Source organism: Mesorhizobium sp. M0998, assembly GCF_040318885.1.
Lineage (GTDB): Bacteria > Pseudomonadota > Alphaproteobacteria > Rhizobiales > Rhizobiaceae > Mesorhizobium.
On record NZ_JAMYND010000014.1, the window covers coordinates 1 to 54,280 of the forward strand.

Genomic DNA, 54,280 nt, shown 5'->3' on the forward strand with positions numbered 1-54,280 from the left:
TACCGCTTGCGGCCGCATCTGCATGCACAGGAAGAAGATCAACGTCTCGACCGTGCTCGCCGGTCAGAGGCTGGGAATCAAGGAGGTCGACGACGGCATTTGGCTCGTCAGCTTCATGCATTACGATCTCGGTTATATCGACTTGGAACAGAGGACCTCGCAGACCATCGACAACCCGTTCGGCACGAGGTTGTCACCCATGTCTTAAGTACAATCTGTTACCCATGTCTCCGGGTTGGACAAATTAGGATCACTGGCGGAGAGGGAGGGATTCGAACCCCCGATGGGCTTGCACCCATGCCGCATTTCGAGTGCGGTGCATTCGACCACTCTGCCACCTCTCCGCGGTCATGGTCCGCCGTTGCCGGCGCGGCGCACTAGATAACGGCTGGACAGGCAGGTTACAAGGGCCAATCTGCCCCGACGCCGCAGCTTCTGTCCGTGCTTCTTCGAGGCTCCGGTGGTCACTGCTCGATATTTGCAAGGTCTGGGCTCAACCCATTCGCAGCTTGCCCGCGGCGCTTGCCTTGACTCAAGCCGAACCTTCGGTTAGGGACAGCGCGCAATCGGCGTGGAGGGATCTTCCGCGCCGCTTGTTTTTTGAACCCGCAGACTGACAAAAAGACGGCCGAACCGCCTGTGGCGGTTCATCAAGGCCGACCGAACAGCGAAAGGCAAAAAATGTTCGCAGTCATCAAAACGGGCGGCAAGCAGTATCGCGTTGCCGCCAACGATCTCCTGAAGATCGAAAAACTCGAAGCCAATGTCGGCGACATCGTCGAGATCGGTAGTGTGCTCGCGCATGGCGAGGGCGAAAACGTCACGTTCGGCGCACCGTTCGTGGATGGTGCGATGGTCACCGCCGAAGTCGTCGAGCAGGGCAAGAACCGCACCGTCATCGCCTTCAAGAAGCGCCGCCGGCAGAATTCGCGCCGCAAGATCGGCCATCGCCAGCTTTTGACCACCGTCAGGATTGCTGAAATCCTGCTGGGTGGCGCCAAGCCGGCGAAGAAGGCCGCCGCCAAGACCGAAGCGAAGGCTGAAGTTGCAGCCAAGACCGAGGCGAAGGCTGAAGCCGCGCCGAAGGCAGCAGCGAAGGCAGAGGCTGCGCCGAAGAAGGAAGCCAAGGCCGAGACGACCGAGGACAAGGCTGCCGAAGCCGCCGCACCGTTGTTCAAGGCGCCGAAGGGCGAGCCGGACGACCTGACCGTGATCAAGGGCATCGGCCCGGTCGCCGCCGGCCAGCTCAACGAACAGGGCATCACCACCTTTGCCCAAATCGCCAAGCTGTCCGACAAGGACGTCGCCAAGATCGACGAGCACATGCCGTTCAGCGCCGACCAGATCAAGGACTGGCGTGAGCAGGCCAAGGAATTGGCGAAGAAGTAGAACGAACCGACGCAATCGTCGCCGGATCGGACTTGAAACGGAACGCGAACGCGTTCATAAGATCGTTTAGGCGCCTCGCGGCGCATCGGAGTAGTTAGATGGCACACAAGAAAGCTGGCGGATCGTCGCGCAATGGTCGCGACTCCCATTCCAAGCGGCTCGGCGTGAAGAAGTTCGGCGGCGAAGCCGTGATTCCGGGCAACATCATCATTCGTCAGCGTGGCACGACGTGGCATCCCGGCACCAATGTCGGCATTGGCACGGACCACACGCTGTTTGCGCTCGAAGCTGGCGCAGTCACCTTCAACAAAAAAGCCAATGGCCGAACCTACGTATCGGTGAACCCGATGACGAAGGCAGCGGAGTAGCCGGTTCCGCACGAGAACACCGGCACCCATCTCGGGACCGGTGTCTGGCCAAGCCAGGAAATGGATCAGGGGAGATGGGTTTCCATCTCCCCTTTTTCTTGTGCCTGGAGGACTTTGATATGGTTGCCGAAGCGGAAGCGACAGACGACGAAAGTTACACGATAGATTGCCCGGTGCTCGCGACCGAGCGGCTGGTCATGCGTGCCCCGCGTGAAAGCGACATCGAGCAATTGGTGGCGCTCGCCGACAACCGCCATGTCGCGGAAATGCTGGCTCGCATGCCGCATCCCTATGGCGAGGCGGAGGCACGCGCTTTCCTGGCCATGACGGCATCGCGCCGGGCCGGAATCGCCTATGCGTTGACGCTGGCCGGCACCGAGACCTTCGTCGGCTGTGCCGGGCTCAACACCACGGATCGCGGGCTGGAGCTTGGCTACTGGATCGGCGAGCCGTACTGGAAGCGCGGCTACGCGACGGAAGCAGCGCACGCACTGGTCGACCTTGCCTTCCAGAGAACCACGATCCAGGTGCTGCACGCCTCGACGCGGGTTATCAATCCGGCCTCGCGCCGGGTCATCCACAAATGCGGCTTCCAGTATGCCGGCCAGGGCATGCTGAATTCGATCGTTGCCGGTCAGGTGCCGGTCGAACGCTACCGCCTCGATCGCAAGACCTGGACCAGCCTGCGGAACTGGGTGCATTTTTGATGGATGCGGCTCACGTCATCTCGAGCCAGACCGGCAAGTGATCCGAACCGGCCGCTTGCCGGTCGACCCACAGGCGCCTCAGCGATTTGGCAAGCGAGGCGCTGGTGAAGATGTAGTCGATGCGCTTGTAGCGGCTGGTATCGCCCGGCTGCTTGGGGTCGACCCAGGTGACGAGATCGGCGCCGGCAGCGCCGAGGCGTGCGGCGGCATCGATGGCGAGGTCGGCGGTCACCGGCATGCCGAATTCGTGGTCAGGCTGGCCGGCGAGTTCGACATGTTCCGGCGATCCGGCCAGCATGTTGAAGTCGCCCATGACGACGAAGGCTTCGGGAGAAGGCAGCTCCGGCAAGCCGATCTCGGCGACGCCGGAGAGCCCGCCGCCCTCGAGCGGGTATTTCAACAGACGCTGGCGCAGAAAGCGGATCTGGCTCAGGCGTTCAACCGGGCTGCGATGGTCGAGATGGGTGGAATAGAAGCGGATCGGACCAAGCGGCGTTTCGACCAGCGCCTCCAGCGCGCCGCGCTGGAAGTTCATCGCCTCGACACTGCGGCTGCGCGGCAAAAGGAGATTGCGCGACAGATGGATCGGCGTCCTCGACAGCACCATGTTGCCGAGCTGGAAGGTGGTCGTGATGGCGCGGCCGTTCTCCAGGCGCGAGCCGGCGTCGGCTTCGAAATTGCTGCCGTAGACGGCAAAATAGTCGGGCAGCGCCTCGCCGAGCTCGGCCACCATGTCGCGGCCGCCATTCTTCGGGTTAGCGCGGGTGACCTCCTGCAGCGCGATCACGTCGGCGCCGCGCACGGCATCGGCGATACGGCCGACATCGTAGCGGGCGTCGAGACCGACGCCGTAGTGGATATTGTAAGTTACCAGCTTCATTCCGACATCTCGCGCTTGGAAAGCCGAAGATCGATTTTCGGCAAGGGTCAACCAAATGCTACGCGTCCAGAGATACGCGCGACGTTACAGTAGCAAAAACGGCCCTCGCCCTTCGACCCGCCTTGGTTTAGAGCAATCCCGCAAAGCCAATAACAGAAACCATACAATCCGATGAAATTTCTCGATCAAGCCAAGGTCTACATCCGCTCCGGCGACGGCGGCGCCGGTTCGGTGTCGTTCCGGCGCGAAAAGTTCATCGAGTTCGGCGGCCCGGACGGCGGCGACGGCGGTCGCGGCGGCGATGTCTGGGTCGAGGCGGTCGATGGGCTGAACACGCTGATCGACTATCGCTACCAGCAGCATTTCAAGGCCAAGACCGGGACGCACGGCATGGGCCGCAATATGACCGGCGCCAAGGGTGCCGACGTGACGCTGAAAGTGCCGGCCGGAACACAGGTCTTTGCCGAGGACAATGAGACGCTGATCTGCGATCTGACGGTCGTCGGCCAGCGCTTTCTGTTGGCCAAGGGCGGCAATGGCGGTTTCGGCAACCAGCATTTCAAGACCTCGACCAACCAGGCGCCGCGCCGCGCCAATCCCGGACTGCCGGGCGAAGAGCTCAACATCTGGCTCAGGCTGAAGCTGATCGCCGATGCCGGCCTGGTCGGGCTGCCCAACGCCGGCAAGTCGACCTTCTTGGCGGCGGTCACCGCGGCCAAGCCGAAGATCGCCGACTATCCCTTCACCACGCTGCATCCGGGCCTTGGCGTGGCACGCATCGACGGTCGCGAATTCGTCATTGCCGACATTCCGGGCCTGATCGAAGGCGCGCATGAAGGTGTCGGCATCGGCGACCGCTTCCTTGGCCATGTCGAGCGCACGCGTGTCCTTCTGCATCTTGTCTCGGCGCAGGAAGAAAATCCGGCCAATGCCTACAAAACCGTGCGTGCCGAGCTCGAAGCCTACGGCAATGGGCTGACCGACAAGGTCGAAATCATCGCGCTTTCCCAGGTCGACATACTCGATGCCGACGCGCGCAAGAAGAAGGCCGCCTCGCTGAAACGCGCGGCCGGCCGCGCGCCGATGCTGCTTTCGGCAGTCACCGGCGAAGGCGTCGAAGCGGTGTTGCGCGCGCTGATCGCTGTGGTGGCCGATGCACGCGAGGCGGTCGCTGCGCCGGTCGAGACGCGCTGGAACACATAGCCATGGCCGCGCAATCGCTGAAAAATTATCGGCGCATTGCCGTCAAGATCGGCTCGGCGCTGCTTGTCGACCGCACGACGGGCCTGAAGCGCGACTGGCTGGCCTCGCTTGCCGACGACATCGCCATGCTGGCCAGTGGCGGCGCCGAAATTCTCGTCGTGTCTTCCGGGGCGATTGCACTTGGCCGCACCATCCTCGGTCTCGGCAAGCGGGCGCTGAAGCTCGAGGAGAGCCAGGCGGCGGCCGCCGTCGGGCAGATCGCATTGGCCGGCGCCTGGTCGGATGCGCTCGGCAAGAATGGCTTGAAATCGGGCCAGATCCTGCTGACGCTCGGCGACACCGAAGAGCGTCGCCGCTATCTCAACGCACGGGCGACGATCTCGACACTGCTCAAAATGAAGGCGGTGCCGGTCATCAACGAGAACGATACGGTGGCCACCTCCGAAATCCGCTATGGCGACAACGACCGCCTGGCGGCGCGCGTCGCCACCATGATGGGCGCCGATCTTTTGGTGCTGCTTTCCGACATTGACGGGCTCTACACGGCGCCGCCGGCGCGCGACCCGCAAGCCCGGTTCATTCCGGTCGTCGACCGCATCACCCCTGACATCGAGGCGATGGCGGGTGCCGCTGCTTCGGAATTGTCGCGCGGCGGCATGCGCACCAAGCTCGACGCCGGCAAGATCGCGACCGCCGCCGGCACCGCCATGATCATCACATCAGGCACGCGGCTGTCGCCGTTGCTGGCAATCGAGCGCGGCGAGCGCGCCACCTTCTTCCGGCCGAGCGCCAATCCGGTCAAGGGCTACAAGACCTGGATCGCCGGGCAGCTCGAACCGGCCGGCCGGCTGACCGTCGATGCCGGCGCCATCGGCGCGCTGCTCTCGGGCAAGTCGCTGCTGCCGGCCGGCGTCAAACTGGTCAGCGGCAATTTTGCGCGTGGCGACACGGTGGCGATCCTGTCGCCCGAGGGCCGCGAGATCGCGCGCGGGCTGGTTGCCTATGATGCCGCCGATGCCGTAAGGATCGCTGGCCTGAAGACGACCGAGATCGAAACGGTGCTCGGCTACGAGGCGCGTTCGGCGATGATCCACCGCGATGACCTTGTGGTGAGCCATGCCGGTGGCGAGCAAGTAGTCGGTGACCAGGTTACATAGCGGAGGATGAGCTATGCTGACGCTGCATGAAAAATCCCGGGACGACACCATTACGCTGATGGCCGATGTCGGCCGCCGCGCGCGTGCCGCGGCCCGCCCGCTGGCCACCGCTGCGGCCGAGCGCAAGCACGCGGCGCTGATCGGCATGGCTCAGACGATCCTTCGGCATGAGCAGGACATCCTCGACGCCAATGCCATCGACATCAGAAATGGCAGGGAGGCTGGCCTATCGGCAGCGTCGATGGATCGGCTGAAGCTCGATCCCGCCCGCATCCGCGCCATGGCAGACGGTATCAGCGAGATCGCCGGGTTTCGCGATCCGGTCGGCGATGTCATTGCCGCATGGGACCGGCCGAACGGGTTGCATATCGAACGGGTGCGCACGCCGCTCGGCGTCGTCGGCGTCATTTACGAGAGCCGGCCGAACGTTACCGCGGATGCCGGCGCGCTGTGCCTCAAGGCGGGCAATCCAGTAATCCTTCGCGGCGGCTCGGATTCGCTCAACTCTTCCGCCGCTATCCATGCCTGCCTGGTCGAGGGGTTGAAGGCAGCCGGGCTGCCGGAGGATGCCATCCAGCTGGTGCCGACTACCGATCGCGCCGCCGTCGGCGAAATGCTGAAAGGACTTTCCGGCAATCTCGAGGTCATCATTCCGCGCGGCGGCCGCAGCCTGGTCGAGCGTGTGCAGAACGAGGCACGGGTGCCGGTCTTCGCGCATCTCGAGGGCATCTGCCATCTCTATATCGACCGATCGGCTGATCTCGACATGGCGGTCAAGATCGCGGTCAATGCCAAGATGCGGCGCACCGGGGTATGCGGTGCTGCCGAGACGCTGCTGGTCGACCGTGCCGCCGCCGGCACGCACCTGGTGCCGATCCTCGAGGCCTTGCGGGCGGCAGGCTGCGAGATCCATGCCGATGCCGAGGTGCTGAGGCTTTATGCCGATGCCCAGCCCGCGACCGATGCAGACTGGGTGACCGAGTATCTGGACGCGATCATTGCGGTGAAGCTGGTCGACGGCATCGCCGGCGCCATCGAGCATATCGAGACGTTTTCCTCGCATCACACCGAGGCGATCATCGCCGAGGACGCCACAGCGGTCGACCGGTTCTTCAACGAGGTCGATTCGGCGATCCTTCTGCACAACGCCTCGACCCAGTTTGCCGATGGCGGCGAGTTCGGCATGGGCGCCGAGATCGGCATCGCCACCGGCAAGATGCATGCACGCGGGCCGGTCGGCGTCGAGCAACTGACCTCGTTCAAATACCGCGTACGCGGGTCGGGACAGGTGAGGCCTTGAGCGCCGGTCTTACCCTCCCCCTTGTGGGGAGGGTGGCGAGCATCGCGAGCCGGGTGGGGGTGCGACGCTGAACTCTGCAACACCCCCACCCCGCTCCGCTTCGCGGATCGACCCTCCCCACAAGGGGGAGGGTAAGGAATCCGTATCCTCCCACTATCTGCACATGCCGCATGCCGGGAAAGGCGTGGCGGTCGGGCTGTTCGGCGGTTCATTCAACCCACCGCATGCCGGCCATGCGCTGGTCGCCGAGATCGCGCTCAGACGGCTTGCGCTCGATCAGCTGTGGTGGATGGTGACGCCGGGCAACCCGCTCAAGAATGCCGGTGACCTGGCGCCGCTGGCCGAGCGGCTGCAGCTATCCGAAAAGATCGCCAAGAACCCGAAGATCAAGGTCACCGCCTTCGAGGCGGCCCACCGCGTCCGCTTCACCGCCGACACGCTGGCGCTGGTCAAGGCGCGGAACCCGGGCGTCGATTTCGTCTGGATCATGGGCGCCGACTCGCTTCGCGACTTCCACCGCTGGCAGCGCTGGCGCCGCATCGTGATGACGTTTCCGATCGCGGTGGTCGACCGGCCGGGTGCGACGCTGTCGTTCCTGTCGTCGGTGGTCGCCAAGACCTTCGACTATGCCCGCGTCGACGAAGGCGACGCACCGCGGCTCGCCCGCATGACGGCGCCGGCCTGGACCTTCATCCACGGCCCGCGTTCGTCGCTGTCGTCGAGCGCGATCCGCAAGGTGGCAAAGGGCTGAACCGGCGCGGAAGGCAAGTCCGGTGATGTCGCTTTTGCCGCTGCCTTGACCTGCTTGATGGGCGATCCTCGGTCATGACGATTCTCGCGCGCGACCAGGACAAGAACGGTCTAGGGCAGCCGGCGCCGTCGATCGCCATTGCCAGCATCCTCTTGTCGATGGCGCTGATCGCCGTCGGCAATGGGCTGATGTTCGCCTATATCCCAGTCCGGCTCGGCGCCGAGGGCTTCGATCCGACATGGGCGGGGCTGATCGTCACCGGCCTTTCGGCTGGCGGCCTTGCCGGCTGCATCCTGACCGGGCCGCTGGTGCGGCGTGTCGGCCATGCCCGCGTGTTCATGGTGCTGTCGGCACTGATCGTGCTGTCCAACGCCGCGGTCGGCGCCGGGCCGCACCCCTTGCCATGGATCGCTGCACGGGCACTCTACGGCTTTGCCATATGCGGCCTGTTCATCGTCGCGCAGAGCTGGCTGAACGATGTCGTCGCCAACGCCATCCGCGGCCGGGTCATGGCCATCTTCTACGTTGCCTATGTCGCCGGGCTCGGCGTCGGTTATTCGACGCTGGCGTTGATCGATATCCGCGCGGCCGATGCGCCGCTGATCGGCATTGCCTTTACCGCGCTGTCGATCCTTCCCGTCGGGCTGACGCGGCTCGCGCAGCCGCCGGCGCCGCAAGCGGCTTCCGTGGCGCTCGGTCGCGCCTGGCGGATCTCCCCGGTCGGCGTCGCCGGCATGCTTGCCGTCGGCGGCCTGTCGATGACGATCTCGGGTTTTGCGCCGATCCATGCCACGACCAAGGGCTACAGCCAGGCCGACGTCGCCTTGCTGCTTTCGGCAATGCCGGTCGGCACGCTGATCCTGCAGATTCCGCTCGGCTGGATTTCCGACCGCACCGACCGGCGCTTTGTGCTGATCGCGGCGTCGGCGCTTGCCGCCGCGGCGGGCGTGTTTGCCCTCGGTTTCGACGGCGGCGCGCTGGCGGCTCTGCTTGTCATCTATGTGGTCTGGGACGGCGCCTCGGAATCGATCTACTCGCTGGCCAGCGCCCATGCCGGTGACCGCGCCGGCAAGGACGACATGGTGGCGCTGTCGAGCTCGCTTTTGTTTGCCTGGTCGCTTTCCGGCTTCGTCGTACCCGGCATTGTGACCGGACTTTCCGCCGTCTACGGCACGCAGGCCTTCATCTATGTGGCAATCGTCATTGCCGCCGCCTACTGCCTGTTCGTTCTCTGGCGCGTCGTCATGGTGCGGCCGGTGCCCGCCACCGAGACCGGCAGTTTCGCGCCAATGACGGCGCAGGCGCCGTTGCCTGTCGATCTCGCCTTCGCGCCTGAAGATCAGCGCGGGCGCGGAGAGCTTTGAGGGGCATCCTGCCAGCTGGCTGCAACGCTCTATTGCTGCGTGGCTGAGGCCTCCGGCTGCGGCGCTTGCGGCGCCGGCGCCGGAATTGAAAGACCTTCGGCATCGAACGCCTGCTTGACCCCTTTGGTGAGGTCGATCTGGGCGGCGAAGAAATCGGCAGCCGCCGTCCAGTAGCGCAAGCTGATGGCGACGGTGCTGTCGCCGACGGTCGCGACAAAGGCGATCGGCGCAGGCTGCCGCCTGACGCGCCGGTCGGCGGCGGCAACGCCAAGCATGGTCTTCTGCGCAAAATCGATGTCGTTCCAGGAGCCGATGCTGAGCGTGATGTCGCCGCGCCGCACACCGTTGCGGGTGAAGTTGCGGACCGGCTGGTTCCACAGGGTCGAGTTGGGTGCAAGCACGTAGACGCCTTCGACCGTCCTCAGCGTTGTGGCAAACAGCCCGATCTCCTCGACGGTGCCGGATATCGCGCCGACTTCGACATATTCGCCGATGCGGAACGGCCGCAGCGCCAGCAGCATGATGCCGGCGGCAATGTTCTGCAGCGTGCCTTGCAGCGCCAGGCCGATGGCCAGGCCGGCGGCACCGATAGCGGCAATGATCGAAGCCGTCTGCACGCCGAACTGGCCGAGAACCATGATCACGACCAGTCCCAGGATGGCGTAGCGGACGACCTGCGAGAAGAAATGGCGGAGCGTTTCGTCGAAGCCGCTGATATGGCCGAGGCCGGCATAGATCGAACGCTCGGCGAGGCCGGCGACGATGTAGCCGATGACCAGCAGGATGACGGCGCCGACCGCCGAAAGCGAGTAGGAGACGATCAGCGTGCTGAGTTGCGCAAGGCCGGATTGCACGGTGAGGAGGGCGTTCTGGGGATCGATCGGCATGTCGGGATTCCGGTTCGTGGATGAGCCGATAACCGCTGCGGGGCGAGGCGGTTCCGATTTTCTGGCCCGAAAAGCCGGATATTCGGCCGTTACCGGGCGTCTGCTTGTGAGCGGTGTCTTGAAACTGCAACCTAACTCTGCCTATCTAAGCAGTGTCACCTGATTTCAGAGGTGATTTGGTTGTTCTTGCTGCGAAAGGAAATACACTGAGAACAGCACTGCGGAAGAAGGCCGACATCGTGCCTTCGCCGGCCGGGATCAGCGTAAACGACGCCGTGTCCCGCGCCATCAAGACAGTCCTTGCCAGTCTGGAAGACTCCAAGGCCGAAAATATCGTCTCAATCGACATTCAGGGGAAATCGAGCCTCGGCGACTACATGGTCGTCGCATCGGGCCGATCGCACCGTCATGTCTCGGCTGTTGCCGATCATCTCCTCAAGGCGCTCAAGGATGCCGGGCTCGGCACGGCGCGCGTCGAGGGGCTGGCTGGCGCCGACTGGGTCCTGATCGATTCGGGCGACATCATCGTCCATGTCTTCCGTCCCGAGGTCCGCGACTTCTACAATCTCGAAAAGATGTGGCAGGCGCCCGATCTCGAGGAGGAGACCCTCCACTGAGCCGTATTCGTCTTGATGCATGTCGTTGTCCGACATGCATCAGCGGCTCTTCGAGGCAGGGATGAAGATTACGGTTCATGCCGTGGGCCGAATGAAAGCCGGCCCCGAGAAGCAGTTGGCCGACCGCTATTTCGAGCGTTTTGCCAGGAGCGGTCCTGCCGTAGGCCTCGAATTCGCCGGGATCGTCGAGATTGCGGAAGGTCGCGCGCAGACGGCCAATGAGCGCCGGCGCGAGGAAGGCCAGAAGCTGCAGACGCACTTGCAACCGGGCACGGCGCTGATGCTGCTGGATGAGCGCGGCAAGAACCTTTCCTCCGAGGATTTCGCCGGCCGCATAGGTTCGCTGCGCGATGGCGGGCGCAAGGCGGTGGTGATCGCCATTGGCGGCGCCGACGGCCATGACCAGTCGCTGCGCGACCTGGCTGATCTGACGGTGTCGCTCGGCGCGCTGACCTGGCCGCATCAGCTGGTCCGCGTGATGCTGGGCGAGCAGCTTTACCGGGCGGCCACGATCCTTTCCGGTCACCCCTACCATCGTTCATGAACTCGGCTCCATCGGCGAATTGATGCCAGCCGCCCGGATTTTTGCCCCAATGCTCATCGACAGTTTGGGCTCATGGGGTTTGCGGATGGCGGCCGGGGCTCGAACATGGTTGATGGTTCGTTAACGAAGCCGCGCATAGAGTTGGGCTTCAATGTCTGAAGACTGGAAATCACGAACGGGCTCCTGGCGCGTGCGCTACGGCATCGCCGTGGCGACGATCGCGCTTTCGCTCGGCGTCGCGCGGGCCGAGAACACGCTCGACCTGGCGCCCGACCCGGACCAGAGCCGCGCCGAATACGAAAAAGTATCGAAAGAGATCACGCTGTCGTCCGAGCGGCTGGCCAAGCTCGCCGCCGACATAGCGGCTGTCAAGAAGGACCACGCCTCGATCACCGCGGCGCTGATCCAGTCGGCGATGACCGAGCAGAAGCTCGGCCAGGACATTGAGGACATTGGCGGCAAGCTGGAAGGGCTGAAGGCGCAGGAGCAGAAGATCCGCGCCTCACTGGCCGCCAGACGCGACGTTCTGGCCGAAGTGCTCGGCGCGCTGCAGCGCATGGGGCTCAATCCGCCGCCGGCGATCCTGGTCAAGCCGGAGGACGCATTGTCGTCGGTGCGCAGCGCCATCCTGCTCGGTGCCGTGGTGCCGGAACTGCGCCAGCAGACCGACATGTTGCTGGCCGACCTCAAGGAGCAGTCGCGGGTGACGGCCTCGATCGAGGCCGAGCGGGCGCGGCTGACGGCAGCTGTCGGCGAGCAGGCGGCGGAAAAAAAGCGGCTCGGCATGCTGCTCGAAGCCAAGCAGAAGCTCGCCGCCGATACGCAAACCGCGCTGGCCGCCGAAAAGCAGCGGTCCGCGACGTTGGCGGCCAAGGCCGGCAGCCTGAAAGAACTGATCGCCTCGCTCGAGGCCGACAGAGCCCGCAAGGCGGCGGATGCGGCCAAGGCAGCCGAGCAAAAGACGGCCGACGCCGACAAGGGCCCGGCATCGGCTGCGGCGCCGACGGAATTGGCCTCGCTGCCGGTGCCGGAGAGCAACAGGCTCACCGCTGCCGCGCCGTTTTCCGCGCTTCAAGGGCAGATCGCGCTACCGGTCACCGGCAGGATCAAGCGGCGCTTCGGGGCCAACGACGGTAACGGCGCGGTGATGCTCGGTGACATGGTTGCGACACAATCGGGAGCCATCGTCACAGCGCCGGCGGATGGAAATGTGCTTTATGCGGGGCCTTTCCGCTCTTACGGTCAACTCTTGATCCTGAATGCGGGTGACGGCTATCATGTCGTCCTGGCGGGGATGAGCAGAATCAGCGTCGCGTCTGGCCAGTCGGTGCTCGCAGGTGAGCCGGTCGGCGCGATGGGAGAGGCCCGGGTGGCGAGCACCTCGGCATCGAAGAATGGAAATGCCACGCCGGAGCTCTATGTCGAGTTCCGCAAGGATGGAAAACCCGTCGATCCGGCCCCATGGTGGGCGGACCGTTTTTCTGGAAGGACGTGAATGATGCGGAAACTGTCGCTTCTGTTTGCCGGTGCGCTGATGGGTGCATCGGCGATGAGCCTGGTCTATGGCGCGCCCGGCTCGACAGCGAAAGCTGCGGGCTCCGAGACCTATAAGCAACTGGCGATCTTCGGCGATATCTTCGAACGGGTACGGGCGAATTATGTGACGCCGCCCGACGACAAGTCGCTGGTTGAAAATGCCATCAACGGCATGCTGTCGTCGCTCGACCCGCACTCCTCCTACATGAATGCCGAAGAAGCGCAGGACATGCGCGTGCAGACCAAGGGCGAATTCGGCGGCCTCGGCATCGAGGTCACCATGGAGAACGACCTGGTCAAGGTGATCACGCCGATCGACGATACGCCGGCCGCCAAGGCAGGCGTGCTTGCCGGCGACTATATCGCCAAGATCGACGGCGAGGAGGTTCGCGGCCTGACGCTCAACGACGCCGTCGAGAAGATGCGCGGGCTGGTCAATACGCCGATCAAGCTCACCATCCTGCGCCAGGGCGCCGACAAGCCGATCGAACTGACGGTCGTGCGCGACATCATCAAGGTCAAGGCGGTCAAGTTCCGGGTCGAAAACGACATCGGCTACATGAAGATCACCTCCTTTACCGAAAAAACCTATGACGACCTCGAGAATGCTATCGAAACCATCAAGAAGCAGGTGCCGAACGACAAGCTCAAGGGCTACGTGCTCGACCTGCGCCTCAATCCGGGCGGCTTGCTCGACCAGGCGGTGAGCGTGTCGGATGCCTTCCTCGACCGTGGCGAGATCGTCTCGACGCGCGGCCGCGACCCGAAGGACGTCACCCGCTTCGACGCGCGGGCCGGCGACGACATCGGCGGCAAGCCGCTGATCGTGCTCGTCAATGGCGGCTCGGCCAGTGCCTCGGAAATCGTCGCCGGCGCACTGCAGGATCTGCGCCGCGCCACGGTGGTCGGCACGCAATCCTTCGGCAAGGGTTCGGTGCAGACCATCATCCCGCTTGGCGAGAACGGAGCGCTGCGGCTGACGACGGCGCTCTATTACACGCCGTCCGGCAAGTCGATCCAGGGCAAGGGCATCACGCCCGACATCAAGGTCGACCAGCCGCTGCCGGCGGAACTGCAGGGCAGGGACCTGACGCGCGGCGAATCTGACCTCAAGGGCCATATCAAGGGCGCCGACGAAAGCACGACCGGTTCGGGTTCGGCAGCCTATGTGCCGCCGGAACCGAAGGACGATTTGCAACTCATCTATGCCGAGCAGCTGCTGCGTGGCCAGAAGACCGATCCGGCGTTCCCGCCGAATCCGCAAAAGGCCGTGTTGAACCAGTAAGGGCGGGCAAGCCGGGCCAAACAGGTCTGGCTGCCTGAGCGAAGCGATGCGATGCTGCCGGGGCCGCGAGGCTCCGGCAGTTTGATTCGGGGGCCGCGGCCAGCATGCTGCGCGTCCAGTGAAGCAAGGGGACGCGCCGACATTTTGGATTTTGCGCCTCCGGAGAAGGTTTACTTCGGGGATGCACGCCGGGGGTGCGGGCTTGGCTGATATCGGCAAGGACATAGAACGACCTCTCGGACAGGCGATCCGGCTGCCGCGCTCAGGCAGCGGGATCAGCGCCGGTGCGGTCGCGGCCACGCTTGTCGTGCTGTCCGTGGTCGGCGTCTCCAGCGCCATCGCCTTGCGAGACAAGCCGTTCCGGAAGCTGCAAGAAGTAGCCGTTTCGACGCCGAAGACGCCGGCGGCGGATACCGCCGCCGCGCCCGCCAAGGCGACGCCCGAAATGGCTGCGCCAGGCAACGCAAGCGGGGCCAACATAAGCGGGCCGAAGACGGGCGGTCCGCAGATCATCCATGTCCAGACCGAGGGGGGCGCCGCTCCACCCGAGGCGGCCATAGTCATTCGCGACCCTTCGACGATCGGCCAGAACCTCAGGATCGCGCATATTCCCGACAAGGCGCTGGTCGAGGCCAGCGAAACCGGTCCGTTGCCGATCCGCGCCGCCGACGGCAGGCGCCCGTTCGATGTCTATGCGCGGCCGTGGTCCGGGGCTCGCGGTGCACGCGTGGCGCTCGTCATCGGCGGGCTTGCCGTGTCGCAGACCGGCACGCAGGCAGCCATCGCCAAGCTGCCGGCGGAAGTGACGCTGGCCTTCGCGCCGCAAGGCAACAGCATCGGCCGCTGGATGCAGGTGGCGCGGCAGAGCGGCCATGAGGTCATCATGCAGGTACCGCTTGAGCCGTTCGACTATCCGAACGTCAATCCCGGCCGTAACACGCTGACCGTGGCTGCAACGCCGGACGAGAATTTGAAGAATTTACGCTGGGCGCTGTCGCGAACGACCAACTACACCGGCGTCATGAACTATATGGGCGCCCGCTTTTCGGCCGACGCGACGGCGATGGGGCCGTTGATGGCCGAGCTTGGCAAGCGTGGTCTGGCCTATGTCGACGACGGTTCGTCGGCGCGCAGCCTGGCACCCGAACTGGCGCTGAAGGACGGCGTGCCGTTCGTCGGCGGCGATACGGCGATCGATGCGGTGCAGGACCGCGGCGCCATATTGAAGAAACTGGATGGGCTGGAAGCGACGGCACGGGCGAAAGGGTTTGCCGTCGGCATCGGCTCGGCTTTCGACCTGACGGTGGATACCGTGTCTTCCTGGGTGACCGAGGCCAAGAAGCGTGGCATCGAGATCGTGCCGGTTTCGGCGGTGGCCATAGATCCGGAAAAAGGCTGAGATGGCAAAGAACAAGCTCGTTGAGCCCGAGACGCTGCCCTACCGGCCCTGCGTAGGGGTGATGGTCCTCAATGAAGCCGGCCTGGTTTGGGTCGGCCGTCGCATTGCCGAGCCGGACAGCGAATTCGCTGGAACGACGCAGCTCTGGCAGATGCCGCAGGGCGGCATCGATGATGGCGAGGAGCCGCTGCCCGCGGCGGCGCGTGAACTTTACGAAGAGACCGGCATGCGCTCGGTGTCGCTGCTGGCCGAGGCGCCGCACTGGATCAAATACGACCTGCCGGCGCATCTGGTCGGCGTCGCCTTCAAGGGACGATATCTCGGCCAGACGCAGAAATGGTTTGCCTTCCGTTTCCACGGCGACGAAAGCGAGATCGCGATCAATCCGCCGCCGGGTGGCCACAAGGCCGAGTTCGACCGGTGGGCGTGGCGGCCGATGCTGGAATTGCCGGGCCTGATCGTGCCGTTCAAGCGCAAGGTCTACGAAGACGTGGTGGCGGCGTTCCGGCACCTGGTGGCGTAGCCGCCGGCCTTCCGTTAAAACAGGTCGGCATGAGCGACATCTCCAGCAAATCTCTTCCGCCGACCGTCACCCTGGGCGAACCGATCAGCGAAGCCGCGGCAGGGGCGATCCTGACCATCGATCTCGGCGCCGTCCGTGAGAACTACCGGCGGCTGAAGGCGCGGCTGGGCGGCGTCGGCTGTGCTGGAGTGGTCAAGGCCGACGGTTACGGGATTGGCGCGGCGCCGGTGGCGGCGGCGCTGATGGGTGAGGGCTGTAATACTTTCTTTGTTGCGCATTTGGCCGGCGGCATCTTGCTGCGCAAGGCGCTCGGCTCAGTCCCGGCCATTTATGTGCTGAACGGCATTCCGCCGGGTGCGGAAAGGGAAGCGGTTGCGGCAGGGCTTTGCCCAGTACTCAACAGCGCCAGCCAACTCGCGGCATGGCGCGAGATGGCCGGGCGGGTGGGCCGTAAGTTGCCGGCCGCCCTCCAGGTCGACAGCGGCATGTCGCGGCTCGGCATGACGCCATCCGAGGTGAAGGCAGTCGCGCAGGATCCGCAGGCTTTCGACGGTGTCGAACTGACGTTCGTGATGAGCCATCTCGCCTGCGCCGATGAACCCGAGCAGCCGGCCAACGAGCGGCAGCGGCTCGAATTCGAACGGCTGCGCCGGATGCTGCCGGAAGCGCCGGCTTCCTTTGCCAATTCATCAGGCATTTTTCTCGGGCAGCGCTATCACTACGACCTCGTTCGTCCGGGTGCCGCTCTCTATGGCGTCAATCCGACGCCGGCGAAGGACAATCCGATGCTGCCGGTGGTGCGATTGCAAGCCAAGGTCATCCAGACGCGGATATTGGGGGCCGGCGCCGGTGTCGGCTACGGCCACACTTTCCACACCAAGGCTCCGCTTGCCGCGGCGACGATTTCGCTCGGCTATGGCGATGGCTGGCATCGACGCGCCGCTTCCTCCGCCTGGCTCGAAAATGTGCGGCTGCCCTTCGTCGGCCGGGTTTCGATGGATACGATCATCCTCGACATTTCCGCACTGCCGCCCGGCAGGCTGAAGGCCGGCGACCTCGTCGAACTGATCGGACCGTCGTCGCAGACGGTGGATCAGGTAGCCGGCCAGGCCGGCACCATCGGCTATGAGGTCTTGACCAGCCTCGGCCACCGTTTCCACCGGCGCTATGTGAATGGCTAGGACGCAAGGTTGTTGTCCTCACGCATGTCTTTTCCCTAAGCATCGGCACTTGGCTGACGCCACAGAATCCGGCAGACATGAGGCGGCGATGATCCCGGTCTCGAATCCCGACGAGATGCCGCCGCGGAGAACCAAACGATGAAGATCTTCGTGCTGGGCGGCGGCGTGATCGGGGTCACCACCGCCTATTTTCTTGCCGAGGCCGGTCATCAGGTGACGGTGATCGATCGCCAGAAAGGCCCGGCGCTGGAAACCAGCTTTGCCAATGCCGGCGAGATCTCGCCCGGCTATGCCTCGCCCTGGGCCGGGCCCGGCGTTCCGCTGAAGGCCATCAAATGGCTTTTGATGAAGCACGGTCCACTGGTGGTGCGACCGGCCCTCGATCCGCATATGTGGATATGGCTGGTCAAGATGCTGCGCAATTGCACGGCTGAACGCTACGCGCTGAACAAGGCGCGCATGGTGCCGCTGGCCGAGTACAGCCGCGACACGCTGAAGGCGCTGCGCGAGGCGACCGGCATCGCCTATGACGAGCGCGCCAAGGGCACGCTGCAGCTCTTCCGAACGCAAAAGCAGCTCGACGGCGTCGGCGGCGATGTCGAGGTGCTGAAGGCCTATGGCGTCCCCTACGAGGTCCTCGACCCCGACGGCTGCATTGCGGCCGAGCCTGGGCTGGCCGGCGTGCGCGAGAAATTCGTCGGTGGCCTGCGGTTGCCCGGCGACGAAACCGGCGACTGCAAGATGTTCACCGACAGGCTTGCCGAGCTTTGCGCGGCACGCGGCGTCACCTTCGAATACGACACGGAGATACGGCGCGTCGTCAAGAAGCGCGATCGCATCACCAACATCAGCACCAGCAAGGGCTGGATGGTCGCCGATGCCTATGTGATGGCGATGGGCAGCTATTCGGCACGGTTCATGCGCATGCTGAAGCGGCCCATCCCGGTCTACCCGGTCAAGGGCTATTCGATCACCCTGCCGATCAAGGACGCCGCCGCTGCACCGGTCTCGACCGTGATGGACGAGAGCTACAAAGTAGCGATCACCCGGCTCGGCGACCGTATCCGGGTCGGCGGCACGGCGGAGATTTCCGGCTTCGACCTGCGGCTGCATGAATCGCGGCGCCGCACGCTCGAACATTCGGTCGGCGACCTGTTTCCGGGCAGCGGCGACATGCGATCGGCGACCTTCTGGTGCGGGCTGCGGCCGATGACACCGGACGGGCCGCCGCTGATCGGCCGCACCGATTTCTCCAATCTCTATCTCAACACTGGCCATGGCACACTCGGCTGGACCATGGCCTGCGGCTCGGCCAAAGTTCTGGCCGACATCATCTCCAGCCGGGTGCCCGACATCGACGTCGGCGATCTCGGGCCCGGACGATACGCCAAGTAAGACGCCCACCAGCTAAGACAGCCAGCAGCCGGCAGGCTCACGCGAACAAACCCCTGTCCCGTTCGACGGCCTTGGTAATGAAGCTCGCGACGACCTGGACGCGGCGCAGCGGCCTGACCGATTCATGATAGACCAGCCAGTAGGCGCGGCGGATGGGTGCGACGATATCGAGAGGCACCAGCTCCGGCATCGAGCGGGCAACGAAGGTGTGCAGGATGCCGATGCCGGCGCCGGAACGCACCGCTTCGGCCTGGCCGAGCGCGGAGGAAATGGCGAAGCTGGTCCGCCAGTCGGGGCTGAATTCGGCCGCGTAGTCGAGTGAGGGACTGACGATCAGGTCCGGCACGTAGCCGATCAGCGTATGCTGGCCTAGCTCGGCGGCGGTTCCGGGCAGGCCATGGGTGTCGGCGTAGGCACGCGACGCGAACAGGCCGAGCGTGTAGTCGACCAGCTTTCCCGCCGCCAGGCGGCCTTCCGTCGGCCGTTCGACGGTGATGGCAATGTCGGCCTCGCGCCGGGACAAAGAGAAGGAGCGTGGCACCGGCACCAGCTGGATGGTGAGCTCACGGTTCAGAGCGGTCAGCGCGCCGAGGCGCCTGGCCAGGAAGGCGACGCCAAAGCCGTCCGGCGCGCCGATGCGCACGGTGCCCGAGATGTCGTCGCCTTCGCCTGAAACGGTCGAGCGCGCGGCGATCATGTCGCCCTCCATGCGTTCGGCAATCTCGAGGAAACGCTCGCCCGCCGGCGTCAGCTCACTGCCGGTGGTAAGCCGGCGAAACAGTTTTGTCCTGAGCGCGGCCTCGAGGGCGGCAATGCGGCGCGAGACGGTCGCGTGATTAAGCTCCAGCCGCCGGGCGGCACCGAGGATCTGGCCGGCCCGCGCTACGGCAAGGAAGATACGGGCATCATCCCAGTTCATGAGGGTCCTGGCGATAACGATCAAAACCGCGTTCCTTCGCGCCCCCCTCTGTCCTGCCGGACATCTCCCCCTCAAGGGGGGAGATTGGCAGTTTCGCCGCAGGCGTCTTTCTTGCCGCGGTGAAGATTTCCGAAGGCGGGCGTGACAGCCAATCTCCCCCCTTGAGGGGGAGATGTCCGGCAGGACAGAGGGGGGCGGTGAAGGAACTCAATCTCAATCCTTGCTGCTGGGGACCTGCATTCTTCCTATTTGCGAGAATTGATGCTCTGCCGTCAACCGCTATCTATTTTCTGCACAGCGGTTGCGTTTTCGCTCGCGTTGCCATCGCTCCCGCAAAGGCGGACAATGCCTCATCACGAACCAGGGAGAGAGACCATGATCGAATACGGTCATTTCATCGGCGGCAAGCGCATCGCCGGAACCAGCGGCCGCAAGCAGGACGTCATGCAGCCGATGGACGGCACGGTGCGCGGCACGGTGGCGCTGGCTTCGCAGGCGGAATTGCGCGCGGCGGTCGAAAACGCCAAGGCCGCACAGCCCGGCTGGGCGGCGACCAATCCGCAGCGGCGCGTACGCGTCCTGATGCGGTTCCTCGAGCTGGTCGCCAAGGAGTATGACGCGCTGGCCGAGATATTGGCGCGCGAACACGGCAAGACCATCGCCGACGCCAAGGGTGACATCCAGCGCGGCCTCGAAGTGGTCGAGGTCTGCATCGGTGCGCCGCATATGATGAAGGGCGAGTTCACCGATGGCGCCGGCCCCGGCATCGACGTCTATTCGATGCGCCAGCCGCTCGGCGTCGTCGCCGGCATCACGCCGTTCAATTTTCCGGCGATGATCCCGCTGTGGAAGATCGCGCCGGCCATCGCCTGCGGCAATGCCTTCATTCTCAAGCCGTCCGAACGCGACCCGGGCGTGCCGATGCGCATTGCCGAACTGTTTATCGAGGCCGGTCTGCCGGCGGGCATCCTCAATGTCGTCAATGGCGACAAGGAAGTGGTCGACGCCATCCTCGACGATGCTGACATCAAGGCCATCGGTTTCGTCGGCTCGACACCGATCGCCCAGTACATCTATTCGCGCGGCTGCGTGGCCGGCAAGCGCGTGCAGTGCTTCGGCGGTGCCAAGAATCACATGATCATCATGCCGGATGCCGACATGGACCAGACCGTCGACGCGCTGATCGGCGCCGGCTACGGCTCGGCCGGCGAGCGCTGCATGGCGATCTCGGTGGCCGTCCCGGTCGGCAACGACACCGCCAACCGGCTGATGGAAAGACTGGTGCCGCGCGTCGAGAGCCTGAAGGTCGGTCCGTCGACGGATTCTTCCGCCGATTTCGGCCCGCTGGTCACGGCGCAGGCGCTGGAGCGGGTCAAGTCCTATGTCGACACCGGTGTCAAGGAAGGCGCCAAGCTGGTCGTCGACGGCCGCGGCTTCTCCATGCAGGGCTACGAGAACGGCTACTATATGGGCGGCTGCCTGTTCGACAATGTGACCGCCGACATGCGCATCTACAAGGAAGAGATCTTCGGGCCGGTGCTCTCGGTCGTTCGCGCACCGACCTACGAGAACGCCATCAAGCTCGCCAACGAGCACGAGATGGGCAATGGCGTCGCCATCTTCACCCGCGACGGCGACGCGGCGCGCGACTTCGCCTCGCGGGTTCAGGTCGGCATGGTCGGGATCAACGTGCCGATCCCGGTGCCGATCGCCTACTACACCTTTGGCGGCTGGAAGGCGTCCTCCTTCGGCGACCTCAACCAGCACGGGCCGGACGCGTTCCGCTTCTACACCAAGACCAAGACGGTAACGTCGCGCTGGCCGTCCGGCGTGAAGGACGGTGCCGAGTTCGTCATCCCGACGATGAACTGACCGAACGGTTTCCTGTCAGCGCGTCCTCGCCTTCGGCTTGGGGCGCGCGGGCCGGCGTGAAGGATGGCGCCGAATTCGTCACCCCGACGATGAACTGATCCAAATCGCAGAAAGCAAGAAAAGGCCCGGGCACCAAGCTCGGACCTTTTTGTCGCGGTCTTCATCGGCATGAACACTAATGTGATGGAACCAAGAAGGCAGCAATCTTCTTAGGTTGCAGTCCTGCCGCGAAGGAGATGCTGGCAGATCAACCAACGGCGCTGGTGACGGCTCCGGGGGATATCGTCCGGCGCAAAGGAGGTGTCAGATGGCACGTCTCATGGCGACTATAGCTTGCGCTGCGATGGCCCTTTCCGCCGTCCCGGCAATGGCTGCCGAGCAATGTGCGGCACGCGCCGATATGGTCAAGGCGCTCGGCGAGAAGTTTCATGAAAACCCGAGCGCGGTCGGTGTCGTCAATCCGAATGTGGTGCTTGAAGTCTTCGTTTCCGACAAGGGCACATGGACCATCCTCGCCAGCGACACAAAAGGTCAAAGCTGCGTGATTTCAGTCGGCGAAGGCTGGGAGAGCGCGATGACGAAAGCGGCGCTGCCAGGCACCTGAACGATTTATCACGGGTCTGCGCGCCTCGGCATGGCCGCGCGGCCTGTGGCTCATTCTTTCGGCGACAGCCGTAAAACGGATCTGCAGGCGCCCGCTTGGGCGCCTGCTTGCGCTTTTCCATTATCGATACCATATATCGAGAACATAATGGGAACATCTTAAATCGTTCCCACCAATGGCAGACCGGAACACAGAAAGGAACGACGCGATGATGATGACGTCGGAACCGGCCTGGATCGCTCCGGCAAAATGAGGCCGTCAAACCCCTCCTTTGCCGGAACGTGATGGCAAAGGAGGTGCCCTATGGCACGCAAATCGCTGTTGAGATGGGTGAAAACCCTGGTTCTTGCTGGCGCATTGGCGGTGGGTACGAACACCGCAGGCGCGCAATATCAACACTGCGTTGAACATGGCGAGCTCGTCGCCCATTTGAGCGAGAAGTTCCAGGAAAGGCAGTTTGCTTTGGGGCTGATCGGTCATGAGGCGGTCATGGAAGTCTTTGTCGCCGAGACCGGAACCTGGACCATCGTCGTCACCGATATCGCCGGCAGAAGCTGCATCGTCGCGGCCGGCGACAATTGGGAAAACGTGATGGCCCTGCCCGGCCAGGGCGCATGACGAAATGGCAGGCTCAGCGTGTGGCAGCTGCCTCGGCATGGCCGCGCAAAAGCGCCATCAGGCGCTTGGCGTCCTTGGCCGCGGCATCTTCGTCGCCGGCGAGGATCGAACGGATCAGTGCGACATGATGCTCGGCGGATTCGGCCAAGCCGGTATCGGCCTTGTAGCGGAACCAGAAGCGACGGCTATGGGTTTGCAAGGGTGCCGCCAGGCGCGCGGCGAACGGGTTGTCGGCAGCCAGGGCCAGCGCCTCGTCGAGCGCCTTGTCGGCCTGGATAAAGTAGAACACATTTTCCGAAATCACCGCCTTTTGCATGGCAAGGGCAGCGTCATGGAACAGGTCGGCGGCCTCGCGGGTGACGAAGCGGGCGGCCGAGCGGGCAAGCACCACCTCGACGCCACGGCGGGCGTCGAGGACACGCAGCCAGTCGCCGGGGTGAAGCGGCGCGATGGCGATGCCGGCGCGCGGCCGGACCTCGAGCAGGCCCTCCCAGGCCAGCCGCTGGATTGCTTCGCGAACCGGGGTGCGGCCGAGGCCGAGCCTGTCAATCAGCGCCCCCTCGGTGATGAAGCTCGCCGGCGCCAGTTCGAGAGTTACGATCATGTGCTCGAGCCTGCGGTAGGCCTTCGCAGTTGCCGGCTCGGAGCCCGGGCTGTCATATACCAATGCGGCATCTCCTGATATATTGTTGATATATCATATCAGATTCAACGTTGACAGCCGGATTCTTAAGAAATATACGACTGATATATCAGATGGAGCGATCGACATGTGGGCCGGAGTCTTCCCCGCCGTTACGACCAAATTCACCGAGGACGACGGCCTCGACCATGCCGAGATGGAGCGCTGCTTTGCGCTGCAGATGGAGGCCGGCTGTGACGGCATCATCGTCTGCGGGTCGCTCGGCGAAGGCCCGATGCTGTCGCACGACGAGAAGATCGCGGTGCTGAAGACCGCGCAGAAGATCGCCGGCAAGAAACCGGTGCTGTTGACGGTCAACGAGGCCGGTACACGCGAGGCGGCGGCGATCGCGCGCCGCGCCGCCAAGGAAGGCGCCAACGGTTTGATGGTGGTGCCGAGCCCGATCTACCATACCAATGCCGAGGAGACGGTCGCGGCACTCAGCGCCGTCGCCGCGGCCGGCGACCTGCCGGTGATGATCTACTCCAACCGGCTTGCCTACCGCGTCGACGTTACCGTCGACCAGATGGAGGAGTTGGCGAAGGACCAACGCTTCGTCGCCATAAAAGAGTCCTCCGACGACATCCGCCGCTCGACCGAGATCATCAACCGCCTCGGCGACCGCTACGACCTGTTCACCGGCGTAGACAATCTCGCCTTCGAGGCGCTGTCGGTCGGCGCCATCGGCTGGGTGGCGGGCCTGGTCACCGCGTTCCCGCGCGAGACCGTCGCCATCTACCAGCTGATGCGACAGGGCCGCCGCGAGGAGGCGTTGAAGATCTACCGCTGGTTCCGGCCGCTGCTCGACCTCGACGTTTCGACCTATCTGGTGCAGAACATCAAGCTTGCCGAAGTGCTGGCGATCAACACCAACGACCGCGTGCGCATGCCGCGCCAGCCATTGTCGGGCGAGCGGCGCAAGGCAGTCGAAAAGATCGTCAGGGATGCGCTGGCGGTGCGGCCAGAGCTGCCGACATTCTGATCCAGTCGCTTTGAAGGCATTTGCAGATGTGCAGCGCGGCGCACGGCAATGAATGATAATGCTACGCTCGATGTCGCCATCATTGGTGGCGGCATCATCGGCATCTGCGCCGCCGCCCTTCTGGCAGAGGCGGGGCGAAACGTGACGATCTTCGATCGGACGGGGATCTGTGAGGAAACCAGCTCCGGCAATGCCGCTGCCTTTGCCTTCTCCGATGTGCTGCCGCTCGCCCACAAGGGCATGATCAAGCAGTTGCCGAAATGGCTCGCCGACCCGCTCGGCCCGCTCAGCATCCCACCCGCGTATCTGCCGAAGCTGCTGCCCTGGCTGGTCCGCTTCTGGCGCGCCGGCCGAAGCGACCGCTATGAAGCCGGCCTTGCCGCGCAGGCCGGGATGATGAAGCTCGCCGAGGCGGAATGGATGGGCTTGCTCGACCGTTCCGGCACACGGCCGATGCTGCATGAGGACGGCTCGCTGGAACTCTACGACAGCGAGACCGAGTTCAAGGCTTCACTGCCCGGCTGGGCGGCAAGGCAGCGCTTCGGCATCGGCTTCGGCCATGTCGAGGGGAGCGCTCTCACAGCCCTGCAGCCCGGTCTGTCGCCGCGCTTCGTCAAGGGAACGTTCGTGCCGGGGTGGAAAACCGTTGCCGATCCCAAGCTGCTTGGAAAGGCCTTGTGGGCCTATGCCGAGAGGTTGGGCGCCGTGTTCGAAAGGGCCCGGATCGAGCGTGTCGAGGCGGGACAGGACGGCGCGATCCTGACCACGGCCGACGGCACGCGGCGACGGGCGAAGCACGTCGTCATCGCTGCCGGGGCCTGGTCGCATCTGCTGGCGAGACATCTCGGCGACGGAATCCCGCTGGAGACCGAGCGTGGCTACAACACGACGTTGCCGAAGACTGCCTTCGACGTAAAGCGGCAATTGATCTTCTCCGGGCATGGCTTCGTCATCACGCCGCTCGAGACGGGCCTGCGCGTCGGCGGCGCGGTCGAACTCGGCGGCCTTGAGAGGCCGCCCAATTATGCGCGCTCGAAAGCGCTGCTCGAAAAGGCGCAGAAATTCCTGCCGGGACTGGATCCGGCCAATGGACGCGAATGGATGGGGTTCCGGCCGTCGCTGCCGGACTCGCTGCCGGTGATCGGGCGGTCGCAACAAACGCCGTCGGTGGTGTATGGTTTCGGCCACGGTCACCTCGGCCTGACCCAGGCCGCGGTGACCGGGCGCTTGATCCGCGAGCTCGTTCTCGGGCAGAATCCATCGCTCGATCTCGGCCCGTTCAGCCCGCAACGGTTTTGAGTTCGAAGACAGTCAGTTGGGAGCCGGCATGGCCAAGAATTCCTTCTTCTGCATAGACGGCCACACCTGCGGCAATCCGGTGCGGCTGGTCGCCGGCGGCGGGCCTTTGCTCAAGGGCTCGACGATGATGGAGCGGCGAGCGCATTTCCTGGCCGAATATGACTGGATCCGCACCGGGCTGATGTTCGAGCCGCGCGGCCATGACGTGATGTCCGGCTCGATCCTCTATCCGCCGACGCGTGAAGATTGCGACATCGCCATCCTGTTCATCGAAACCTCGGGCTGCTTGCCGATGTGCGGCCACGGCACCATCGGGACGGTAACTTTTGCCGTCGAGCATGGGCTGATCAAGCCGAAGACACCGGGCGTGCTCAGGCTGGATACGCCGGCGGGCGTGGTCGTAGCCGAGTACAGCCAAGTCGGCGACTATGTCGAGGAGGTGCGCATCACCAATGTGCCTTCCTTCCTCCATGCCGAGGCACTGACGGTCGAATGCCCCGGGCTCGGCGAGATCAGCGTCGATGTCGCCTATGGCGGCAATTTCTACGCCATCGTCGAACCGCAAAAGACCTATCGCGACATGGCCGACCATTCGGCCGGCGAACTGATCGCCTGGAGCCCGGTGGTGCGGCAGCGGCTCAACGAAAAATATACCTTCGTGCATCCGGAGAATCCCGGCATCAATACGCTGTCGCACATATTGTGGACCGGCGCGCCGACCAACCCGCAAGCCGATGCCCGCAACGCCGTCTTCTACGGCGACAAGGCAATCGACCGTTCGCCCTGCGGCACCGGCACCTCGGCGCGCATGGCGCAGCTTCACGCCAAGGGCAAGCTTGGGGTCGGCGACGACTTCGTCCACGAATCGATCATCGGGTCGCTGTTCAAGGGCAGGGTCGAGAAAGAGGTCACCGTCGCCGGCAAGCCGGCAATCATTCCGTCGATCGGCGGGTGGGCGCGGATGACCGGATTGAACACGATCTTCATCGACGACCGCGACCCGTTCGCGCACGGCTTCGTCGTCAAATAGAGAAAACGCTGACGCAAGCGAAAGAAAGAGAGCGCAAACGGATTGCCTTCGACGGCGCAACGATCCCGCTCATCAACTTATTTTGACGGCGATTTCTTCGAAATGGGTCGCATGCTGCGATTGAATCGTCAAAGACATTGCGTTAGGCCAATGGTAGGGTCCGCGATGGTCCAGGGGGCGGACGGGAACAAAACGGGCAATCGGACGACGTGCGGCGAAAACACGCGTAATGATCGAAAAATCACGTTGCAATCCGGGCTCGAAACTTTACGACTAGGGAAAATACGAAAAGGAATGCGTCTGCATGGGCGACATTCCAGGGGAGCCACGACAGCATGCAGTATTTTGTCCAGCAGCTTATCAACGGGCTGACGCTGGGATCGATCTATGGGCTGATAGCGATCGGCTATACGATGGTCTACGGCATCATCGGCATGATAAATTTCGCCCATGGCGACATTTTCATGATCGGCGCTTTCACCGCGCTCATCGTTTTCCTTATCCTCGGTGCATTGTTCTATTCGCTGCCGATCGTCGTTGCGCTGCTGATCATGATGATCGTCGCGATGCTGCTGACCAGCCTGTATAACTGGACGATCGAGAAGGTGGCCTACCGGCCTTTGCGCGGTTCATTCCGGCTGGCGCCGCTGATCACCGCGATTGGCATGTCGATTGCGCTGTCCAATTTCGTCCAGGTGACGCAAGGGCCGCGCAACAAGCCGGTCCCGCCAATGGTGTCCAAGGTCTACAACATCGAAGGCATCAGCGTCTCGCTGAAGCAGATCATCATCGTCCTGGTCACCATAGTCCTGCTGGCGCTGTTCTGGTACCTGGTCAACAAGACCTCGCTCGGCCGGGCACAGCGCGCCTGCGAGCAGGATCGCAAGATGGCCGCACTGCTCGGCGTCGACGTCGATCGCACCATCTCGATCACCTTCATCATGGGCGCCGCCCTTGCCGCCGTCGCCGGCACGTTGTTCCTGATGTATTACGGCGTTGTGGTGTTTTCCGACGGCTTTACGCCCGGTGTGAAGGCGTTTACTGCCGCGGTGCTCGGCGGCATCGGCTCACTGCCCGGCGCCGTGCTCGGCGGGCTGATGATTGGCTTCATCGAAAGCATGTGGTCGGCTTATTTCTCGATCGACTACAAGGACGTCGCCGCCTTCTCCATCCTGGCGATCGTGCTGATCTTCCTGCCTTCCGGCATTCTCGGCCGGCCAGAAGTCGAAAAGGTCTGAGATCATGGCGGTTACCGTGTCTCCGGAAAGCACCGTCGTTGCCACCCCGGTCCAGCGCGCTTTTCGCGAAGCGCTCTATGCCGGCGCCATCTCGCTTGGCCTGTTCGTGCTGTTCATCGGCCTGAAAACCGACCAGAATATCTCCAACGAACTGATCCTGGTGCAACGCTGGGGCTTGCTCGCCGGCGTCGTGATCGCCACCATGGCAGGACGCTTCCTCTATGTCGCCTATGGCCAGCCCTTCCTGGCGAACCAGAAGATCGTCGACGTCGCCACCGGCCTGCTGCCGGTCAGCCTGGCTTCGCGATTCTTCCGCCTTCCCGCGTTCATCGTGGCGCTCGCCGTCGCCGTTATTCTGCTCGCGCTCAGCGGCTTTCTGACCGAGGCCTTAGGGCCGGAACTTTCCGATTTTGTGCGGTTCCTGCGGGCGCTCGCAATCATCTATGCGCTGGCTTGGCTGATATATCGGTTCCGGGCCTTCATTCACGCTCATTTCTCGGCATTGGGCATAACCGCACTGGCGCTCTACCCGATTATCGTGGTGTTGGTGCTGGCTCTATATGCCGGGTCGATGGCCGCCGGTTTCCAGGGCTCGCTGAAATATGTCGACAATTACGGCATCCAGATCCTGATCTACGTGATGCTGGCTTGGGGGCTGAATATCGTTATCGGCTTGGCCGGCTTGCTCGATCTCGGCTATGTCGCCTTCTACGCCGTCGGTGCCTACGCCTATGCGCTGCTCGGCACGCATTTCGGCCTCTCCTTCTGGATCCTGCTGCCCGCCGCTGGCCTGATGGCTGCGTTCTGGGGCGTGATGCTCGGCTTCCCGGTGCTGCGCCTGCGCGGTGACTATCTGGCGATCGTGACGCTCGCCTTCGGCGAAATCATAAGGCTGGTGATCATCAACTGGCGCGAGGTGACCAACGGCTCGGCCGGCATTTCCGGCATCCCGAAGGTGTCTTTCTTCGGCCTGATGTCGTTCAACGTCTCCGATCCGAACTACATCTCGAAGGTGCTCGGCATCGCCCAATCGGGTGCCTACTACAAGATATTCCTCTACTATTTGATCCTTGGGCTCTGTCTGCTGACGGCCTTCGTCACCGTGAGGCTCAGGCGTCTGCCGGTCGGCCGCGCCTGGGAAGCGCTGCGCGAGGACGAGATCGCCTGCCGCTCGCTCGGTATCAACACCACCACCACCAAGCTCACGGCCTTTGCCACGGGCGCGATGTTTGGCGGCTTCGCCGGCTCGTTCTTTGCCGCGCGGCAAGGCTTCGTCAGCCCGGAATCCTTCGTCTTCCTGGAATCCGCGATCATCCTTGCCATCGTCGTGCTTGGCGGCATGGGCTCGCTGGTCGGCATTGCCGTCGCCGCGATGGTGATGATCGGCGGCACCGAAATCCTGCGCGAACTGGATTTCCTCAAGACCGGCCTGAGTTGGGGCAACATCAAGGTTATACCCGGGTTCGGCCCCGACTTCACGCCGGAGCTTTATCGCATGCTGTTGTTCGGCATGGCCATGGTCATCGTCATGCTGTGGAAGCCGCGCGGCTTCGTCGGCAGCCGCGAGCCGACAGCCTTCCTCAAGGTGCGCAGGGCGGTGTCGGGGTCCTTCACCAAGGAGGGACACGGCTGATGAACGCGAGCCCCTCCGTGAACGATGCCATCCTGCAGGTCGATCATTTGTCGATGAAGTTCGGCGGTCTCGTCGCCATCGGCGACCTGTCGTTCCAGGCCAAACGCGGCGAGATCACCGCGCTGATCGGTCCCAACGGCGCCGGCAAGACCACCGTGTTCAATTGCATCACCGGTTTCTACAAACCGTCGGAAGGCATGATCACGCTCAATCGGCGCGACGGCTCGACCTTCCTGCTCGAACGTTTGCCGAACCATGAAATCCCGGCGCGGGCCAAGGTGGCGCGCACCTTCCAGAACATCCGCCTGTTCTCGGGCATGACGCTGCTGGAGAACCTGCTGGTGGCCCAGCACAACAAGCTGATGAAGGCGTCCGGCTATACCATTCTCGGCCTGTTCGGTTATAGCGGATACAGACAGGCTTCGGCGGAATCGGTTGAACTGGCCGAGCACTGGCTGGAAAAGGCCGATCTCGTCGACCGCGCCGACGATCCTGCCGGCGATCTGCCCTATGGCGCGCAGCGACGGCTCGAAATTGCTCGCGCCATGTGCACCGGCCCTGAGCTTCTGTGCCTCGACGAGCCGGCCGCCGGCCTTAATCCGAAGGAATCGGCGGCGCTCAATGCACTGCTGATGGACATCAAGGACAACACCGGCACGTCGATCCTTTTGATCGAACACGATATGGCGGTGGTTATGCAGATTTCAGACCATGTCGTCGTGCTCGAATACGGGCGCAAGATCTCCGACGGCAACCCGCAATCGGTGCGGACCGACCCGCGCGTCATCGCTGCCTACCTCGGCGTCGAAGACGAGGACGTCGAGACGGTGCTGACCGAAGTCGGCGACGAAGACGTCATCGAGCAATTGGATACGGGTCCGGATGCGGCCCACGGCCCAGGCACATCGTCTTCGTATCTCGCCGGACCGGTTGCCGACACGGTTGGCCACAGCGAGGGCGAACGCGTCACCGTGTCAAAGGGCGCTTCGAAAGCCGGGCAGATCGATGCAAGGTCGAGCGCCGCGGCAAAGTCCGGATCGCCGGCCAAAGCCAAATCGGCCGCGAAATCTTCTGCCGCAAAATCTTCCACTGCAAAGCCGGCCTCCAAGGCTCCGGTGAAGTCAAAAACTCCCGGCACCTCTAATCGGCGTGGGGGGCGGAAATAATGGCCGGCACAACGCTGCTCGATATCAAGGGCGTCCAGACCTACTACGGCAACATCAGGGCGCTGAACGGCGTCGATGTCACGGTCAAGCAAGGTGAGATCGTAGCGCTGATCGGTGCCAACGGCGCCGGCAAGTCGACGCTGATGATGACCATCTTCGGTGCTCCCCGCGCCCGCGCGGGTACCATCACATTCGCCGGTACCGACATCACCCAGATGCCGACCCACGAGATCGCGCGCATGCGCATCGCCCAGTCGCCGGAAGGGCGCCGCATTTTCCCGCGCATGACGGTGATGGAAAACCTGCAAATGGGCGCCAGCCTCGACAACCTCGAGCATTATGACGAGGACGTCGAGAAGGTGTTCACGCTGTTTCCACGCCTGAAGGAACGCATTGCCCAGCGTGGTGGCACGCTGTCCGGCGGCGAGCAGCAGATGCTGTCGATCGGGCGCGCGCTGATGGCGCGGCCGAAGCTGCTTTTGCTCGACGAGCCGTCGCTTGGCCTGGCGCCGCTGATCGTCAAGCAGATATTCGACGCTATCCGGGAGCTGAACCGCACGCAGGGACTGACCGTGTTCCTGGTCGAGCAAAACGCCTTCGGCGCTCTGAAGCTCGCCACGCGCGGCTATGTCATGGTCAACGGCAACGTGACGATGAGCGGCACCGGCAAGGAGTTGCTCGCCAATCCGGAGGTGCGCGCCGCCTATCTCGAAGGCGGCCATCACTGAGTTTCAGGAGACATCAATCATGCAGGGCATTGTCTATGAGGAACCCTCGATCTGGCAGTTCTTCTTCGTCACCTGCCTGCTCGGCGGCTGGGCGGCGTGGATGACGGGCAAGGCATGTGCGCAGACGTGGCGCAGCTTCGCCCAGTTGTTCGCCTACATGCTGGGGCTCGGCATCGGCGTAAGATTCATCCATCATGCGCTGTTCGGCGGAACGATGTTTTCGCTGCATTACTACGTGGTCGACACCATCGTGCTGATGATATTGGGCTTCATTGGCTACCAATACACGCGCACCAACCAGATGGTAACGCAGTATAATTGGCTTTACGAAAGAGCCTCTCTTTTGAGCTGGAAACCAAAAGGTTGACATTTATCATTAACGGCGCTTCAGGGATGAATCGGCGTGACAAGTGCCTGAAAATCGGCAAAGTACTCTTTCTGCGAGCAAGAGTGGGCATCGCATGAAAGCAACATCCACGCCCACTCGGTAAATGGGAGCGTTTCAATGAAAAAGTCACTTTTGTCCGCCGTCGCCCTGACCGCGCTTGTCGCGTTCAGCGGCAGCGCGTGGGCTGACATCCTGATCGGCGTTGCCGGTCCGATCACTGGCCCGAACGCAGCATTCGGCGCGCAGTTGCAGAAGGGCGCCGAACAGGCTGCCGCCGATATCAACGCGGCTGGCGGCATTAACGGCGAGCAGATCAAGATCGAGGTCGGCGACGACGTGTCGGATCCGAAGCAGGGCATCTCGGTCGCCAACAAGTTTGTCGCCGATGGCGTCAAATATGTCGTCGGCCACTTCAATTCGGGCGTCACCATTCCGGCGTCAGAGGTCTATGCCGAGAACGGCATTCTCGTCATCACGCCTTCCGCGACCAACCCGAAGCTGACCGAGCGGGGCCTGTGGAACACGTTCCGTACCTGCGGACGCGACGATCAGCAGGGCAAGGTTGCCGGCGACTACCTCGCCGCGCACTTTAAGGACGGCAAGATCGCCGTCGTCCACGACAAGACGCCTTACGGCCAGGGTCTCGCCGACGAAACCAAGAAGGCACTCAATGCTGATGGCGTGACCGAAGCCATGTATGAGGGCATCAATGTCGGCGACAAGGACTTCTCGGCGTTGATCGCCAAGATGAAGGATGCCGGCGTCAACGTCGTCTACTATGGCGGCCTGCACACCGAGGCCGGCCTGATTATGCGCCAGCTCGCCGATCAGGGTCTCAAGGCCCAGTTCATGTCCGGCGACGGCATCGTGTCGAACGAATTGGCCTCCATCGCCGGCGATGCCGTCGACGGCACGCTGATGACGTTCGCTCCCGATCCGCGCAAGAACCCGAACGCCAAGGAACTCGTGGAGAAGTTCCGCGCCGCCGGTTTCGAGCCTGAAGCCTATACGCTCTACTCCTACGCCGCGCTGCAGATCGTCGCCGCCGCCGCCAACAAGGTCGGCTCTTCCGACGACGCGCAGAAGGTTGCGGAAGAGATCAAGAAGAGTGGCCCGTGGAAGACCGCCATCGGCGACATCGGCTATGACGCAAAGGGCGACATCACCCGTCCCGACTACGTCATCTACACTTGGAAGAAGGGTGACGACGGCAAGTACACCTACTTCGAACAATAAGCCGGCAAACGCCTGCAGCCCAAAAAATGCCCGGCGCCTCGCGCCGGGCATTTTTCATTTGTCTTTTGCTTCATCGCATAGCCGCAAGGATTTAAATCGGTTTAGCCGACGTCTCCATTTTTGTTTGCACTGCAGCATTTTCGCGCTAATCATGTCCAGCAGTTCCCTTTCCCGCGTCCGGAGCCCTGTCCTTGGCAATCTCGAAGATCCTTGTCGCCAACCGCTCCGAAATAGCCATCCGCGTCTTCCGCGCGGCCAATGAGCTCGGCCTCAAAACCGTGGCGATCTGGGCAGAGGAGGACAAATACTCCCTGCATCGCTTCAAGGCCGACGAAAGCTACCAGGTCGGGCGCGGGCCGCATTTGGCCAGGGACATGGGGCCGATAGAAAGCTATCTGTCGATCGAGGAGGTTATCCGCGTCGCCAGGCTATCGGGCGCCGATGCCATCCATCCAGGCTACGGCCTGCTGTCGGAAAGCCCGGAATTCGCCGAGGCCTGCGCCACAGCCGGCATCATCTTCATCGGGCCAAAGCCGGATACGATGCGCAGGCTAGGCAACAAGGTCGCCGCTCGCAACCTCGCGATCGAAGTCGGCGTGCCGGTAATTCCCGCCACCGATCCCTTGCCGGACGACATGGAGGCGGTAAAGGAACTCGCCAAGACGATCGGCTACCCGGTGATGCTCAAGGCATCCTGGGGCGGCGGCGGCCGCGGCATGCGCGCCATCCGCTCCGAGGCCGATCTCGCGCGCGAGGTCATGGAAGGCAAGCGTGAGGCGAAGGCGGCTTTCGGCAAGGACGAGGTCTATCTCGAAAAGCTGATCGAGCGCGCACGCCATGTCGAGGTGCAGGTGCTGGGCGACACTCATGGCAACGCCGTGCACCTGTTCGAGCGCGATTGTTCGATCCAGCGCCGCAACCAGAAAGTGGTCGAGCGGGCGCCGGCGCCCTACCTCGAAATGTCACAGCGCGAGGAGCTTTGCGGCTACGCGCTGAGGATCGCGCGCGAAACCAGCTATATCGGCGCCGGCACGGTCGAGTTCCTGCAGGATGCCGATACCGGAAAATTCTACTTCATCGAGGTCAATCCGCGTATCCAGGTCGAGCACACGGTCACCGAACAGGTGACCGGCATCGACATCGTCAAGGCGCAGATCCATATCCTCGACGGCTTTGCCATCGGCACGGCGGAATCGGGCGTTCCGGCGCAGAAGGACATCAGGCTCAACGGCCACGCGCTGCAGTGCCGCATCACCACGGAAGATCCCGAGCATAATTTCATCCCCGACTATGGCCGCATCACCGCCTATCGCGGTGCCACCGGCTTCGGTATCCGCCTTGATGGCGGCACCGCCTATTCGGGCGCGGTCATCACCCGCTTCTACGATCCGCTGCTGGAAAAGGTAACGGCGTGGGCGCCGACGCCGGCCGAGACCATCGCCCGCATGAACCGGGCGCTGCGCGAATTCCGCATCCGCGGCGTGGCGACCAACCTCACGTTCCTCGAGGCGATCATCAATCACCCGAGCTTCGCCGACAATTCCTACACCACCAAGTTCATCGACACGACGCCGGAACTGTTCGCCAGTGTGAAGCGGCAGGACCGCGCGACCAAGCTGCTCAACTACCTTGCCGACGTTTCGGTCAATGGTCATCCCGAGACGCGCGGCCGGCCGCAGCCAAAGGCCGATGCGGCACCACCGGTGGTGCCATATCTCAACGGCAATGTGCCTCAAGGCAGCAAGCAGAAGCTCGACGTGCTCGGGCCGGAGAAATTCGCCGCGTGGATGCGCGAGCAAACAGAGGTGCTGGTCACCGACACGACAATGCGCGACGGGCATCAATCCTTGCTCGCGACGCGTGTGCGCACCTATGACATTGCCGGAATTGCCGGCACCTATGCGCGTGCTCTGCCGCAGCTTTTATCGCTCGAATGCTGGGGCGGCGCCACATTCGACGTCGCCATGCGCTTTCTCACCGAAGACCCATGGGAGCGGCTGTCGCTGGTGCGCGAGGCAGCACCCAACCTTCTGCTGCAGATGCTCCTGCGCGGTGCCAACGGCGTCGGCTATACCAACTATCCCGACAATGTCGTCCAGCATTTCGTCCGCCAGGCCGCTGCCGGCGGCATCGACCTGTTCCGGGTCTTCGACTGCCTGAACTGGGTCGAGAACATGCGCGTGGCCATGGATGCGGTCGGCGCCGAGGGCAGACTGATCGAAGCGGCGATCTGTTATACCGGCGACATACTCGATCCGGCGCGGGCCAAATACGATCTGAAATACTATGTCGGCCTGGCCAGGGAATTGCAGGCGGCAGGCGCCCATATCATCGCCGTCAAGGACATGGCTGGGCTTCTAAAGCCGAGCGCTGCCCGCGCGCTGTTCAAGGCACTGCGCGAGGCGACGGACCTGCCGATCCACTTCCACACCCACGACACATCCGGCCTGTCGGCGGCAACCGTGCTGGCGGCGGTGGAGAGCGGCGTCGACGCCATCGACGCGGCGATGGATTCGCTATCGGGCAACACCTCGCAGCCGTGCCTGGGTTCGATCGTGGAGGCGCTGAAGGGCACCGAGCGCGATCCGGGCCTCGACCCGCAGTGGATCAGGAATATCTCGTTCTACTGGGAGGCGGTGCGCAACCAGTATTCAGCCTTCGAAAGCGACCTGAAGGGGCCGGCATCGGAGGTCTATCTGCACGAAATGCCGGGCGGTCAGTTCACCAACCTCAAGGAACAGGCGCGCTCGCTCGGGCTGGAGACACGCTGGCACGAAGTGGCGCAGACCTATCACGACGTCAATCTGATGTTCGGCGACATCGTCAAGGTGACGCCGTCGTCCAAGGTCGTCGGCGACATGGCGCTGATGATGATGAGCCAGGACCTGACCGTCGCCGACGTCGAGAATCCGGCGAGGGACATCGCCTTCCCGGATTCGGTGGTGTCGATGTTGCGCGGCGATCTCGGCCAGTCGCCGGGCGGCTGGCCAAAGCCATTGCAGAAGAAGGTGCTGAAGGGCGAAAAGCCGATCACGGTGCGGCCGGGTTCGCTGCTCAAACCGGCGGACCTCAAGGCCAGTCGCGCGGAGGTCGAGGAAAAGCTCGAGCGCAAGCTCAGCGGGTTCGAGTTCGCGTCGTGGCTGATGTATCCGAAGGTGTTTTCCGATTTTGCCGCCGCGCAGGAGACCTACGGGCCGGTCAGCGTGCTGCCGACGCCGACCTATTTCTACGGCATGAAGCCGGAAGACGAGATTTTCGTCGACATCGAAAAAGGCAAGACGCTGGTGGTGCGCTGCCTTGCCATCGGCGATGTCGACGAAAAGGGCATGGTCACCGTGTTCTTCGAGCTCAACGGGCAGCCGCGCCGGGTGAAGGTGCCGGACCGGGCGCATGGCGCGTCCGCTGCCAAGGCACGGCGCAAGGCGGAGCCGGGCAATGAGGCGCATGTCGGCGCGCCGATGCCTGGCGTCGTCTCGGCGCTTGCGGTCGCTGCCGGCCAGGCTGTGAAGGCCGGCGACGTGCTGCTGTCGATCGAAGCGATGAAGATGGAAACGGCGTTGCATGCCGAACGCGACGGCACCATAGCCGAGGTGCTGGTCAAGGCCGGCGACCAGATCGATGCCAAGGATCTGCTGATCGCGTTCGGGTGAAACAGGCCGGCATCGATAGGGCCTTGTCGGCGCCTGGCAGCAGCCCTTCATGCCGCATCGATAGTACCTTGACCCGCCGCGCCCGGTCGGGCATCGAACCGCTGCAATTCGCCGCTCGGGTCACCCCGAGTCGCGGCGAGAAACGACGCGGAGAGAAGAATATGGCCGACGACATCACCGAGACCAGCCAGACTGTTGCCGCCGGCCAGCTGCGCGCCTTCATCGAACGAATCGAGCGGCTCGAGGAAGAGAAGAAGACGATTGCCGACGACATCAAGGAAGTGTTCGCCGAGGCCAAGGGCACTGGCTTCGACACCAAGGCGATGCGGTCGATCATCCGGCTGCGCAAGAAGGACCAGGCCGAGCGGCAGGAAGAGGAATCCATCCTCGATCTGTACAAGGCTGCGCTCGGCATGGTGTAAAGGCCGGCCTCGGCGCCGGAGACGATCGCGGGAGAAGCGGTTCTGACCATGGAATCCAGCCATGAGTGAATTCGACTTCGGCGCCCACCGCGCCACGGAATTCCGGCAGCGCGGCTTCTGGACCCTTTTCGCAGAGCGGCATCCCGAGGAACGGGTCCGCCGGGCAAAGCGCGGGCCGTGGTTCTGGCAGCGTGGGCTGCCCGATTTCGCATTGGTTCTTTCGATGTACGTCGCGCCTGCGCACAATCATGTCGGCGTCTTCTTCGGCCGCAACGAGAAGTTCGGTGCCACGCAAGCCTGGTCGCGGTTGAAGCCGTTCCAGCCGGCCATCGAAGACAGGCTGAAGCTCAGGCCAGAACAAAGTTGCGACGGCCTCGGCATTAATTCGATGTGGCGGGTGAATTGTTTTGCCGAGGACAATTGGCCGGCGATGACCGACTGGCTGGTGACGGAAGCCTCACGTTTCGAGCGCGCGATTGCCGAAGTTCTGGGTCAGGAATAAAGCAGGGTTTCCAGACGCAATCCTTGTGGAAGGGTTGCTCTGGTGAGCAGCCAGGGAGCCGATCGATCGATGACGATCATGTCGCGCGTTGCCGCCTTCTTCCGCTCACGCTGGTTCGGCGGCGTGCCGCTCGATCGGCTGTTCTGGCGCGACCTGGTCGTTGTCGGCACAGCGATCAACGTCGCGTCGTCGGTGGGGGCGCTCATTCTGCTAGGATTGAAGCTGCCGCTTGCGCTCGTCCTGGCGGTGCATTTCGCGCCGGTGCCCTACAATATCTTCCTGACCTTTGCCGTTTGGCGAACTGCCGGAAAATCGAGTGGCGTCATGGCCTCGCTGATGACGCTTGGCGCCACGTTGTGGCTGATCCTGGTGGTTGTGGCCTGACGATCAGGCGGCCGGCTCGAATTTGAGCGCCACGCCGTTGATGCAATAGCGCAGACCCGTCGGCGGCGGGCCGTCCTCGAAGACGTGGCCGAGATGGCTGCCGCAGCGGGCGCAATGGCATTCGGTGCGGACCATGCCGTAGCTGCGGTCGACGGTGGTCTCGACCGAACCCGGCACTGGGTCGTTGAAGCTCGGCCAGCCGGTGCCGCTCTCGAATTTCAGCTTGGATTCAAACAAGGGCTGGTCGCAGCCGACGCAGGAGAAGGTGCCGGCGCGCTTCTCGTGCAGCAGGGCGCAGCTTCCCGGCCGCTCGGTGCCGTGGTTGCGCATCACCGCATATTGCTCGGGCGTCAGCCGGGCGCGCCATTCGGCATCGGTGCGGGTAACGGGGTAGGTGTGGCTGTCCATTTTTTCCTCTTAGCTTATGTCGCTATTTGGGTTGCCTTCGCAACTTCGTCTGAAATAGGCATTTGTTACGGCGTTTGCTCGTATTTCCTATCCTGCCGCGAAGAATCCCTCAGGCGATGGCGGCGAGATAGCGCGCAACCGATGCTGAAAATGCCGCCTTTGCGTCTCCGATGACGTTCTGGTTCCACCATGCGCCGTAGATATGGTCGAACGCGAAAGGCTCCAGCGCGGCCTTGATGCCGTGCACTTTCGTCGCGTTGAGCGGGATATAGTTCGGATAGCTGTACATGAAGCTTACATGACGGCGGGTCGGCGTCACCTGCAGGATGTCGCCGGCCAGGATGGCATTGCCGCCGTCGCGCTTCCAGTGCAGCACCTGGCCACCGGCAAAGTGGCCGCCGCAGCGGATGAGCGTCAGAGACGGGGTTATGGCGCGCATCTCGCCTTCCCAACTGATGATTGCCGGATGCGGCCGCATGATCCAATGACGATCATCGGCGTGCAGATAAATCGGCACGCCGCCAAACGCCGCGCTCCATTCGACCATTGCCGAATAATAATGGCAGTGCGAAATGGCGATGGCGGCCAGGCCGCCCCGGCGGTTGATCTCGGCCACCGCCACGTCGCTGACCATCGAGATGCAGTCCCACAGCACATTGCCGTGCGGCGTTTGCGCCAGCAATGCGCGCTGGCCGATAGCGAAGCGCGGCTCGATGCCGAAGGCGAGCACGCCGGCATCATCCTTGATCACGACCCGATGCCCGGCGGCGAGCTCTTCCGGCGTGGTCCAGGCCTGACCCTCCCAGCGCACATATTGCCGCTCGTCCTCGCAGATCGGGCAATGTCGCGGCGGCGTCGCTGTCGCCGCGAACTGGACACCGCATTGCAGGCAAAGGAAACAGGTCGACCGTCCTGTTTTGCGTGGATCCATTCAGTGCTTCCTTGAAAGTTGCTTCGTCGCGGCTTCGAGGCCGGCGAGCGTCAGCGGAAACATGCGGCCGCCAAAAATATCGCGGATCATGGCAATCGAATGGGTAAAACCCCAGTTCTTCGCGTCTTCCGGATTGAGCCAAATGGCGTTCGGCCATTGCTGCAGCAGCCTGCCGAGCCAGACGGCGCCGGCCTCCTTGTTCCAATGCTCGACCGAGCCGCCGGGTTGAGCGATCTCATAGGGGCTCATCGAGGCGTCGCCGACGACGATCACCTTGTAGTCGGGGCCATATTTATGGAGGAGATCGAAGGTCGGAATCACCTCGGCATGGCGGCGGCGATTGTCCTTCCACACGCCCTCGTAGAGGCAGTTGTGGAAATAGAAATATTCGAGCTGGCGGAACTCGGCGCGGGCGGCCGAAAACAGCTCCTCGACACTCCTGACATGGTCGTCCATCGAGCCGCCGACATCGAAGAACATCAGCAGCTTCACGGCATTGCGACGTTCGGGTTGTGTCTTAACGTCAAGATAACCGTGCTCGGCGGTGGCGTGGATGGTGCCGGGCAGGTCGAATTCCTGTTCGGCGCCTTCGCGCACCCAGCGGCGCAAGCGCTTCAGCGCGACCTTGATGTTGCGGGTGCCGAGTTCGACGGCGTCATCGAAATTCCTGAACTCGCGTTTGTCCCAGACTTTTACCGCGCGGCGGTTGCGGCTTTCGTGCTGGCCGATGCGCACGCCTTCGGGATTGTAGCCATAGGCGCCGAAGGGCGAGGTGCCGCCGGTGCCGATCCATTTCGAACCGCCCTGATGCCGGCCGTTTTGCTCCTCCAACCGCTTCTTCAGCGTCTCCATCAGCTTTCCGAAGCCGCCCAGCGCCTCGATCAGCTTCTTCTCCTCGTCGGTCAGGTGCTTTTCGGCGAGCCTCCGCAGCCATTCCTCCGGGATGTTTGCGACATCGACCGCGTCTTCGTCAGTCAGCGCCTCGACACCTTTGAAGATGTGCGAAAAGACCTGGTCGAAGCGGTCGATGTGGCGCTCGTCCTTCACCAGAGCGGCGCGGGCGAGATAGTAAAAGCCCTCGACATCATAGTCGACCAGCCCGGCCTCCAGCCCCTCCAGCAGCGACAGATATTCGCGGAGCGAGACCGGAACCCGCGCTGCCTTCAGTTCGAGGAAGAAGGGGATGAACATGGTCCGACTTTATCTGTGTCCCTCGATCTTCTCCCGTGCGGCGCTGGCGATAAAGGCGGAACGCGTCAGACCACGCCGACCCGCTTCTTCGTCGATTGCCGCCAAAAGACCTGCGTCGAGCGACAGATTGGCCCGGACAGGCCGTCCGGAATCGATCAGCACAGGGATCATCACGGCGGATTCACCGGCAGCGCTATCGACTTCGCCCAGTCGGAGCAGATCTGCCACAGTGCGCGCCGCGGGCAAGGGCAAGTTCTTCGCCATTCGTGTCTCTGCCCATTCGCGAACGGCAGAAGTCGCATCGGCTATCGCCTCTTCGGGACTTGCGCCACCGCCGTGACATCCGGGAAGATCAGGCACCCGCACTCCCCAGACTTCATCTGCGCCGTCAAGAATTCCGACATAGTGCGTCATGATTCGTCCTTAAATCCATCCAGCAAGCCGGGCGATCGACCGCGCAACACCCAGAGATTGTTCGCGATGCCGCGGCACGATAATCATGATCTCCGGCCTTTCCGGATGCTCGTACTTCTCGTGTTTGCCGCCGCCTACGTTCACCCAGCCGTCACGTAAAAGCCTCGTGACAATCTTGCGCGTGTTGGTCTCGATCAGCGGCACTGTCGCCCCTGATCATGCGCAATATATTGCGCACAGGTGATTATTTCAATCGTTGGCTTCATCATAGCAGATCGTACTCGATGAAGCCGGTCCGCCGCGCCACGTGGTCGTAGAGCTTGCGTGCCGTGGTGTTGGTTTCGTGGGTCATCCAGTAGACGTTCTTGACGCCGATCTTGCCGGCTTCCTGCTTGACCGCTTCGATCAGGGCGGCGCCGACGCCCTTGCCGCGTACATCGGGGTCGGCGAACAGGTCCTGCAGATAGCAGTTGTTTATCTGCGACCAGCAGGAGCGATGGTAGAGATAGTGCGTCAGGCCGACGGCCTTGCCGTCGAGGGTGGCGATGAAGCCTTTCGGCTCGAACTCGCCCGCCGTGAACAGCCGCTTCCAGGTGACGGAGTAAACCTCTTCCGGCAGCTTGGTTTCGTAGAAGGTGAGATAGGCGGTCCAAAGACGCCGCCAATCGGCGTGGTCAGATTGCGCCAATGGGCGGATGGTGATCTCGGTCATTTCGTTTCCCTCTGAAGTCGGCAACCTGAAGCTGCCTCCGTGCCCGGCTAGAGGCAACGGTCCAGCACCGGGAAAGCGCTGTCCGGTGACTTCGTGGGCTTCCGGCCGACCGGCCCCTCATCCCTGCCGTCTCGCCATGGAGGCCAGGCGCTCGAACAGATGCACGTCCTGTTCGTTCTTCAGCAAGGCGCCGTGCAGCTTGGGCAGCGCGTTCTTCGGGTCGGCGCGCAGGTCCTCGGGCGCGATGTCGTCGGCGACCAGCAGGCGGATCCAGTCGAGTGCCTCGGAGGTCGACGGCTTCTTCTTGAGGCCCGGCACGTCACGGATTTCATAGAATTGCGTGAGTGCGGCGCGCACCAGGTTCTGCTTGATGCCGGGATAGTGCACGTCGACGATTTTGTGCAGCGTCTCGACGTCGGGAAAGCGGATGTAGTGGAAGAAGCAGCGGCGCAGGAAGGCGTCCGGCAGCTCTTTTTCGTTGTTGGAGGTGATGATGACCATCGGCCGGACGGTGGCACGGATGGTCTCGCCGGTCTCGTAGACGAAGAACTCCATCCGATCCAGTTCCTGCAACAGATCGTTGGGGAACTCGATATCGGCCTTGTCGATCTCGTCGATCAGAAGCACGACTTTCTTGCCGGCAGCAAAGGCGTCCCACAGCTTGCCGCGCTTGATGTAATTGCGGATGTCGTTGAAGCGCTCGTCGCCGAGCTGGCTGTCGCGCAGCCGCGAGACGGCATCATATTCATAGAGGCCCTGCTGCGCCCGCGTGGTCGATTTGACGTGCCATTCGATCAGATCGAGGCCGAGCGCCGCCGCCACCTGGCGGGCAAGTTCGGTCTTGCCGGTACCAGGCTCGCCCTTGACCAGCAACGGCCGCTCGAGCGCGATCGCCGCGTTGACCGCCACCATCAGATCCTTGTCGGCGACATAGGCTGCCGTGCCTTCAAAACGCATTTTTGCTCCCGGGTTCATCGCGCGACCCTAAGGAGGCGGCCTTCGCTGTGCAAGGCGCTGCTGGCAAAGCGGGGATCTTGCCGGCGCGACCCTCGTCGAGCGGTTCTGCGTCGATTTAAGACTCGAAACATGTCGTCTCTCTGGCGCTTGGTCTGCCGTCTGCCTATATTGGCGGAGACGGTCTGCGCTTCCCGGCAGGAGAACATTTTCCCCGGGGCCTTAATGATCCCTAGGGAGCTGTCCCTGGGAAGACCCGTGGGTTTTCTCATACGGCGCCCACCTACTTTGTAGGTTCCCGGGATCGCTCTCTCCACCGGTTGTGTGGATCGTCACTGTCGAAAAGGCCATGTCTGGCGGATCTTGTCGTCGCGCCGCTTTGTGCGGTGCTCTCACGAACGAAAAGTTCGCCCCGCTCCTCCAAAACGTCGCTCGTAAAACTCCATCCAAATCTGATCTTTTCTAACGTCGGCGCATGACATCCCCAAAAGACCTGAAAAAAACTCTCCGCAACCAAGCCCTCGGGCGCCGCGACGCGCTCGATCCTTTCTGGCGGGTGGAGGCAGCACTCGAAATGGCCGAGACGGCGCGCGACCGGATCACCGTCGAGCCGGCCCAGATCGTCTCAGGCTTCTGGCCGATGCGCTCGGAAGTCGACGTCCGGCCGCTGATGTTTGCCTTGCGCGAAAAGGGGGCAAGGCTCTGCCTGCCGGCCATCCTCAACAAGACCACCATCGTTTTTCGCGAACTGGTGCGCGGCGCGCCGATGATCGACATGGGCTTCGGCACCGTCGGGCCGCATGAGGAAGCCGAGGTGCTCGATCCCCAAATGATGCTGGTGCCGCTTGCCGCCTTCGATGCGCGCGGCCACCGCATCGGTTACGGCGCCGGCTATTATGACCGGGCGATCGCGCGGCTGGCCGACAAGGGACAGCAGCCGCGGCTGATCGGCATTGCCTTCGACTGCCAGGAGGTGGCCCTGGTGCCGGACGAGCCGCATGACGTGATCATTCCGGAAATACTCACCGAGAGCGGGTTGCGCCGGTTCGCGCCGAAATTGTAGATAAGTTCCTGGACGCATGGTCTTTTCCGAAAGTCATGCAGCTTTTTGCTTCGCTGACCTTCGGTTCGGGATCACGCTTATATGAGACTTCTCTTCCTCGGCGACATGGTCGGCAAGACAGGACGTACGGCGGTGTGGGAACAACTGCCCGGCCTGATCTCGGATTTCAAGCTCGACTTCGTCATCGTCAATGGCGAGAACGCCGCCGGCGGCTTCGGCATCACCGAGGAAATTTTTCGCGAGACGATCTCGGCCGGCGCCGATGTCGTCACCACCGGCAACCATGTCTGGGACCAGCGCGATGCGCTGATTTTCGCGCCGCGCGAAGAGCGCTTCCTGCGTCCGTCCAATTTCCCCAAGGGTACGCCGGGGCGCGGCTCAGGCGTCTACATCGCCAGGAACGGCGCGCGCGTGCTGGTCGCCAACATCATGGGCCGGGTGTTCATGCATCCCGAGCTCGACGATCCGTTCCAGGCCGGCGAGCGCGAACTTGCCGCTTGTCCACTTGGTGAGCAGGCCGATGCAATCGTCATCGATTTCCATGCCGAGGCGACCTCGGAAAAAATGTGTTTCGCCCACTTCGTCGACGGCCGTGCCAGCCTTGTTGTCGGCACCCATACGCATCAGCCGACCGGCGATCACCAGATCCTCAATGGCGGCACCGGTTATATTTCCGATGCCGGCATGTGCGGCGATTACGATTCCTCGCTCGGCATGGACAAGGAGGAGCCGCTCAACCGGTTCTTGTCCAAGGTGCCGAAAGGCCGCTTCGAGGCGTCGACCGGACCGGCGACATTGTGCGGCGTCGGCGTCGACATTTCCGACCGTAGCGGCCTGACCGAACGGATCGCGCCGTTTCGCCGCGGCCCGCGGCTGGAGGAAACGGCGCCATCCTTCTGGTCGTGACATTGATATGGACGCTTGCAATACCCAATTGCCGGCGAAACTGCTCTAGATCGTAGAGGGGACGACCTCCATGCAGCTAGTCGAATTCCTGGCGCCGCATTTCGCCTTTGTCTCCGACCCGACGGCATGGGTCGCGCTGCTGACTCTGGTCGTGCTGGAGGTCGTGCTCGGCATCGACAATCTGATCTTCATCTCGATTTTGACCAACAAATTGCCGGTAGCGCAGCGGGCCCGCGCCCGGCGGCTCGGCATATCCGCCGCGCTGGTGATGCGGCTGATCCTGCTGGCCACCATCTCGATCATCGTCCAACTGACGACGCCGATATTCACCGCCTTCGGCCACGGGTTTTCATGGCGCGACCTGATCCTGATCGCAGGCGGCCTGTTTCTCGTCTGGAAGGCGACCAAGGAGATCCACCACACGGTTGATCTCGATGATCACCAGGACACCATGATGGGCGAGACGCTGCAGCTTTCGCTGGCCGGCGCGATTTTCCAGATATTGCTGCTCGACCTCGTCTTCTCGATCGACTCGATCATCACCGCCGTCGGCATGACCGACGAAATCGCGATCATGTACATCGCGGTGATCGTGGCGGTGAGCGTGATGATGCTGGCGGCCGGGCCGCTGGCCGACTTTATCGCCAGGAACCCCAGCATCGTCATGCTGGCCCTCGGCTTCCTGCTGATGATCGGCACGACGCTGATCGCCGACGGCATGGGTTACCACGTGCCGAAAGGCTACATCTACGCCGCCATGGGTTTTTCGGCACTGGTCGAAGGGCTCAACATGCTGGCGCGGCGGCGGAAGAAGGCAAAAGGCGGCGGGCACTGAGGATGGCCCACCGCGGCTGACCTAATTCCCCGGCACGCCCTTCGGATGACGGTCGCCGATCAGGCCAAGCGTCAGGCCTTGCTCCAGCCACGCCTTGGCGCCGGCGAGCACCAGCGCAAAGCCATCGGTCGAGCCGATCGCCTGCTTGACCTGCTCATCGGGGCTGCCGACAAAGCCGAAATTGCGGACCTCGACAAAGGTCGTGCCGCCCGGCATCTCGGCGAAAGTCCACACTACGGTGGTCGGCGGATCGCTCCATTGCATGACGATCTTCTTGTTATCGACGATCTCACTGACATTGACCGCCGTCGAGGCGCCATACATGCGCCATTCCCAACTGATTTCCTTGCCGCTGTCCAACCTGTCGCTGCCATGGGTGAACCAGAACTTCGTCGTGATCGCCGGATCGACGAAGGCTTCGAATACGTCGGCGACCGGCCGCCTTATCAGCATGCCGGCTTCGGCGGTCGGTGTTTCGCGGATTTCCATTTCATCCTCCTTTCCACGGCGCCGCCCTGTTCACCAGGCATCGGGTTCGCGCACGAGGTGAATGATGTTGGCCGGATTGGTGATCCAGCCGCCGCGAAAGCCTTCACCCAGTGCCTCGATGGCATCGCAGCGCACGACGCCGGCCTCGGCGAGATGCTCCGCCGCGCCTGGAAAATCATCGGTGAACAGTTCCAGCCAGATCTCGGCCTGGCTCATCATCGGCGCCTCGTCGATCCACAGTCGATTGGGACCGAGTTCGAACCCGATGGCCGGCGATTTGGCCGTGAATGGCTTCAGGCCGATGACGTCGCGATAGAAGGCGATCGTTGCCTGGTATTGATGTGGCGGGACCTTCATCGCGATGTTGATGCCGCCGGTGATCTTCGCGGTCATTCTTACTCCATTTGCTCTCAGATGTTGTTCTCGTTGGCCGGCTCGCCCTTCATCTCGCTGCGGTAATAGCCGTCGCGCAGATTGATGCCGTATTCGACATAGGCCTTCATGCAGGCCAGCATCTGCGACCAGCCCTCGCAATTGAGGTAGGATTTCTTCAGGCCGACCGCGTCCTCGTGCCAGCCGGTTTCGGCGATGGTGACGAAGGTGCCGCCATCGTCGAGCGGCTCGAAATTTATCTCGATGCGGGTCTTGTAGGCTGGCTTGCCGTCGGCGTCGGTGGCATCCCAGCGCAGCACGATGCGGCTGTCTTTCTTCACCTCGTCGACCTCGACGGGAACCTTGCCCCACCAGATGACGGTGGCGCCCGCCACCAGCAGTGCGCTGGCGCCGCCGATCGTGGTGAAGTAGCCGCTAAGTTTCTTCGGATTGACGACCGCATCGAAGACTTCGGCGACGGGTTTGCCGATGCGGCCAGAAACCCTGAATCCAAGAGACATATCCACAGCTCCTTCCTTGAATGGCTCAAGGATATGTTATAGAAATATAACATGTCAAGCCAATCGCGGGACGACAATGTTTTCAAGGCGCTGGCGCATCCGCGCCGGCGTGCGTTGCTCGACCGGCTGAAGGATGCGCCGCAGACCACCGGCATGTTGTGCGATGCCTTCCCCGACATGGACCGTTGCACGGTCATGCTGCACCTGAAGGTGCTGGAGGAGGCCGACCTGGTCGTGGCGCGGCGCGAGGGGCGCGAACGCTGGAACCATCTCAACGCGCTGCCGATCAAGCACATCCACGACCGCTGGATCAGTCAATATGCCACGCACGCGATCGGCATCCTCGACCGGCTGAAATCCGATCTTGAGGGATGAAAGGTTTGCCGAAGCCTGCCGATTTTCGGATCTTGAAAGCCTTGCGTGCCGGCAGCAATGGCGCGGCTGGACGAATTGAGCCGATTTATCTATAAGCCGGCCATTCCGACAGCGAGCGCCGTCCGTCCGTCAGGGACGCAGCAGGACGTTCTGAAATTTTGAATTCGAGCATTTTTGCAAGATGCCGGGTGGTTCACCAGGCGGCAGATGCTCTAGCCGAGAAGATGACAGGGGTGCCATGGCTGGCCATTCGCAGTTCAAGAACATCATGCACCGCAAGGGCCGCCAGGATGCGGTGCGGTCGAAAATGTTTTCCAAGCTGGCGCGCGAAATCACCGTCGCCGCCAAGAGCGGCACGCCCGATCCATCGATGAACCCGCGCCTGCGCCTTGCGGTGCAGAACGCCAAGGCGGTGTCGATGCCGAAGGACAATATCCAGCGCGCCATCAACAAGGCGTCGATGGGCGATGCCGAGACCTACGAAGCCGTGCGCTACGAGGGTTACGGGCCAGGCGGCGTCGCGCTGATCGTCGAGGCGCTGACCGACAACCGCAACCGCTCGGCGTCGAATGTGCGTGCTGCCTTCACCAAGGCGGGCGGGGCGATGGGCGAGACCGGCTCGGTATCGTTCATGTGGGACCGCGTCGGCGAGATCTACTATCCGGCATCGGCCGGCAGCGCCGAGAAGGTGATGGACGCGGCGATCGAGGCCGGCGCCGACGACGTCCAGTCGGACGAGGACGGCCACACGATCTACTGCGCCTTCGAGAATCTCGGCGAGGTGTCGAAGGCGCTGGAAGGCGCGCTCGGCGAGGCTGAATCAGTGAAGCCGATCTGGAAGCCGCAGACCAATATCGCGGTCGACGAGGAGCGGGCACAATCGCTGATGAAGCTGGTTGCGACGCTCGAGGACGACGACGACGTGCAGAGCGTCTACGCCAATTTCGAGGTCGACGAGGAGACCTTGGCAAAGCTCAGCGCGGCATGATCCAACACGCGCTGCCCACCGTCCGCATCACCTATTGCATCCAGTGCCAGTGGCTGCTCAGGGCCGGCTGGATGGCGCAGGAGCTGCTGTCCACCTTCGGCACCGATTTGGGCGAAGTGACGCTGGTGCCCGGCACCGGCGGCATCTTCACCATTTCCTGCAATGACACGCTGGTCTGGGACCGCAAGCGTGACGGCGGTTTTCCCGACGCCGCAAAGCTCAAGCAACTGGTTCGCGACGTCATCGATCCGGATCGCGATCTGGGCCATGCCGACCGCAAGGGCCATAAGTCAAAAGACCCTGCCTGACGGCCTTTTAGGACTTCCGTCCTGCATTCACCGCCATGCGAAGATGAAGCAGCCCAGCGCCACGATGGCGGTGATGGTGCGGACATGGTTCCACATCACCCAGTCCCTGAGATAGGTGGCCCATACCGCGGCGCCGTTGGCGCTTGCCGGATCGACCGCGGCCAGGGCGTTGTTGAGCGGCACGTTGAACATCATCGTCACGATCGGGTTGCCGACGAGGTAAATCAGGGCGCCGGCGAGAAGCCAGAACGAACCCGGTTGGCTCCAGCCGATAAGAGCGCCGGCGGCAAGGACAAGACAGACCAGCCCGGTGCCGAAAAGCGCGGTCATGAATGCCGGCGTAATCACGGTGATGTTGATCGAATTCATGGCGGCGATGCCGCCTCCGGCAGGCAAGCGGGCGAGCGCCGGCATGATAAAGTTGGAGAAGGCGAAGAAAACGCCGCCGACAACGCCTGAGCCAATGGCAGCGACGAAGGTGAGGGTGGGAAGCAGTTTCATGATCATGTCAGTTCCTCCGGTTTCGGGGTTCGAGCAATTTGATTGGCACGCCCACCAAATGTGAATAATCCTCATGTTTGCAAAACGTGATAAACCCTCGTATTTTGCAAGTCAAGGCAATTTGTTGATTGTTCGTCTGGAGACAGTGATGGGAGGCTCTGCCGTATCGGATTCACAGAACGGCCAGATCGCATCGCCGCGCCGGGCGCCGAGCCAGCAGCGCAGCCGCGAGCGGGTCGAGCGCATGCTGGCCGCCGCCTCGGCGCTGATCGCCGAGCAAGGCAGCGACGCCATGCGCATGGGCGAGGTGGCCGAGAGGGCCGGCGTGTCGATCGGCTCGCTCTACCAGTTCTTCCCCGACAAGAGGGCGATCATCTGGGCGCTGGCCGAGCGCTACACCGCCGAAAGCCAGGCCTGCATTGCGGCAGCGCTAGCCGAGGTCAATGACGCCGAAGGCCTGCGCCGGGCATTTTCGGAACTGGTGGATATCTACTACGGAATGTTCCTGGCGGAGCCGGTGATGCGCGACATCTGGTCGGGCACGCAGGCCGACAAGGCGTTGCGCGAACTCGAGCTTGCCGATAGCCGGGCCAACGCCGAATTCCTTACAGCCGTGCTGAAACGGCTGCGGCCATCCGCCGATCCGGAAGCGCTCGAAACGACGGCGTTTCTCATCTGGCAGATGGGCGAGGCCGCAATGCGGCTGGCGATCTCGGTCGGGCGGCAAGAAGGCGACCGGCTGGTTGCTGCCTACAAGCGGATGGCCCTGCGCGAGTTGCTCGGCGAGTAGGGCCGTATTTTCCCAACAAAAAACCCGCCACGAAGGCGGGTTTCTCGATCTGCGAAACGCCAATGCGGCTTAGAGGCCGAAGCCTTCGAAACGCTTCTTGAACTTCGACAGGCGGCCACCGCGGTCGAGCAGGGTCTGCTGGCCGCCGGTCCAGGCCGGATGGGTGGTCGGGTCGATATCGAGGTTCATCGTATCGCCTTCTTTGCCCCAGGTCGAACGGGTCATGTATTCGGTGCCGTCGGTCATGACGACCTTGATGGTGTGGTAGTCGGGATGGATATCGGTCTTCATGGGTCTGTTCCTGGCTTGCCGGGTGCTGCCGACGGGCTGAAGCCTGCGTCGATGCGCCCCTTTTTAAAACTCGAAGCCGCAGCTATTGAGGAGCCACGGCTTCTAAAACGGTCGGCGAGCCTATACATCAGCCGGAATTGAATCACAAGGCCGCGGCAAGCGCATATTGATGGCGCAAGCCTCAAAGGGCCAAAGGAAACGGTCATGGCGAACATCAGCGGCGATGCAGACGAGCGCAGGCGCTCGCTGAGGCCGCTGCAGCGCCTGTTTCCCTACATCACGCATTACCGCAAAATGGTCATCGGCGCGATCGTCTCGCTGGCCATCGCTGCGGCGACGACGCTGGCGCTGCCGCTGGCCGTGCGGCGGATGATCGACCACGGTTTTTCCGCTTCCGATTCCAGCTTCATTGCCGAATATTTCGCCATGCTGGTGGTGATGGCCGCCGTTCTGGCGGCGGCGTCGGCCAGCCGCTACTATTTCGTCATCACGCTCGGCGAGCGCGTCGTTGCCGATATCCGCCGCGATGTCTTTGCCCACGTCACAACACTGTCGCCATCCTTTTTCGACACGGCCCAGTCGGGCGAGATCGTCTCGCGGCTCGCCGCCGACACGACACAGGTCAAATCGGCCGTCGGTGCCACCGCCTCGGTGGCTTTGCGCAACGTCATCCTCGGCCTTGGCGCCGTGGCAATGATGGTCTTCACCAGCCCAAAACTGTCCGGCCTGGTCATCGCGGCCATTCCGCTGATCGTGCTGCCGCTGGTCGCCTTCGGCCGCTCGGTGCGGCGCAAGTCACGGCTGGCGCAGGATACTCTGGCCAATGCCACCGCCTACGCCAGCGAGCAGATCGGCGCGGTGCGCACCTTGCAGGCCTTCACCAACGAGAAGCTTGTGACCGGGTATTTTTCATCCGCCGTGGAAGCAGCGTTCGAAGCGGCGCGGGCCTCGATCTTTGCCCGCTCCTTTCTCACCTTCTTTGCCATCTTCATGATCTTTTCCTCGGTCGTGGCGGTGCTGTGGTTCGGTTCGCGCGACGTGCTCGACGGCACGCTGTCGCCAGGCACGCTTGGCCAATTCCTGCTCTATTCGGTGTTCGCCGCCGGCGCGCTCGGCGCCCTGTCGGAGGTCTGGGGCGAACTGTCCCAGGCAGCGGGCGCTGCCGAACGGCTGACCGAGATCCTGGCCGAGAAACCCGCGATCCAGGCGCCCGCCGATCCGAAGCCGCTGCCGGCAAAGGCGACAGGTGCGATCAGCTTCGACGATGTCTCCTTCTCCTATCCGGCCCGGCCCGACCGCGCCGCCGTCCATGGCCTGAGCTTTCAGGTCAAACCCGGTGAGACGGTGGCGATCGTCGGGCCATCCGGCGCGGGCAAGAGCACGGTGTTTTCGCTGCTTCTGCGCTTCTACGATCCGGAGGCCGGCAGGATCGTCATCGACGGGGTCGATCTGCGCGAGGCCGATCCGGCGGCGATCCGCGCGCGCATCGCCATCGTACCGCAGGACGTCACCATCTTTGCCGCAAGCGCGCGCAACAATATCGGCTTTGGCCGGCCTGACGCCAGCCAGGCCGAGATCGAGGCGGCGGCGAAGGACGCGCTTGCCGACGAGTTCATCCTGAAACTCGAAAAGGGCTATGACAGCCAGGTCGGCGAGCGCGGCGTGACGCTGTCGGGCGGCCAGCGCCAGCGCGTGGCGATCGCCCGCGCCATTTTGCGCGATGCGCCCATCCTGCTGCTCGACGAGGCGACCTCGGCGCTAGATGCCGAAAGCGAGACGCTGGTGCAGACGGCGCTGGACCGGCTGATGCAGGGCCGCACCACGATCGTCATCGCCCATCGGCTGGCAACCGTGCTGAAGGCCGATCGCATCCTGGTCATGGATGGTGGCCGCATCGTCGAGGAAGGCACGCATCAGAGCCTGGTCGCCAAGGGCGGCATCTATGCACGGCTGGCCAAGCTGCAGTTCGATACCGGGGCGAATGCTTTCAGGGGCGCGGCAGAGTAGCATCGCTCCATCCCGATGAAATCGGGATGAGGCTCCATCTTCTTGTTTGACCATGATCTCTTCCGAAAACCGGCAGCCACTTTTCGGGATCATGGTGCCCAGCGGCCGCCGAGATTCTTCAGCTACCGAAAGCTCGGCGTTTGCCGCGTCGATAGGCGATGAACAGGGGAACGCCGACAAGCAACGACAACAAAAGCATGCTGGCGACGGTCTGTCGCTGCTCCTTTGCCGGATCGCTGAGCTGCACATCGGCAGGCGGCTCTTCATAGGTAAAATCGTACTGCCAGCGAACCTGGTCTGCGAGGTCATCGACGGTTTTCAGATAATCGGCAATCGCCTTGGCCGGTACTTCAGTCGCCAGCGTCTGAAAGTTCCATTCAACTTGAAATTCGGTGGGCGTGTTGGACCAGGATGCCTTGAGAGACAGATAGGGCGCCACGACGTTTTTCATCGACTCGCCGGAAAACCTCGCCTTGAGGTTGCGCACGGTCACCTTGTGGCGGCGGTAGAACTGCGGGCCGAGGGAGACGGGCCCGGTTCGGTCGACGATTGTCGGGGTTGGAAGAGAGTTGTTGCCGAGATCGGCCGCGCGGATCGGGAAATTCTTTGCCAGATCGTTGGCCGTCAGCGCTTCCGCCGGCAAGCGATAACTTTCCTTCACGCTCACTATGTTGCCGTCGCGGCGATCCACGATTTCCGGCTTGGCGATGGTTTGGATGCCCGGATATTGCTTGTTGTAGTATTTCAGGTAGGCGTCCGACACCTCGCTCAGCGACCTGCTGGCGAAATTGCCGCGCATCCAATCGGCATCGGCGTCCTCATATGTCGAGAAGACCGTCAGCACGAGGGGATCGCCCGGTTTCCGCGGAAAGTCGAATTCCTCGGCGATCTGGATCGATGGGCTGCTAAGCACAGGGCTCGGCATCTTCTCCAACCCGCCGGTGCTGGAAAGCGGCAGCGCGAAGCCGTAGTCCGGCTGTGCGAGATTGTGCGCCCTGCCGCCCTGAAGATAGTTCGTGGCGTCCAGCCAATATGTCTTTGCTCCGATCCTTGCCTTGACGATGGCATGGTCGAAATCGCGAAGCGCCGGCAGATGCTGGTCCAGAGCCCGCCCCTCGTCGAGATCGGCCAAGGCAACCTCGGCAGCAATGCCAAGCCGCACAAGCGACGAAACCAGCAGCAGTGCCTTGTCCTTGCAGTCACCGAACCCGCTCAGGATAACCGTCGCGGGATCACGCGGAACGTAGGAACCGGCACCCATCGACAGGCTTACATAGCGGATCTGGTCCTGCACCAACCGCATTGCCTCGACCATCCGGTCTTCGGGCACCGGATGCCGCAGAGCGATGTCGTCGAGCTTTGCGGCAAAAGCCGGGGGAAAAACGGTCGCTGGCTTGTAATAGGGCGCAACGGCATCGACCACACTTTGCCAATTCGCGCTAGACGCGACATCGATGGAGCCCCAGCCTGGATAGGTCACGGGCAGGTTGTCCTCGACATTGACCGGTTTCGGGTTTGGAATCTCCCACAGATAGGTGGTGTCCGGCCCAGTCGGGGAGATTGAGGGCTTGAGTCGGGTTCCCCTTGTCTTGATCTGGAGCGGCTGGTCCGAAGGCCAAATGATGCTTGTGCGGATAAGCGCTACCGGCTCTTCCCATTCGGTGGAGAAATTCTTGAAGAAAAGGTCCTTGCCGACCAGCGGCGTTATCTCATAGGTCGACCCGTAGTCGACGGTGTCGCCGGTGCGCACATCATCGATGTTGACATGTGCTGTCAGCCAGCCGTCGAAGACACCCTTCTCGGCGTCTCTTTCCCTGCGGAAGATGTCGAATTCGACGCCTTCCAGCCGGTCCAGAACGGCACCATCGCGGATGATGTGAAGATGGTTGAGCGTGACCTTGTGCTGGGACGGATCGAACTGCAGATCGATACTCGCGCCACGATCCAGGCCGGGACGGTCGACGATCTTATAGACGGTGCGCGAGTACTCGACATAGCCGCCGGCGCGATGCTTGATCTGGTCGTCCGAGAGCAGCCATGAAACGCCATTCTTGATTTGATCCGATCGGGTGGGATCGGCAGCCGGAATATCAAGCTGCTTTACCCAGCTTTCTGCCGGACCCTTGAGAACCATGTCGTCGGCCATGGCCGGAGAACTCAGGCCGATCAATAAGATGAAAAATACCAAGCGGGGCCAGAAAGACTTCATCCTATGAAAACTGTAACGGACAGACATCTACGCTCGCCCAACTTGGAAGAACTCCTTTTTCAGAGGCTTTCCCACCAAAGTAAAGGCCAGTTTCGCGGATTTCTGCAGTCACCGCGGCAAGAACCTGGAATAGACGAAGCGGCTCAGTTCCCGTACCGCTTCTTCAGGTGATCGGT

Annotated in this window: 58 protein-coding genes, 1 tRNA gene, 1 other RNA gene and 1 pseudogene (1 of these 61 cut by a window edge); 42 read left to right on the top strand and 19 right to left on the bottom strand. The window is 62.9% G+C overall.

The window, feature by feature from the left end; genetic code table 11:
- On the top strand, window positions 1-208 hold a 208-nt coding region (locus NKH59_RS15260), incomplete at its 5' end, for a transposase (RefSeq protein ID WP_502908702.1).
- 46 nt (window positions 209-254) lie between these two features.
- Here the strand turns inward: NKH59_RS15260 and NKH59_RS15265 are convergent.
- A tRNA-Ser gene (locus NKH59_RS15265) sits at window positions 255-344 on the bottom strand.
- A gap of 337 nt (window positions 345-681) precedes the next feature.
- Here NKH59_RS15265 and NKH59_RS15270 point away from each other — a divergent pair.
- From NKH59_RS15270 to NKH59_RS15280, 3 genes are all read left to right on the top strand, one after another.
- Complete coding sequence (locus NKH59_RS15270) at window positions 682-1,389, top strand: 50S ribosomal protein L21 (protein ID WP_352471261.1); 708 nt, start codon at window positions 682-684, stop codon at window positions 1,387-1,389.
- 98 nt (window positions 1,390-1,487) lie between these two features.
- Window positions 1,488-1,757, top strand: a complete 270-nt coding sequence (gene rpmA, locus NKH59_RS15275) for a 50S ribosomal protein L27 (RefSeq protein ID WP_023678077.1) — start codon at window positions 1,488-1,490, stop codon at window positions 1,755-1,757.
- Window positions 1,758-1,876: 119 nt separating this feature from the next.
- Window positions 1,877-2,464, top strand: a complete 588-nt coding sequence (locus NKH59_RS15280) for a GNAT family N-acetyltransferase (protein ID WP_352471260.1) — start codon at window positions 1,877-1,879, stop codon at window positions 2,462-2,464.
- 10 nt (window positions 2,465-2,474) lie between these two features.
- Here NKH59_RS15280 and NKH59_RS15285 read toward each other — a convergent pair whose 3' ends face one another.
- Window positions 2,475-3,344: an endonuclease/exonuclease/phosphatase family protein gene (locus NKH59_RS15285; protein ID WP_352471259.1), complete on the bottom strand. Its 870-nt coding sequence runs from the start codon at window positions 3,342-3,344 to the stop codon at window positions 2,475-2,477.
- Between the two features lie 171 nt (window positions 3,345-3,515).
- Between NKH59_RS15285 and obgE the strand changes: the two genes are divergently transcribed.
- The 5 genes from obgE (at window position 3,516) to NKH59_RS15310 (ending at window position 9,119) form a co-directional block, all read left to right on the top strand.
- Entirely contained in the window at window positions 3,516-4,547 is a 1,032-nt protein-coding gene (gene obgE, locus NKH59_RS15290; RefSeq protein ID WP_352471258.1) for a GTPase ObgE, read from the top strand.
- Between the two features lie 2 nt (window positions 4,548-4,549).
- Window positions 4,550-5,704 carry a glutamate 5-kinase gene (gene proB / locus NKH59_RS15295; protein WP_352834000.1) on the top strand — a complete coding sequence of 385 codons (1,155 nt, stop codon included), beginning with the start codon at window positions 4,550-4,552 and terminating at the stop codon, window positions 5,702-5,704.
- A 13-nt stretch (window positions 5,705-5,717) separates the two neighbouring features.
- A complete protein-coding gene (locus tag NKH59_RS15300) occupies window positions 5,718-7,004 on the top strand; it encodes a glutamate-5-semialdehyde dehydrogenase (protein ID WP_353022290.1) in 1,287 nt (428 codons plus the stop codon).
- A 163-nt stretch (window positions 7,005-7,167) separates the two neighbouring features.
- Entirely contained in the window at window positions 7,168-7,755 is a 588-nt protein-coding gene (locus tag NKH59_RS15305) for a nicotinate-nucleotide adenylyltransferase (protein ID WP_031212055.1), read from the top strand.
- A gap of 74 nt (window positions 7,756-7,829) precedes the next feature.
- Complete coding sequence (locus NKH59_RS15310; protein WP_352979117.1) at window positions 7,830-9,119, top strand: MFS transporter; 1,290 nt, start codon at window positions 7,830-7,832, stop codon at window positions 9,117-9,119.
- 29 nt (window positions 9,120-9,148) lie between these two features.
- On the opposite strand, the gene NKH59_RS15315 is transcribed toward NKH59_RS15310, so the two are convergent.
- A complete protein-coding gene (locus tag NKH59_RS15315) occupies window positions 9,149-10,006 on the bottom strand; it encodes a mechanosensitive ion channel family protein (protein WP_352471253.1) in 858 nt (285 codons plus the stop codon).
- A gap of 239 nt (window positions 10,007-10,245) precedes the next feature.
- On the opposite strand from NKH59_RS15315, the gene rsfS reads away from it, so the two are divergent.
- From rsfS to NKH59_RS15355, 8 genes and pseudogenes are all read left to right on the top strand, one after another.
- Window positions 10,246-10,623, top strand: a complete 378-nt coding sequence (gene rsfS / locus NKH59_RS15320; protein WP_023678068.1) for a ribosome silencing factor — start codon at window positions 10,246-10,248, stop codon at window positions 10,621-10,623.
- 61 nt (window positions 10,624-10,684) lie between these two features.
- Window positions 10,685-11,167: a 23S rRNA (pseudouridine(1915)-N(3))-methyltransferase RlmH gene (rlmH, locus tag NKH59_RS15325; protein ID WP_352613317.1), complete on the top strand. Its 483-nt coding sequence runs from the start codon at window positions 10,685-10,687 to the stop codon at window positions 11,165-11,167.
- A gap of 151 nt (window positions 11,168-11,318) precedes the next feature.
- Window positions 11,319-12,662: a murein hydrolase activator EnvC family protein gene (locus NKH59_RS15330; protein WP_352450875.1), complete on the top strand. Its 1,344-nt coding sequence runs from the start codon at window positions 11,319-11,321 to the stop codon at window positions 12,660-12,662.
- The gene (locus NKH59_RS15335; protein WP_352471252.1) at window positions 12,663-13,988 is read left to right on the top strand and encodes a S41 family peptidase; all 1,326 of its coding nucleotides are present in this window, start codon (window positions 12,663-12,665) and stop codon (window positions 13,986-13,988) included.
- A gap of 202 nt (window positions 13,989-14,190) precedes the next feature.
- Window positions 14,191-15,387, top strand: coding sequence for a divergent polysaccharide deacetylase family protein (locus NKH59_RS15340; RefSeq protein WP_353022292.1), 1,197 nt, complete (start codon window positions 14,191-14,193; stop codon window positions 15,385-15,387).
- A 1-nt stretch (window position 15,388) separates the two neighbouring features.
- Entirely contained in the window at window positions 15,389-15,910 is a 522-nt protein-coding gene (locus NKH59_RS15345; RefSeq protein WP_353022294.1) for an RNA pyrophosphohydrolase, read from the top strand.
- Between the two features lie 29 nt (window positions 15,911-15,939).
- On the top strand, window positions 15,940-17,091 hold the full coding sequence (gene alr, locus NKH59_RS15350; RefSeq protein ID WP_353022295.1) for an alanine racemase: 1,152 nt from the start codon (window positions 15,940-15,942) through the stop codon (window positions 17,089-17,091).
- A 117-nt stretch (window positions 17,092-17,208) separates the two neighbouring features.
- Window positions 17,209-18,486 (top strand): annotated as a pseudogene (locus tag NKH59_RS15355) (D-amino acid dehydrogenase); the annotation flags it as partial.
- Between the two features lie 37 nt (window positions 18,487-18,523).
- Here NKH59_RS15355 and NKH59_RS15360 read toward each other — a convergent pair.
- Window positions 18,524-19,405 (bottom strand): LysR family transcriptional regulator, encoded by an 882-nt coding sequence (locus tag NKH59_RS15360; RefSeq protein ID WP_353022297.1) that lies wholly within the window; start codon window positions 19,403-19,405, stop codon window positions 18,524-18,526.
- 375 nt (window positions 19,406-19,780) lie between these two features.
- Here NKH59_RS15360 and NKH59_RS15365 point away from each other — a divergent pair, with 375 nt between their 5' ends.
- The 3 genes from NKH59_RS15365 to NKH59_RS15375 all read left to right on the top strand — a co-directional run bounded on the left by NKH59_RS15365 (window position 19,781) and on the right by NKH59_RS15375 (window position 22,499).
- On the top strand, window positions 19,781-21,277 hold the full coding sequence (locus NKH59_RS15365) for a CoA-acylating methylmalonate-semialdehyde dehydrogenase (RefSeq protein WP_353022299.1): 1,497 nt from the start codon (window positions 19,781-19,783) through the stop codon (window positions 21,275-21,277).
- Window positions 21,278-21,584: 307 nt separating this feature from the next.
- Window positions 21,585-21,881 (top strand): hypothetical protein, encoded by a 297-nt coding sequence (locus NKH59_RS15370; RefSeq protein WP_352471247.1) that lies wholly within the window; start codon window positions 21,585-21,587, stop codon window positions 21,879-21,881.
- 303 nt (window positions 21,882-22,184) lie between these two features.
- Entirely contained in the window at window positions 22,185-22,499 is a 315-nt protein-coding gene (locus NKH59_RS15375; protein WP_352471246.1) for a hypothetical protein, read from the top strand.
- A gap of 13 nt (window positions 22,500-22,512) precedes the next feature.
- On the opposite strand, the gene NKH59_RS15380 is transcribed toward NKH59_RS15375, so the two are convergent.
- Window positions 22,513-23,103 (bottom strand): GntR family transcriptional regulator, encoded by a 591-nt coding sequence (locus tag NKH59_RS15380; RefSeq protein ID WP_502893709.1) that lies wholly within the window; start codon window positions 23,101-23,103, stop codon window positions 22,513-22,515.
- A 166-nt stretch (window positions 23,104-23,269) separates the two neighbouring features.
- Here NKH59_RS15380 and NKH59_RS15385 point away from each other — a divergent pair, with 166 nt between their 5' ends.
- From NKH59_RS15385 to NKH59_RS15445, 13 genes are all read left to right on the top strand, one after another.
- Window positions 23,270-24,163: a dihydrodipicolinate synthase family protein gene (locus NKH59_RS15385; protein WP_352471244.1), complete on the top strand. Its 894-nt coding sequence runs from the start codon at window positions 23,270-23,272 to the stop codon at window positions 24,161-24,163.
- Between the two features lie 48 nt (window positions 24,164-24,211).
- On the top strand, window positions 24,212-25,462 hold the full coding sequence (locus NKH59_RS15390) for an NAD(P)/FAD-dependent oxidoreductase (RefSeq protein WP_352471243.1): 1,251 nt from the start codon (window positions 24,212-24,214) through the stop codon (window positions 25,460-25,462).
- Between the two features lie 28 nt (window positions 25,463-25,490).
- Window positions 25,491-26,492 (top strand): 4-hydroxyproline epimerase, encoded by a 1,002-nt coding sequence (locus NKH59_RS15395; protein WP_352540331.1) that lies wholly within the window; start codon window positions 25,491-25,493, stop codon window positions 26,490-26,492.
- A 335-nt stretch (window positions 26,493-26,827) separates the two neighbouring features.
- Window positions 26,828-27,730, top strand: a complete 903-nt coding sequence (locus tag NKH59_RS15400) for a branched-chain amino acid ABC transporter permease (RefSeq protein ID WP_352454929.1) — start codon at window positions 26,828-26,830, stop codon at window positions 27,728-27,730.
- 4 nt (window positions 27,731-27,734) lie between these two features.
- Complete coding sequence (livM, locus tag NKH59_RS15405) at window positions 27,735-29,363, top strand: high-affinity branched-chain amino acid ABC transporter permease LivM (RefSeq protein ID WP_352471241.1); 1,629 nt, start codon at window positions 27,735-27,737, stop codon at window positions 29,361-29,363.
- The gene (locus NKH59_RS15410) at window positions 29,363-30,529 is read left to right on the top strand and encodes an ABC transporter ATP-binding protein (RefSeq protein WP_352540330.1); all 1,167 of its coding nucleotides are present in this window, start codon (window positions 29,363-29,365) and stop codon (window positions 30,527-30,529) included. The genes livM and NKH59_RS15410 overlap by 1 nt, the downstream gene beginning before the upstream one ends.
- The gene (locus tag NKH59_RS15415) at window positions 30,529-31,257 is read left to right on the top strand and encodes an ABC transporter ATP-binding protein (protein WP_352471239.1); all 729 of its coding nucleotides are present in this window, start codon (window positions 30,529-30,531) and stop codon (window positions 31,255-31,257) included. Before NKH59_RS15410 ends, NKH59_RS15415 begins: the two co-directional genes overlap by 1 nt.
- 19 nt (window positions 31,258-31,276) lie before the next feature.
- Window positions 31,277-31,624 carry a DUF6867 family protein gene (locus NKH59_RS15420; RefSeq protein WP_352471238.1) on the top strand — a complete coding sequence of 116 codons (348 nt, stop codon included), beginning with the start codon at window positions 31,277-31,279 and terminating at the stop codon, window positions 31,622-31,624.
- Window positions 31,625-31,762: 138 nt separating this feature from the next.
- On the top strand, window positions 31,763-32,881 hold the full coding sequence (locus tag NKH59_RS15425; RefSeq protein ID WP_352471237.1) for a branched-chain amino acid ABC transporter substrate-binding protein: 1,119 nt from the start codon (window positions 31,763-31,765) through the stop codon (window positions 32,879-32,881).
- A 191-nt stretch (window positions 32,882-33,072) separates the two neighbouring features.
- Window positions 33,073-36,531 carry a pyruvate carboxylase gene (gene pyc, locus NKH59_RS15430; RefSeq protein ID WP_353022301.1) on the top strand — a complete coding sequence of 1,153 codons (3,459 nt, stop codon included), beginning with the start codon at window positions 33,073-33,075 and terminating at the stop codon, window positions 36,529-36,531.
- Between the two features lie 161 nt (window positions 36,532-36,692).
- Entirely contained in the window at window positions 36,693-36,953 is a 261-nt protein-coding gene (locus NKH59_RS15435; protein ID WP_023719653.1) for a DUF2312 domain-containing protein, read from the top strand.
- 61 nt (window positions 36,954-37,014) lie between these two features.
- A complete protein-coding gene (locus NKH59_RS15440) occupies window positions 37,015-37,455 on the top strand; it encodes a hypothetical protein (RefSeq protein WP_352540328.1) in 441 nt (146 codons plus the stop codon).
- 78 nt (window positions 37,456-37,533) lie between these two features.
- Complete coding sequence (locus NKH59_RS15445) at window positions 37,534-37,839, top strand: hypothetical protein (protein WP_352613554.1); 306 nt, start codon at window positions 37,534-37,536, stop codon at window positions 37,837-37,839.
- Between the two features lie 3 nt (window positions 37,840-37,842).
- On the opposite strand, the gene msrB is transcribed toward NKH59_RS15445, so the two are convergent.
- The 7 genes from msrB to NKH59_RS15480 form a co-directional block, all read right to left on the bottom strand.
- Window positions 37,843-38,247 (bottom strand): peptide-methionine (R)-S-oxide reductase MsrB, encoded by a 405-nt coding sequence (msrB, locus tag NKH59_RS15450; protein ID WP_027152870.1) that lies wholly within the window; start codon window positions 38,245-38,247, stop codon window positions 37,843-37,845.
- A gap of 109 nt (window positions 38,248-38,356) precedes the next feature.
- Window positions 38,357-39,178: an MBL fold metallo-hydrolase gene (locus NKH59_RS15455; RefSeq protein ID WP_352540327.1), complete on the bottom strand. Its 822-nt coding sequence runs from the start codon at window positions 39,176-39,178 to the stop codon at window positions 38,357-38,359.
- Window positions 39,179-40,369, bottom strand: coding sequence for a vWA domain-containing protein (locus NKH59_RS15460; RefSeq protein ID WP_352540326.1), 1,191 nt, complete (start codon window positions 40,367-40,369; stop codon window positions 39,179-39,181).
- Between the two features lie 9 nt (window positions 40,370-40,378).
- Window positions 40,379-40,783, bottom strand: coding sequence for a type II toxin-antitoxin system HicB family antitoxin (locus NKH59_RS15465; protein ID WP_254816428.1), 405 nt, complete (start codon window positions 40,781-40,783; stop codon window positions 40,379-40,381).
- 9 nt (window positions 40,784-40,792) lie between these two features.
- The gene (locus tag NKH59_RS15470) at window positions 40,793-40,987 is read right to left on the bottom strand and encodes a type II toxin-antitoxin system HicA family toxin (protein ID WP_126104508.1); all 195 of its coding nucleotides are present in this window, start codon (window positions 40,985-40,987) and stop codon (window positions 40,793-40,795) included.
- 61 nt (window positions 40,988-41,048) lie between these two features.
- On the bottom strand, window positions 41,049-41,495 hold the full coding sequence (locus tag NKH59_RS15475) for a GNAT family N-acetyltransferase (protein WP_352745888.1): 447 nt from the start codon (window positions 41,493-41,495) through the stop codon (window positions 41,049-41,051).
- Between the two features lie 117 nt (window positions 41,496-41,612).
- Window positions 41,613-42,452, bottom strand: coding sequence for an AAA family ATPase (locus tag NKH59_RS15480; RefSeq protein WP_353022303.1), 840 nt, complete (start codon window positions 42,450-42,452; stop codon window positions 41,613-41,615).
- Window positions 42,453-42,628: 176 nt separating this feature from the next.
- On the opposite strand from NKH59_RS15480, the gene ssrS reads away from it, so the two are divergent.
- From ssrS to NKH59_RS15500, 4 genes are all read left to right on the top strand, one after another.
- Window positions 42,629-42,784: non-coding RNA, 6S RNA (gene ssrS, locus NKH59_RS15485), on the top strand.
- Between the two features lie 140 nt (window positions 42,785-42,924).
- The gene (locus NKH59_RS15490; RefSeq protein WP_352450855.1) at window positions 42,925-43,512 is read left to right on the top strand and encodes a 5-formyltetrahydrofolate cyclo-ligase; all 588 of its coding nucleotides are present in this window, start codon (window positions 42,925-42,927) and stop codon (window positions 43,510-43,512) included.
- 81 nt (window positions 43,513-43,593) lie between these two features.
- Window positions 43,594-44,418, top strand: coding sequence for a TIGR00282 family metallophosphoesterase (locus NKH59_RS15495; RefSeq protein WP_023678036.1), 825 nt, complete (start codon window positions 43,594-43,596; stop codon window positions 44,416-44,418).
- A 70-nt stretch (window positions 44,419-44,488) separates the two neighbouring features.
- On the top strand, window positions 44,489-45,253 hold the full coding sequence (locus tag NKH59_RS15500) for a TerC family protein (protein ID WP_352471227.1): 765 nt from the start codon (window positions 44,489-44,491) through the stop codon (window positions 45,251-45,253).
- Between the two features lie 21 nt (window positions 45,254-45,274).
- Here NKH59_RS15500 and NKH59_RS15505 read toward each other — a convergent pair whose 3' ends face one another.
- The 3 genes from NKH59_RS15505 to NKH59_RS15515 are packed head-to-tail and all read right to left on the bottom strand — an operon-like array spanning window position 45,275 to window position 46,635.
- Complete coding sequence (locus NKH59_RS15505; RefSeq protein WP_352540323.1) at window positions 45,275-45,742, bottom strand: SRPBCC family protein; 468 nt, start codon at window positions 45,740-45,742, stop codon at window positions 45,275-45,277.
- A 30-nt stretch (window positions 45,743-45,772) separates the two neighbouring features.
- Window positions 45,773-46,135, bottom strand: a complete 363-nt coding sequence (locus NKH59_RS15510) for a VOC family protein (RefSeq protein WP_352540322.1) — start codon at window positions 46,133-46,135, stop codon at window positions 45,773-45,775.
- 17 nt (window positions 46,136-46,152) lie between these two features.
- Window positions 46,153-46,635 (bottom strand): SRPBCC domain-containing protein, encoded by a 483-nt coding sequence (locus NKH59_RS15515; RefSeq protein ID WP_352540321.1) that lies wholly within the window; start codon window positions 46,633-46,635, stop codon window positions 46,153-46,155.
- Between the two features lie 51 nt (window positions 46,636-46,686).
- Between NKH59_RS15515 and NKH59_RS15520 the strand changes: the two genes are divergently transcribed.
- The 3 genes from NKH59_RS15520 to NKH59_RS15530 all read left to right on the top strand — a co-directional run bounded on the left by NKH59_RS15520 (window position 46,687) and on the right by NKH59_RS15530 (window position 48,306).
- Entirely contained in the window at window positions 46,687-47,010 is a 324-nt protein-coding gene (locus tag NKH59_RS15520) for an ArsR/SmtB family transcription factor (RefSeq protein ID WP_352471223.1), read from the top strand.
- A gap of 238 nt (window positions 47,011-47,248) precedes the next feature.
- Window positions 47,249-47,998, top strand: a complete 750-nt coding sequence (locus NKH59_RS15525) for a YebC/PmpR family DNA-binding transcriptional regulator (protein WP_352540320.1) — start codon at window positions 47,249-47,251, stop codon at window positions 47,996-47,998.
- Complete coding sequence (locus NKH59_RS15530) at window positions 47,995-48,306, top strand: Rdx family protein (RefSeq protein ID WP_352540319.1); 312 nt, start codon at window positions 47,995-47,997, stop codon at window positions 48,304-48,306. The genes NKH59_RS15525 and NKH59_RS15530 overlap by 4 nt, the downstream gene beginning before the upstream one ends.
- 27 nt (window positions 48,307-48,333) lie before the next feature.
- Here the strand turns inward: NKH59_RS15530 and NKH59_RS15535 are convergent, their stop codons facing one another.
- Window positions 48,334-48,813 (bottom strand): anthrone oxygenase family protein, encoded by a 480-nt coding sequence (locus NKH59_RS15535; protein ID WP_352471219.1) that lies wholly within the window; start codon window positions 48,811-48,813, stop codon window positions 48,334-48,336.
- A 142-nt stretch (window positions 48,814-48,955) separates the two neighbouring features.
- Between NKH59_RS15535 and NKH59_RS15540 the strand changes: the two genes are divergently transcribed.
- Window positions 48,956-49,597, top strand: a complete 642-nt coding sequence (locus tag NKH59_RS15540) for a TetR/AcrR family transcriptional regulator (protein WP_352540318.1) — start codon at window positions 48,956-48,958, stop codon at window positions 49,595-49,597.
- A 69-nt stretch (window positions 49,598-49,666) separates the two neighbouring features.
- On the opposite strand, the gene rpmE is transcribed toward NKH59_RS15540, so the two are convergent.
- Window positions 49,667-49,888, bottom strand: a complete 222-nt coding sequence (gene rpmE, locus NKH59_RS15545; protein WP_006327661.1) for a 50S ribosomal protein L31 — start codon at window positions 49,886-49,888, stop codon at window positions 49,667-49,669.
- A 204-nt stretch (window positions 49,889-50,092) separates the two neighbouring features.
- On the opposite strand from rpmE, the gene NKH59_RS15550 reads away from it, so the two are divergent.
- Entirely contained in the window at window positions 50,093-51,895 is a 1,803-nt protein-coding gene (locus NKH59_RS15550; protein ID WP_353022305.1) for an ABC transporter transmembrane domain-containing protein, read from the top strand.
- Between the two features lie 118 nt (window positions 51,896-52,013).
- Here the strand turns inward: NKH59_RS15550 and NKH59_RS15555 are convergent, their stop codons facing one another.
- Window positions 52,014-54,041, bottom strand: coding sequence for a DUF3857 domain-containing protein (locus NKH59_RS15555; protein ID WP_352540316.1), 2,028 nt, complete (start codon window positions 54,039-54,041; stop codon window positions 52,014-52,016).
- Between the two features lie 206 nt (window positions 54,042-54,247).
- On the bottom strand, window positions 54,248-54,280 hold the final stretch of the coding sequence (locus tag NKH59_RS15560) for a carboxypeptidase M32 (RefSeq protein ID WP_352540315.1). It continues 1,452 nt past the right edge of the window; the window shows 33 of its 1,485 coding nt (coding positions 1,453-1,485); its start codon lies off the right edge, out of view; its stop codon occupies window positions 54,248-54,250.

What these genes read in the sequence shown, in the direction of transcription:
- NKH59_RS15360 (WP_353022297.1), bottom strand. Translation starts at nt 19,405, where the DNA reads ATGAACTGGGATGATGCCCGTATCTTCCTTGCCGTAGCGCGGGCCGGC.
- NKH59_RS15300 (WP_353022290.1), top strand. Translation starts at nt 5,718, where the DNA reads ATGCTGACGCTGCATGAAAAATCCCGGGACGACACCATTACGCTGATG.
- NKH59_RS15315 (WP_352471253.1), bottom strand. Translation starts at nt 10,006, where the DNA reads ATGCCGATCGATCCCCAGAACGCCCTCCTCACCGTGCAATCCGGCCTT.
- NKH59_RS15455 (WP_352540327.1), bottom strand. Translation starts at nt 39,178, where the DNA reads ATGGATCCACGCAAAACAGGACGGTCGACCTGTTTCCTTTGCCTGCAA.
- msrB (WP_027152870.1), bottom strand. Translation starts at nt 38,247, where the DNA reads ATGGACAGCCACACCTACCCCGTTACCCGCACCGATGCCGAATGGCGC.
- NKH59_RS15335 (WP_352471252.1), top strand. Translation starts at nt 12,663, where the DNA reads ATGATGCGGAAACTGTCGCTTCTGTTTGCCGGTGCGCTGATGGGTGCA.
- NKH59_RS15480 (WP_353022303.1), bottom strand. Translation starts at nt 42,452, where the DNA reads ATGCGTTTTGAAGGCACGGCAGCCTATGTCGCCGACAAGGATCTGATG.
- NKH59_RS15330 (WP_352450875.1), top strand. Translation starts at nt 11,319, where the DNA reads ATGTCTGAAGACTGGAAATCACGAACGGGCTCCTGGCGCGTGCGCTAC.
- NKH59_RS15540 (WP_352540318.1), top strand. Translation starts at nt 48,956, where the DNA reads ATGGGAGGCTCTGCCGTATCGGATTCACAGAACGGCCAGATCGCATCG.
- livM (WP_352471241.1), top strand. Translation starts at nt 27,735, where the DNA reads ATGGCGGTTACCGTGTCTCCGGAAAGCACCGTCGTTGCCACCCCGGTC.
- NKH59_RS15310 (WP_352979117.1), top strand. Translation starts at nt 7,830, where the DNA reads ATGACGATTCTCGCGCGCGACCAGGACAAGAACGGTCTAGGGCAGCCG.
- NKH59_RS15555 (WP_352540316.1), bottom strand. Translation starts at nt 54,041, where the DNA reads ATGGCCGACGACATGGTTCTCAAGGGTCCGGCAGAAAGCTGGGTAAAG.
- NKH59_RS15395 (WP_352540331.1), top strand. Translation starts at nt 25,491, where the DNA reads ATGGCCAAGAATTCCTTCTTCTGCATAGACGGCCACACCTGCGGCAAT.
- NKH59_RS15390 (WP_352471243.1), top strand. Translation starts at nt 24,212, where the DNA reads ATGAATGATAATGCTACGCTCGATGTCGCCATCATTGGTGGCGGCATC.
- NKH59_RS15370 (WP_352471247.1), top strand. Translation starts at nt 21,585, where the DNA reads ATGGCACGTCTCATGGCGACTATAGCTTGCGCTGCGATGGCCCTTTCC.
- NKH59_RS15365 (WP_353022299.1), top strand. Translation starts at nt 19,781, where the DNA reads ATGATCGAATACGGTCATTTCATCGGCGGCAAGCGCATCGCCGGAACC.
- NKH59_RS15425 (WP_352471237.1), top strand. Translation starts at nt 31,763, where the DNA reads ATGAAAAAGTCACTTTTGTCCGCCGTCGCCCTGACCGCGCTTGTCGCG.
- NKH59_RS15305 (WP_031212055.1), top strand. Translation starts at nt 7,168, where the DNA reads ATGCCGCATGCCGGGAAAGGCGTGGCGGTCGGGCTGTTCGGCGGTTCA.
- NKH59_RS15530 (WP_352540319.1), top strand. Translation starts at nt 47,995, where the DNA reads ATGATCCAACACGCGCTGCCCACCGTCCGCATCACCTATTGCATCCAG.
- NKH59_RS15510 (WP_352540322.1), bottom strand. Translation starts at nt 46,135, where the DNA reads ATGACCGCGAAGATCACCGGCGGCATCAACATCGCGATGAAGGTCCCG.
- NKH59_RS15435 (WP_023719653.1), top strand. Translation starts at nt 36,693, where the DNA reads ATGGCCGACGACATCACCGAGACCAGCCAGACTGTTGCCGCCGGCCAG.
- NKH59_RS15280 (WP_352471260.1), top strand. Translation starts at nt 1,877, where the DNA reads ATGGTTGCCGAAGCGGAAGCGACAGACGACGAAAGTTACACGATAGAT.
- NKH59_RS15380 (WP_502893709.1), bottom strand. Translation starts at nt 23,103, where the DNA reads ATGATCGTAACTCTCGAACTGGCGCCGGCGAGCTTCATCACCGAGGGG.
- NKH59_RS15385 (WP_352471244.1), top strand. Translation starts at nt 23,270, where the DNA reads ATGTGGGCCGGAGTCTTCCCCGCCGTTACGACCAAATTCACCGAGGAC.
- NKH59_RS15465 (WP_254816428.1), bottom strand. Translation starts at nt 40,783, where the DNA reads ATGACGCACTATGTCGGAATTCTTGACGGCGCAGATGAAGTCTGGGGA.
- NKH59_RS15440 (WP_352540328.1), top strand. Translation starts at nt 37,015, where the DNA reads ATGAGTGAATTCGACTTCGGCGCCCACCGCGCCACGGAATTCCGGCAG.
- obgE (WP_352471258.1), top strand. Translation starts at nt 3,516, where the DNA reads ATGAAATTTCTCGATCAAGCCAAGGTCTACATCCGCTCCGGCGACGGC.
- NKH59_RS15270 (WP_352471261.1), top strand. Translation starts at nt 682, where the DNA reads ATGTTCGCAGTCATCAAAACGGGCGGCAAGCAGTATCGCGTTGCCGCC.
- NKH59_RS15420 (WP_352471238.1), top strand. Translation starts at nt 31,277, where the DNA reads ATGCAGGGCATTGTCTATGAGGAACCCTCGATCTGGCAGTTCTTCTTC.
- rpmE (WP_006327661.1), bottom strand. Translation starts at nt 49,888, where the DNA reads ATGAAGACCGATATCCATCCCGACTACCACACCATCAAGGTCGTCATG.
- NKH59_RS15550 (WP_353022305.1), top strand. Translation starts at nt 50,093, where the DNA reads ATGGCGAACATCAGCGGCGATGCAGACGAGCGCAGGCGCTCGCTGAGG.
- rpmA (WP_023678077.1), top strand. Translation starts at nt 1,488, where the DNA reads ATGGCACACAAGAAAGCTGGCGGATCGTCGCGCAATGGTCGCGACTCC.
- proB (WP_352834000.1), top strand. Translation starts at nt 4,550, where the DNA reads ATGGCCGCGCAATCGCTGAAAAATTATCGGCGCATTGCCGTCAAGATC.
- NKH59_RS15520 (WP_352471223.1), top strand. Translation starts at nt 46,687, where the DNA reads ATGTCAAGCCAATCGCGGGACGACAATGTTTTCAAGGCGCTGGCGCAT.
- NKH59_RS15500 (WP_352471227.1), top strand. Translation starts at nt 44,489, where the DNA reads ATGCAGCTAGTCGAATTCCTGGCGCCGCATTTCGCCTTTGTCTCCGAC.
- rlmH (WP_352613317.1), top strand. Translation starts at nt 10,685, where the DNA reads ATGAAGATTACGGTTCATGCCGTGGGCCGAATGAAAGCCGGCCCCGAG.
- NKH59_RS15415 (WP_352471239.1), top strand. Translation starts at nt 30,529, where the DNA reads ATGGCCGGCACAACGCTGCTCGATATCAAGGGCGTCCAGACCTACTAC.
- NKH59_RS15515 (WP_352540321.1), bottom strand. Translation starts at nt 46,635, where the DNA reads ATGTCTCTTGGATTCAGGGTTTCTGGCCGCATCGGCAAACCCGTCGCC.
- NKH59_RS15445 (WP_352613554.1), top strand. Translation starts at nt 37,534, where the DNA reads ATGTCGCGCGTTGCCGCCTTCTTCCGCTCACGCTGGTTCGGCGGCGTG.
- NKH59_RS15400 (WP_352454929.1), top strand. Translation starts at nt 26,828, where the DNA reads ATGCAGTATTTTGTCCAGCAGCTTATCAACGGGCTGACGCTGGGATCG.
- NKH59_RS15490 (WP_352450855.1), top strand. Translation starts at nt 42,925, where the DNA reads ATGACATCCCCAAAAGACCTGAAAAAAACTCTCCGCAACCAAGCCCTC.
- NKH59_RS15475 (WP_352745888.1), bottom strand. Translation starts at nt 41,495, where the DNA reads ATGACCGAGATCACCATCCGCCCATTGGCGCAATCTGACCACGCCGAT.
- NKH59_RS15505 (WP_352540323.1), bottom strand. Translation starts at nt 45,742, where the DNA reads ATGGAAATCCGCGAAACACCGACCGCCGAAGCCGGCATGCTGATAAGG.
- NKH59_RS15460 (WP_352540326.1), bottom strand. Translation starts at nt 40,369, where the DNA reads ATGTTCATCCCCTTCTTCCTCGAACTGAAGGCAGCGCGGGTTCCGGTC.
- NKH59_RS15525 (WP_352540320.1), top strand. Translation starts at nt 47,249, where the DNA reads ATGGCTGGCCATTCGCAGTTCAAGAACATCATGCACCGCAAGGGCCGC.
- NKH59_RS15495 (WP_023678036.1), top strand. Translation starts at nt 43,594, where the DNA reads ATGAGACTTCTCTTCCTCGGCGACATGGTCGGCAAGACAGGACGTACG.
- NKH59_RS15285 (WP_352471259.1), bottom strand. Translation starts at nt 3,344, where the DNA reads ATGAAGCTGGTAACTTACAATATCCACTACGGCGTCGGTCTCGACGCC.
- NKH59_RS15535 (WP_352471219.1), bottom strand. Translation starts at nt 48,813, where the DNA reads ATGATCATGAAACTGCTTCCCACCCTCACCTTCGTCGCTGCCATTGGC.
- NKH59_RS15410 (WP_352540330.1), top strand. Translation starts at nt 29,363, where the DNA reads ATGAACGCGAGCCCCTCCGTGAACGATGCCATCCTGCAGGTCGATCAT.
- NKH59_RS15375 (WP_352471246.1), top strand. Translation starts at nt 22,185, where the DNA reads ATGGCACGCAAATCGCTGTTGAGATGGGTGAAAACCCTGGTTCTTGCT.
- NKH59_RS15345 (WP_353022294.1), top strand. Translation starts at nt 15,389, where the DNA reads ATGGCAAAGAACAAGCTCGTTGAGCCCGAGACGCTGCCCTACCGGCCC.
- alr (WP_353022295.1), top strand. Translation starts at nt 15,940, where the DNA reads ATGAGCGACATCTCCAGCAAATCTCTTCCGCCGACCGTCACCCTGGGC.